45 protein-coding genes (1 of these 45 running past the window's edge) are annotated in these 51,748 nt (G+C 53.7%); 14 read left to right on the plus strand and 31 right to left on the minus strand.

The annotated features are described in order from the left end of the window. On the minus strand, positions 1-1,634 hold the 5' portion of the coding sequence (locus WG929_RS09095) for a glutamine--tRNA ligase/YqeY domain fusion protein (RefSeq protein ID WP_416205774.1). 37 nt of this gene lie to the left of the window's left edge; 1,634 of the gene's 1,671 nt are visible here — the first part of the coding sequence; its start codon is at positions 1,632-1,634; its stop codon lies off the left edge, out of view. Between the two features lie 191 nt (positions 1,635-1,825). On the opposite strand from WG929_RS09095, the gene WG929_RS09100 reads away from it, so the two are divergent. After that, positions 1,826-2,323 (plus strand): peptidylprolyl isomerase, encoded by a 498-nt coding sequence (locus WG929_RS09100; RefSeq protein ID WP_369854399.1) that lies wholly within the window; start codon positions 1,826-1,828, stop codon positions 2,321-2,323. Next, on the plus strand, positions 2,323-3,048 hold the full coding sequence (locus WG929_RS09105) for a UDP-2,3-diacylglucosamine diphosphatase (protein WP_416205775.1): 726 nt from the start codon (positions 2,323-2,325) through the stop codon (positions 3,046-3,048). The genes WG929_RS09100 and WG929_RS09105 overlap by 1 nt, the downstream gene beginning before the upstream one ends. On the opposite strand, the gene murB is transcribed toward WG929_RS09105, so the two are convergent. The 7 genes from murB to WG929_RS09140 all read right to left on the minus strand — a co-directional run bounded on the left by murB (position 3,045) and on the right by WG929_RS09140 (position 10,785). After that, entirely contained in the window at positions 3,045-4,091 is a 1,047-nt protein-coding gene (gene murB / locus WG929_RS09110) for a UDP-N-acetylmuramate dehydrogenase (RefSeq protein WP_416205776.1), read from the minus strand. The two genes, WG929_RS09105 and murB, sit on opposite strands and share 4 nt — an antisense overlap. A gap of 24 nt (positions 4,092-4,115) precedes the next feature. Continuing rightward, positions 4,116-4,325: a Trm112 family protein gene (locus WG929_RS09115; protein ID WP_416205777.1), complete on the minus strand. Its 210-nt coding sequence runs from the start codon at positions 4,323-4,325 to the stop codon at positions 4,116-4,118. Then, positions 4,318-5,310, minus strand: coding sequence for a tetraacyldisaccharide 4'-kinase (lpxK, locus tag WG929_RS09120; protein ID WP_416205778.1), 993 nt, complete (start codon positions 5,308-5,310; stop codon positions 4,318-4,320). The genes WG929_RS09115 and lpxK overlap by 8 nt, the downstream gene beginning before the upstream one ends. Position 5,311: 1 nt before the next feature. Then, positions 5,312-7,093: a lipid A export permease/ATP-binding protein MsbA gene (gene msbA, locus WG929_RS09125; RefSeq protein ID WP_416205779.1), complete on the minus strand. Its 1,782-nt coding sequence runs from the start codon at positions 7,091-7,093 to the stop codon at positions 5,312-5,314. Next, complete coding sequence (locus WG929_RS09130) at positions 7,083-7,505, minus strand: ExbD/TolR family protein (protein ID WP_416205780.1); 423 nt, start codon at positions 7,503-7,505, stop codon at positions 7,083-7,085. The genes msbA and WG929_RS09130 overlap by 11 nt, the downstream gene beginning before the upstream one ends. Then, positions 7,502-8,137 carry a MotA/TolQ/ExbB proton channel family protein gene (locus WG929_RS09135; protein WP_369854407.1) on the minus strand — a complete coding sequence of 212 codons (636 nt, stop codon included), beginning with the start codon at positions 8,135-8,137 and terminating at the stop codon, positions 7,502-7,504. Before WG929_RS09135 ends, WG929_RS09130 begins: the two co-directional genes overlap by 4 nt. A 179-nt stretch (positions 8,138-8,316) precedes the next feature. Then, the gene (locus WG929_RS09140; protein WP_416205781.1) at positions 8,317-10,785 is read right to left on the minus strand and encodes a DNA internalization-related competence protein ComEC/Rec2; all 2,469 of its coding nucleotides are present in this window, start codon (positions 10,783-10,785) and stop codon (positions 8,317-8,319) included. Between the two features lie 57 nt (positions 10,786-10,842). On the opposite strand from WG929_RS09140, the gene WG929_RS09145 reads away from it, so the two are divergent. Beyond that, on the plus strand, positions 10,843-11,466 hold the full coding sequence (locus tag WG929_RS09145; protein WP_416205782.1) for a DUF2062 domain-containing protein: 624 nt from the start codon (positions 10,843-10,845) through the stop codon (positions 11,464-11,466). A gap of 39 nt (positions 11,467-11,505) precedes the next feature. Here the strand turns inward: WG929_RS09145 and WG929_RS09150 are convergent, their stop codons facing one another. Next, positions 11,506-12,219 (minus strand): ABC transporter ATP-binding protein, encoded by a 714-nt coding sequence (locus tag WG929_RS09150; RefSeq protein WP_416205783.1) that lies wholly within the window; start codon positions 12,217-12,219, stop codon positions 11,506-11,508. Continuing rightward, positions 12,212-13,462 (minus strand): lipoprotein-releasing ABC transporter permease subunit, encoded by a 1,251-nt coding sequence (locus WG929_RS09155; RefSeq protein ID WP_416205784.1) that lies wholly within the window; start codon positions 13,460-13,462, stop codon positions 12,212-12,214. Before WG929_RS09155 ends, WG929_RS09150 begins: the two co-directional genes overlap by 8 nt. A 227-nt stretch (positions 13,463-13,689) precedes the next feature. Between WG929_RS09155 and WG929_RS09160 the strand changes: the two genes are divergently transcribed. From WG929_RS09160 to WG929_RS09175, 4 genes are all read left to right on the plus strand, one after another. Next, entirely contained in the window at positions 13,690-14,700 is a 1,011-nt protein-coding gene (locus WG929_RS09160; protein ID WP_416205785.1) for an agmatine deiminase family protein, read from the plus strand. Further along, complete coding sequence (locus WG929_RS09165) at positions 14,693-15,595, plus strand: carbon-nitrogen hydrolase (RefSeq protein ID WP_416205786.1); 903 nt, start codon at positions 14,693-14,695, stop codon at positions 15,593-15,595. The genes WG929_RS09160 and WG929_RS09165 overlap by 8 nt, the downstream gene beginning before the upstream one ends. A 72-nt stretch (positions 15,596-15,667) precedes the next feature. Further along, complete coding sequence (locus WG929_RS09170) at positions 15,668-16,282, plus strand: histidine phosphatase family protein (RefSeq protein ID WP_416205787.1); 615 nt, start codon at positions 15,668-15,670, stop codon at positions 16,280-16,282. Positions 16,283-16,434: 152 nt separating this feature from the next. Continuing rightward, positions 16,435-17,103, plus strand: coding sequence for a histidine phosphatase family protein (locus WG929_RS09175; RefSeq protein ID WP_369854415.1), 669 nt, complete (start codon positions 16,435-16,437; stop codon positions 17,101-17,103). Between the two features lie 35 nt (positions 17,104-17,138). On the opposite strand, the gene dinG is transcribed toward WG929_RS09175, so the two are convergent. The 3 genes from dinG to WG929_RS09190 are packed head-to-tail and all read right to left on the minus strand — an operon-like array spanning position 17,139 to position 21,616. Continuing rightward, complete coding sequence (gene dinG / locus WG929_RS09180) at positions 17,139-19,229, minus strand: ATP-dependent DNA helicase DinG (protein WP_416205788.1); 2,091 nt, start codon at positions 19,227-19,229, stop codon at positions 17,139-17,141. Between the two features lie 6 nt (positions 19,230-19,235). Then, positions 19,236-20,003 (minus strand): general secretion pathway protein GspB, encoded by a 768-nt coding sequence (locus tag WG929_RS09185; protein WP_416205789.1) that lies wholly within the window; start codon positions 20,001-20,003, stop codon positions 19,236-19,238. Beyond that, positions 20,003-21,616, minus strand: coding sequence for an ExeA family protein (locus tag WG929_RS09190; protein WP_416205790.1), 1,614 nt, complete (start codon positions 21,614-21,616; stop codon positions 20,003-20,005). Before WG929_RS09190 ends, WG929_RS09185 begins: the two co-directional genes overlap by 1 nt. Before the next feature lie 272 nt (positions 21,617-21,888). Here WG929_RS09190 and WG929_RS09195 point away from each other — a divergent pair, with 272 nt between their 5' ends. From WG929_RS09195 to WG929_RS09205, 3 genes are all read left to right on the plus strand, one after another. Then, positions 21,889-22,107, plus strand: coding sequence for a hypothetical protein (locus WG929_RS09195; protein WP_369854419.1), 219 nt, complete (start codon positions 21,889-21,891; stop codon positions 22,105-22,107). 7 nt (positions 22,108-22,114) lie between these two features. Further along, positions 22,115-22,294, plus strand: coding sequence for a hypothetical protein (locus tag WG929_RS09200; protein WP_416205791.1), 180 nt, complete (start codon positions 22,115-22,117; stop codon positions 22,292-22,294). 258 nt (positions 22,295-22,552) lie between these two features. Beyond that, positions 22,553-24,370, plus strand: a complete 1,818-nt coding sequence (locus WG929_RS09205; protein WP_416205792.1) for a cation:proton antiporter — start codon at positions 22,553-22,555, stop codon at positions 24,368-24,370. A gap of 31 nt (positions 24,371-24,401) precedes the next feature. Here the strand turns inward: WG929_RS09205 and WG929_RS09210 are convergent, their stop codons facing one another. Both WG929_RS09210 and WG929_RS09215 read right to left on the minus strand, forming a co-directional pair. After that, the gene (locus WG929_RS09210; protein ID WP_416205793.1) at positions 24,402-25,514 is read right to left on the minus strand and encodes a hypothetical protein; all 1,113 of its coding nucleotides are present in this window, start codon (positions 25,512-25,514) and stop codon (positions 24,402-24,404) included. Between the two features lie 139 nt (positions 25,515-25,653). Further along, entirely contained in the window at positions 25,654-26,580 is a 927-nt protein-coding gene (locus WG929_RS09215; RefSeq protein WP_416205794.1) for a 2-dehydropantoate 2-reductase, read from the minus strand. Positions 26,581-26,876: 296 nt separating this feature from the next. Between WG929_RS09215 and katG the strand changes: the two genes are divergently transcribed. Beyond that, positions 26,877-29,063, plus strand: coding sequence for a catalase/peroxidase HPI (gene katG / locus WG929_RS09220; protein WP_416205795.1), 2,187 nt, complete (start codon positions 26,877-26,879; stop codon positions 29,061-29,063). 142 nt (positions 29,064-29,205) lie between these two features. Here katG and WG929_RS09225 read toward each other — a convergent pair whose 3' ends face one another. From WG929_RS09225 to ccoG, 9 genes are all read right to left on the minus strand, one after another. Next, on the minus strand, positions 29,206-31,383 hold the full coding sequence (locus WG929_RS09225; RefSeq protein WP_416205796.1) for a malate synthase G: 2,178 nt from the start codon (positions 31,381-31,383) through the stop codon (positions 29,206-29,208). A 240-nt stretch (positions 31,384-31,623) separates the two neighbouring features. Further along, complete coding sequence (locus tag WG929_RS09230; protein ID WP_416205797.1) at positions 31,624-32,685, minus strand: FUSC family protein; 1,062 nt, start codon at positions 32,683-32,685, stop codon at positions 31,624-31,626. Positions 32,686-32,753: 68 nt separating this feature from the next. Then, positions 32,754-33,536, minus strand: coding sequence for a heme ABC transporter ATP-binding protein (locus tag WG929_RS09235; RefSeq protein ID WP_416205798.1), 783 nt, complete (start codon positions 33,534-33,536; stop codon positions 32,754-32,756). Further along, positions 33,533-34,648: a FecCD family ABC transporter permease gene (locus tag WG929_RS09240; protein WP_416205799.1), complete on the minus strand. Its 1,116-nt coding sequence runs from the start codon at positions 34,646-34,648 to the stop codon at positions 33,533-33,535. Before WG929_RS09240 ends, WG929_RS09235 begins: the two co-directional genes overlap by 4 nt. Next, positions 34,648-35,589, minus strand: a complete 942-nt coding sequence (locus WG929_RS09245; protein WP_416205800.1) for a heme/hemin ABC transporter substrate-binding protein — start codon at positions 35,587-35,589, stop codon at positions 34,648-34,650. The genes WG929_RS09240 and WG929_RS09245 overlap by 1 nt, the downstream gene beginning before the upstream one ends. Then, on the minus strand, positions 35,589-36,683 hold the full coding sequence (locus WG929_RS09250) for a hemin-degrading factor (protein WP_416205801.1): 1,095 nt from the start codon (positions 36,681-36,683) through the stop codon (positions 35,589-35,591). The genes WG929_RS09245 and WG929_RS09250 overlap by 1 nt, the downstream gene beginning before the upstream one ends. Positions 36,684-36,685: 2 nt before the next feature. Beyond that, positions 36,686-37,828 carry an HmuY family protein gene (locus tag WG929_RS09255; protein WP_416205802.1) on the minus strand — a complete coding sequence of 381 codons (1,143 nt, stop codon included), beginning with the start codon at positions 37,826-37,828 and terminating at the stop codon, positions 36,686-36,688. Positions 37,829-37,948: 120 nt separating this feature from the next. Further along, positions 37,949-40,120, minus strand: coding sequence for a TonB-dependent receptor plug domain-containing protein (locus WG929_RS09260; protein WP_416205803.1), 2,172 nt, complete (start codon positions 40,118-40,120; stop codon positions 37,949-37,951). Between the two features lie 265 nt (positions 40,121-40,385). Further along, complete coding sequence (gene ccoG, locus WG929_RS09265) at positions 40,386-41,780, minus strand: cytochrome c oxidase accessory protein CcoG (protein ID WP_416205804.1); 1,395 nt, start codon at positions 41,778-41,780, stop codon at positions 40,386-40,388. A gap of 187 nt (positions 41,781-41,967) precedes the next feature. Between ccoG and WG929_RS09270 the strand changes: the two genes are divergently transcribed. Beyond that, positions 41,968-43,443, plus strand: coding sequence for an aminotransferase-like domain-containing protein (locus tag WG929_RS09270; protein ID WP_369854434.1), 1,476 nt, complete (start codon positions 41,968-41,970; stop codon positions 43,441-43,443). 84 nt (positions 43,444-43,527) lie between these two features. On the opposite strand, the gene WG929_RS09275 is transcribed toward WG929_RS09270, so the two are convergent. The 3 genes from WG929_RS09275 to WG929_RS09285 all read right to left on the minus strand — a co-directional run bounded on the left by WG929_RS09275 (position 43,528) and on the right by WG929_RS09285 (position 46,703). Further along, a complete protein-coding gene (locus WG929_RS09275) occupies positions 43,528-44,637 on the minus strand; it encodes a DUF1513 domain-containing protein (RefSeq protein WP_369854435.1) in 1,110 nt (369 codons plus the stop codon). A 58-nt stretch (positions 44,638-44,695) separates the two neighbouring features. Beyond that, positions 44,696-46,276 (minus strand): SulP family inorganic anion transporter, encoded by a 1,581-nt coding sequence (locus WG929_RS09280; protein WP_369854436.1) that lies wholly within the window; start codon positions 46,274-46,276, stop codon positions 44,696-44,698. Between the two features lie 178 nt (positions 46,277-46,454). Next, entirely contained in the window at positions 46,455-46,703 is a 249-nt protein-coding gene (locus tag WG929_RS09285) for a hypothetical protein (protein WP_369854437.1), read from the minus strand. Between the two features lie 337 nt (positions 46,704-47,040). On the opposite strand from WG929_RS09285, the gene WG929_RS09290 reads away from it, so the two are divergent. Further along, on the plus strand, positions 47,041-47,487 hold the full coding sequence (locus tag WG929_RS09290) for a bacteriohemerythrin (protein WP_369854438.1): 447 nt from the start codon (positions 47,041-47,043) through the stop codon (positions 47,485-47,487). Positions 47,488-47,659: 172 nt separating this feature from the next. Here the strand turns inward: WG929_RS09290 and WG929_RS09295 are convergent, their stop codons facing one another. From WG929_RS09295 to WG929_RS09305, 3 genes are all read right to left on the minus strand, one after another. Further along, positions 47,660-47,821 carry a hypothetical protein gene (locus WG929_RS09295; protein WP_416205805.1) on the minus strand — a complete coding sequence of 54 codons (162 nt, stop codon included), beginning with the start codon at positions 47,819-47,821 and terminating at the stop codon, positions 47,660-47,662. 117 nt (positions 47,822-47,938) lie between these two features. Continuing rightward, positions 47,939-48,217, minus strand: a complete 279-nt coding sequence (locus tag WG929_RS09300) for a hypothetical protein (protein WP_416205806.1) — start codon at positions 48,215-48,217, stop codon at positions 47,939-47,941. A 68-nt stretch (positions 48,218-48,285) separates the two neighbouring features. Next, positions 48,286-49,971 carry an ATP-dependent nuclease gene (locus tag WG929_RS09305; RefSeq protein WP_416205807.1) on the minus strand — a complete coding sequence of 562 codons (1,686 nt, stop codon included), beginning with the start codon at positions 49,969-49,971 and terminating at the stop codon, positions 48,286-48,288. Between the two features lie 324 nt (positions 49,972-50,295). Between WG929_RS09305 and WG929_RS09310 the strand changes: the two genes are divergently transcribed. Continuing rightward, complete coding sequence (locus tag WG929_RS09310) at positions 50,296-51,081, plus strand: integron integrase (RefSeq protein WP_416205808.1); 786 nt, start codon at positions 50,296-50,298, stop codon at positions 51,079-51,081. A gap of 367 nt (positions 51,082-51,448) precedes the next feature. Here WG929_RS09310 and WG929_RS09315 read toward each other — a convergent pair whose 3' ends face one another. After that, a complete protein-coding gene (locus WG929_RS09315) occupies positions 51,449-51,643 on the minus strand; it encodes a hypothetical protein (RefSeq protein ID WP_416205809.1) in 195 nt (64 codons plus the stop codon). Positions 51,644-51,748: the final 105 nt, after the last annotated feature.

The raw sequence follows: 51,748 nt of genomic DNA on the forward strand, positions 1-51,748 counted from the left end.
ATGGTCAGGTTAAAGACCGGCGCTGCCGTCGTATGGTCTTGACGATCGGATACATAATAACCTTCACGCTCAAACTGGAAGTGGGTTTCAGGAGTTACCGCCGCCAGTGCTGGCTCTATCCAACCATGAACAACCATCAAGGATTCAGGATTAACAAACTGCATCAGGTCGCCATCGACCTTGTCCGGTGTTGCGTGGGTAAACAACCGCTGATACAGCCGTAATTCAGCCTTAACACCCCGGGTAGCAGATACCCAGTGCACCACGCCTTTCGGTTTGTCGCCATCTTCCGGATCAATACCCAAGGTGTTGGCTATCAGCTTGGCGCACACCAGTACGACCTGACCGGCATCGTTTTTTTCGTAGCCAGTCGCCTCGATGACGTAACCATGGCGCAGGCGAATACGCTTGCCAGGTGTGAATTTCTTCTTGAATTTTTTGCTGTACTCTTCTTTAAAGTCATCCTGATCAATAAACAGTTCGCGAGTAAAAGGCATCTCACGACTGCCGAGATCCAGCTCTTGATGATAATCCGCAGTGAGCATTTCCAGATGATCTTCTTCAAGATTATCAATCACCACCTTGAGTGGATTGATCACACACATAGCCCGCGGCGCGTGGCGGTTAAGATCATCACGCACGGCGTGTTCCAGCATGGCAACATCTACCATGCCATCGGAACGGGTGACACCGATCATCTCGCAGAAATTACGCACAGAACGCGGGGTGAAGCCGCGACGGCGCATGCCGGAAATGGTCGGCATACGTGGATCATCCCAGCCGTTGACAACCTTATTATCAACCAACGCTTTTAATTTGCGCTTGGATGTAACGGTATAATCCAGATTCAGGCGCCCAAACTCATACTGTTTTGGCTGCGCTGGCACTGGCAAATGCTCGATAAACCACTCGTACAAAGGGCGATGGTCTTCAAACTCCAGCGTACAGACGGAATGAGTTACCCCTTCGATGGCATCGGATTGACCATGAGTGAAGTCGTAGGTCGGGTAAATACACCATTTGTCACCCGTTTGATGGTGAGTCACCTTGCGGATGCGATAAATAATCGGGTCGCGCAGATTCATATTGCCGGAGGCCATATCGATTTTGGCACGTAAAACACAGGCGCCCTCCTCAAATTCACCCAGGCGCATTTGTTCAAACCGCTGCAGATTCTCTTCAACTGTGCGCTCGCGATACGGGCTGTTTTTACCAGCCTCGGTCAAGCTGCCACGATACTGACGCGCCTCTTCCGGGCTCAGATCACAGATATAGGCATTACCTGTTTTGATCAGGTGTAGCGCCCATTCATGCAGCTGGTCAAAATAATCCGAGGCGTAATGAATCTCGCCCTGCCACTGAAAGCCCAGCCACTGCACATCAGACTTGATGGCATCAATAAACTCCTGGCTTTCCTTTTCCGGGTTGGTGTCATCAAAACGCAGGTTACAACCACCACCAAACTGCTCGGCCACGCCAAAATTCAGACAGATGGATTTTGCATGACCCACATGCAGGTAACCGTTAGGCTCCGGCGGAAAACGGGTAACTACCCGCTGTACTTTGCCACTGGCGAGATCTTCTTCAATGATTTTGGCAACGAAGTTGTTACCACGAGCAGGAGCGTCTGTCATAACCACCTTAAAGCAGAAAATAATAAGCCAACACCCGCTACGGTCACCGGAATGGCATTCGCTCATGCCAGACAAGTGCTTGCAACGCTGTAAGCCCGTAAAAAAGGCGCTATTATACCCGCCCGTACACGCATGTGTTACACGAATTCATACGTATCACCACAGGTGATGCAACAACCGGATGACAGAATATGATCCTGCTTAAAACCAATTTCGGCGACATCAAGATTGAGCTGAACCACGAAAAAGCCCCAAAAACTGCAGCGAACTTTGAAAGCTACGTCAAAGACGGTTTTTACGATGGCCTTATTTTTCACCGCGTCATCGATGGTTTCATGATTCAAGGTGGTGGTTTTGCCCCAAGCATGACCGAAAAACCCGAAGGCAAGGCGCCGATTGAAAACGAAGCCGACAACGGACTGAAAAACACCGTCGGCACACTGGCAATGGCGCGCACCTCGGATCCGCATTCCGCCAGCAGCCAGTTCTTTATTAACATCAAGGACAACGATTTCCTCAACCACACCGGCAAAAACATGCAAGGTTGGGGCTACTGTGTCTTTGGTAAGGTCGTTGATGGTATGGATGTTATCAACCGTATCAAAGCCGTAAAAACCACCACCAAGATGGGCCACCAGGACGTGCCAGCCGAAGACGTTATTATCGAAAAAGCGGAAATCATCGACTAATGGCTGTTTATTTCATCTCCGATCTGCACTTGACCCCTGAAAAGCCAGCGATGACGGCTGGCTTTCTGGCATTTATCCAGCAACTGGACGATGCCGAGGCATTGTACATTCTGGGTGATTTTTTTGAGGTCTGGATCGGTGATGACATAACTACCGAGCTTACCCGCCAGGTAGAGCAAGCGCTGGCTGATTTAAGCCAGCGCGGCTGTCACATTTTTATCATGCATGGTAATCGTGATTTTCTGCTCGGATCCGACTTTTGCCAGCGCATTGGCGGCAGTCTGATTAATGAATACACCATCATCGCATTGGGCGATTCGAAGATCCTGCTACTCCATGGCGACAGCCTTTGCACTCGCGATACGGAATACCAGCAAGTACGGCAAATGTTTCGCAACCCACAATGGCAGCAGCAATTCCTCAGCCAAAGCATTGACGACCGGATTGCCTTTGCTCGCAAAGTCCGCGACCAAAGCCAGAAAAGTGGCCAGATGAAAGACAATGACATCATGGATGTTACGTTATCAGAAGTAGACCAGGCGCTGGATGAAGCGAACGTCAATAGCATGATTCATGGCCACACCCACCGTCCTGCCACCCACCAATGGCAACAACAGGGCGCTCAACGTCAACGCTGGGTTCTGGGTGACTGGAGCGACAGTCATGGCTGGATGATTCGCTGGACCGTAGAATCCGGACTGGTACTGAGCGAATTCCTTTTCTAATCGCCAAAAATTCGCGGTTCAGGCTCCAGTTCAACACCAAAACGCGCCCGTACCGAGTCCGCCACGGCCTGTTGCAAAGCCTGTACCTGCGCCAGCGTTGCCGGTTCTGGGGCGGTTAATACCAGCGCCTGCTGCTGATGCATACGCACTGGCCCAAGTCCCCGCCCCCTCCAGCCACACTGATCAATCAGCCAGCCAGCGGCGAGCTTTTGCTGCTGTTTCAAACGTGCCGGATACAGCGGCACATCGGGATAACAGGCTTTTAACTCTGCTGCCATCACGCCAGTCACCAACGGATTTTTGAAAAATGACCCAGCATTAGGTAGTTGCAGAGGATCAGGCAAGCGGGTTTGACGGATGGCACAGACGGCCGAGACCAAGGCTTCAGGCGTGAGCATTGGTTTATTCTTGTCGGACAAATATTCAGCGGCCCAGTGTGCCAGCGGCGCATAGGAGATATTGGCAATAAACTGCCGCCTGAGTGAAAACACCACCCGCACCACAATAAAATCATCCGCCAACTCATGGCGAAAAATGGAATCCCGATAATCAAAGCGGCATTCCTGGCGCGACAGTATGCGCCACTGACGCGTACTGAGCTGAAAGCCTTCTACCTGCTCGATCAACTCAGCCACCTCAACGCCATACGCACCAATATTTTGTATCGGTGCGGCACCCACAGTGCCTGGGATCAGCGCCAGATTTTCCAGACCATGGCCAAACGAGAGGCTTTTTAATACCCAGTCATGCCAGCAGACTCCAGCATCAACGGCCACGCTTATCATCTCTTTTGTTGCCGAGCGTATCGCTATCGAGGTCATACCGGATTGCAGCACCAGCCCGGATACTCGGGGAGGCATCAGGACATTACTGCCACCCCCCAACATCCGGATTGGCAGTTGTTGAGCAAACGCCCATTCAACACAATCCAGCAGCTCGGAAGCACTTTCAAAGCGAGAAAAATAGTCACTACAGCCAGGCAGTGCCAGCGTATTCATCGCAGAAAGATCAACGTCTGAACGTATTCCCTCAGGGTGGATCAAGACGGTTCGACTCTCTGCACCATACTAGCGGGCGACATTGGATGATTGCGACTTGTCGAGTTTTTCATCGACAGTCAGGCGACGGGCCTCACCTTCGAGCATGACCGGAACCCCATCACTGATTGGAAAAGCCAATCCGTCAAAAGTGCACAGCAGCTCCTGTGCCTCGGCCTCGTATTTCAGCTTGCCCTTGCACAGTGGGCACACCAGCATCGCCAGTAATTGTTTATCCATGATATTTCTCTCCCCAGGTTGTCAGCAAAGTATCCAGCGCTAGCCGGGTAGCACGGTTGGGCACCGCATCTACGGGTAGATACCAGCAATTTTTATTTACAAACGCCCGGCATTTCACCCAGTCTTTTTCGGTCATTACCACGGGCTTGTCATCACCAAACAGCAAGTCCTCTGGCGTAAAGGGGTGATGATCGGCAAACGGATGCTCAATCGGTGTCATTCCCAGTTGCCGCAAAGTGCCAAAAAATCGCTCCGGAGAGCCAATGCCCGCCACGGCGTGTACCTCTCCGGCATCCAGTGTCAGCAGGTCAGCTCGTGCGGCAGTGACTGCGTTGATCATCGCCAATGGCTGGAGTACAAAATCCTTGCCGTTGACAATCACCCGATCAACACTGTCGAGTCGGGTTTGCGGTTCCCGCAACGGCCCAATAGGCAATAACCAGCCATTACCAAAACCACGCTTACCATCGACAACAACCAACTCAGCGACCCTTGGCATGGCGTAATGCTGCAGGCCGTCGTCACTCAGCACCAGATCAACTTTATCGGCCAGATATTCCACTGCCCGTCTGCGTTTCGGATCCACCACCACCGGACATCCCAAGCGTTCAAACAACAAGAGAGGTTCGTCGCCGCAGACGTCAGCAGGTGTGTCTTGTGTTACTTCCAGAGGATAATGTTCAGCAGAGCCGCCATAACCACGACTGACAATACCAACCCGCATATTCAGCTCGCGGGCGCGATTGGCCAGCCAGACGATCAGTGGCGTTTTACCCGTACCACCAACGCTGATATTACCGACCACAATCACCGGCACCGCCACCGCTGCTGGCGGGAACAGCGCATAAAAAATACGCCGCGACATCACCAGCAGCCAGAACAGCCATTGCAGTGGCAACAACCAGGCGTTAAAAATTGGCGAACGGTACCAGTGCTGTTCGATCCAGCTTGCCAGTCTGGTTGGTTTTTTCCCCGCGACCGGCATATCAGCCTTCCGATCCAAACTGCATCAGATACAGCTGGGAATAGATGCCGCCGTGCTCCAGTAATTCATGATGGGTTCCATCTTCAACCACTTGTCCGCCATCCATTACCAGAATTCGGTCAACACGCTCAATCGTACTGAGACGATGAGCAATCACAAAGGTTGTTCGTCCCTTCATGACTTCTTCCATGGCAGCCTGAATATGACGTTCAGAGCCGGTATCCAGAGCCGACGTTGCCTCATCCAGAATCAGCACCGGTGCATCCTTGAGAATGGCTCGGGCTATAGCGATTCGTTGGCGTTGACCACCCGACAGCAAAACACCGTTTTCACCCAAGCGGGTATTGTACCCTTCGGGCAACTGCTCAATAAATTCATCCGCATGGGCTGCATGGGCTGCAGCCAGTACTTGCTCGTCGGAATACTTCCCCAACGTACCATAGGCGATATTGTCACGTACCGAGCCATCAAACAGGGTCACCTGCTGGCCGACAATAGCAATTTGCTGGCGTAGACTGGCCAACGTCAGCTCGCGCAAGTCAATGCCGTCGAGCCGTATGACTCCGGCGCTGACATCGTAAAATCGGGGCAGCAAGTTCACCAGACTGGTCTTACCACTACCCGACTTACCAACAATGGCGACCGAAGTACCGGCAGTGACATCAAGGCTTACGGAGTTAACCGCTGGCTCAACCGCGCCGTCGTAGCGCAAGACCACGTCATCCAGTGACACCTCCCCTTTGGCCCGGTCAATTTCCCGGGTTCCCTGGTCGTGCTCTTCATCAGCATCCAGCACTGTGAAGATCGATTCCGCCGCCGCGATACCGCGCTGAATCATGGCGTTGACATCGGTCAGAGCCCGTAACGGTTTGGCAATCAGCGACGCTGCGGTAATAAACTGGAAGAAGTCCGCACTGGTCATTGAGCCATCGGCAACGCGCTGAAACATGATATAAATCATCACACCCAGCCCGATGGATACAATTTGCTGGCTCAGTGGCACGCTGATGGCGTTGGTCAATTCAAACTTGAGCGCCTGCTTGCGATTGTATTCACTGGCCACCATAAAGCGCTTGCGCTCATATCCCAGACCGCCAAAGGTGCGTACTTCGCGATAACCCTTGATGCTGTCGTTGGTCACCTGGGTAACATCCCCTACCGACTGCTGCACCCGGCGACTGTAGCGGCGAAAGAAGCGACTGGCCAACCCCACCACCGCCACAATAAACGGCACCAGCACCAGAAACACCAGCGTCAGGGTGTAATCCAGATAAATCAGATAGCCCATCAGGAAAATGACCGTCAGACCTTCCTGGATCAGTGTGGTCAGAGCTCTGGTCGACGCCCCGGACACCTGATCAACATCAAAGGTGACCCGTGAGATCAGCCGACCACTCGACTCGCCGTCGTAAAAAGCACTTGGCAGCCGTGTCATTTTATTGAACAGTTCAACCCGCAAGGCGTGTACGACATTACGACCAACAATGGCGATAAAATACTTGCCCAGAAACGTGCCAAGACCACGATAAAAAAACGTCCCCATCAACAAGCCGATCAGCAACAGTATTTTCTGCTCCGTTGGCTCGCGCAGCGTCTCTTCAACCAGCCCCATCAAATGAGCCAGTACCGGCTGCGCCGATGCGTACAGAGCCAGCCCGACAACACTGATCAAAAAAGCCCCTTTATGGGGCCAGACATAGCGTAACAGACGTTTATAGAGGGTCTGGACGTCGGACGTCAATGTCGCGTTCGCCACCTGGGCGTCATCGGTATCAGTGGTCATTGGCTGACTGTCGAGTGGTAATGCTGATATTGATCAGCCCCAGCTGACCGGCCGCATCCATCGCCCGGACAACTGACGCATGCGTCGCATTGGCATCGGCGGTGATAATCAGGGGGGCGGTCTTGCGACCATCCAGCCCCTTGAAAATGGCTCGCTTTAACGTCTCCAGTTGCTGGTTAACAAGCGGCTGGTCATTAACGGAGTAATCCCCTGCCGTTGAGACCACCACCTCAATCGATGCCGGTGGCACGCGCTGGTCATTAGCGGCAGCTTCCGGCAAGTCGATACTCAGATGGCTTTCCTGAGTAAAGGTGGTCGATACCATAAAAAAAATCAGCAACAAAAAAACAATGTCGATCAGAGGCGTCAGATTGACGGTCACCTCCTCTCGCTGCTGGCGTTTGAAATTCACTTCCGGGCCTCTGAATTATCGACAACTTCCCGATCACCATGGAGAACATCGACCAGCTTGATGGCTTCCTGTTCCATAAAGACGACAATTTCATCTACCCGGCGCTGCAGCATGCGATGGCACACCAAAGCCGGAATAGCAATCACCAGACCCGCTGCCGTCGTGACCAGTGCTTCTGAAATACCGCCAGCCAGTACACTCGCCTGCCCAGTGCCCTGAATCATGATTTCCGAGAACACCTTGATCATGCCAATAACGGTACCCAGCAACCCCAGCAAGGGTGCAACAGCGGCAACCGTACCGAGTGCATTCAGATAGCGCTCCATGGCATGAATCTCGTGGGAGGCCACTTCCTCAATGCTTTCTTTCATGATTTGACGACCGTGACGGGAGTTAACCAGGCCAGCAGCCAATACCCGCCCCAGCGGACAGGAATCTTGTAACTCGCGGATACGTTCAGCATTTAACTGCTTATTTTTCATCCACGACCAGACCTTGGCCAACAAGTCTGGGGGAGCAATCTGTACTGCACGCAGCGTCCAGAAACGCTCCACGCTGATGCCTAATGCCAGTACCGAACACAGAATGATTGGTACCATCATCCAACCACCGCTCTGGATGATCTCAAACATGCACAGTCTCTCCATAAGTCAATTTGCGCGCTACTCTAGCACAAGCCCCCGGCTTGTATAAGCCTATCACCAGCGCCTTCCCGACAGGCTGAAACCCCGATCACATCTCCGCTGACAGCCTGCTCATGCTGCTGTTGCATTATCATCACCCGACTACTGGGCCGTTTTTAATCTGACGTTCAAGGTTGCCGCCAAGGGGGTAACCAGGTATCCCGAACAGCCGTCACGCGACCGCGTTGATCCATAGAGATTGCGCCACTATCAATGGTGGATAGCCAGTCAACTCCCAAGTGTTCAAGGCGGGTAATAACGACAGCGGACGGATGCCGGTAGCGATTGTTAAATCCTGCCGAAATCCACACCTGCTGTGGATCCACCTGTTGCAAAAACACCTCCGCTGAGCTGCTGGCACTGCCATGATGGGACGCAACCAGCACGTCTGAGCGCAGCTCAGCGCCATAACGATCGACCAGGGATTGTTCAGCCGTGCGGGAAACATCGCCTGGCACAAGGATTCGATGCCCAAACCACTCAAGTTGCAGCACACAGGAGGCATCATTGTCATTCCCATGAAGACGTTCAGGAGTGCGCAGAAACCGCCATCGAACCGGTAACATCACTGCGTGGTCATCGGTCAAATTGCGCCAGCGGTCGTCATTATGACAGCTGCGCACGGCGGCTGTTGGCCACCGCACAGCCGTATCCCGGATCAATGACCGATAAGCCTCTGGCGGTTGCCCCAGCCAGATCCGGGCAGCGGCACCGGAAAAGCCACTGACATGATGCGTCGATTGCTGCAACCAGACTTCCAGCCCACCGGCATGATCAATATCGCTATGACTGAGAATCAAGTCGGTTACCTGAGGATTACCCAGCCGCCGCAAGGACGGCAATAGCATAAATTCTGTGGCACTAAAATCGGGCCCGAATGCCGGGCCAAGGTCATACACCAGCGCCCGCCCGCCAACACTGGCAACCAGACTCTGGCCTTGGCCGACATCCAGCAAGCGCAACTGTGGCGCTACCGGGGCGTGCCAGCTTGCGGGGGAAAACACCACAGCCAGAGCCGCCAGCATCACAAGAAAAGACACCCAGGGCCGCAATCCCAGATACACCAGCGGTAGCAACAGAATAAAAGTGATCAGCAAGGTATCAGGCAGCGCTGTAACCACTGGCAAGGGCCAATCGAGAGCCATCTCCAGCCCCTGCCACCAGAAACGATCCAGCAGTTCAATCCATTCGATCGCCCAGTCTGCAGGCCAAATCAGCACCAGAAAAGCCAACGGCAATAAAACCAGACCCAGCAGCGGAATGGCAACGGCATTACACAACAGATGCACCAGTCCAACTGCCTGCCCCCACCACAACATCAGGGGCAGCAGCGCACAAAACACCAGCCACTGCGGCAACCAGATGCCTTGCCGCCAGTTCACACTGCGCCCGCCCAGAAACAACAGCAAAGCGGCCACCGCCATCATGGAAAAGCCAAATCCGGCGGCGGTAAACATCAGCGGGTTAACCAGCAGTACAATCAGAAAGGCATAGGACAGTGCAGCCACCGGCGCCAGACGACGCCTGAGCCCCAGCACAATCAATACCACCAGTAACATGATCCAGGCACGCTGCAAGGCAATGCCAGCGCCTGCCAATACCGCATAAACCAGACACATCCCGGCGATCAACAACCCGCTTCCCCACAAACGCCAACGGGCGTTGATTTCATACGCAGGCGCCAGCAAACGCACGACCAGTCCAACCAACACGCCACACACACTGGCAACCAGCCCCAGATGCAAGCCGCTCACCACCAACAGGTGCAGGGTTCCGGTATCCCGTGCCAACTGCCAGTGGCGGGGCAAAAAGGCATCCTGAACCCCGAATACCAGGCCCGACACCCAGCGTCTAACAGCCTCAGAGGGAATTTGCTGTAATTGGGTCAACCAGCGCTGGCGCAGGTTCAATAGCAAGGATTCGATGACCAGAGGATGTAGCTCTTTCAGCTCACCCTCAGCTGGAATAATAGTGCGAATATAGCCACGGGCATCCACGCCTTGACGCAGCATCCAGGCTTCATAATCAAACGGCAAGGCATTGGCGAAAGCGCGGATCGCCCGTAACCGGACACGCACCTGAAGTGTCTCCCCGACTCGCAGCCCAGGCTCGCCCTGATAATACCCAAGCACCAGACGCCGCAAGGGCGGCAAAGCCTGCCCCTCCGGCAAGTCAGCAACCGACAACACCTGCACCACATCAGCGGTCACTTTTTGATAGATATTTGATTGTGCTGGCTTGCTTGATGAGCCGGATGCTGGCGAGCTGTCGCCCTCGCGAGCAACAATACGCAAAACCAGCTCGACATCAGTACCATCCAGACTGGCTGGCAAGCGGTGCTGCAACTGGAAGGACAGCCAGATCTGGCCATATAGGCTGGCGATCAACAATGCCGACACGACAGCCAAAACCCGGACATTGTTGAGAATACGGCAAGCTGCGCTCGCTAACGAAACATCCGACGGAGCCAGATAAATACGGCATAACTGCCGCCCGACAAGTAGCATGCTCCACAGAGCCAGTAAAAAATAGCCGCTCCCAGGAACCAGAACTCCCAGTATCATGCCCGCGCCCGCTGCCACACACAGATGTTGCATTGCCACTCCCTGGCAGAATCGGCATAATCGCCGCGCATTCAAGCAACGGCGGCTCTCATGCCAAAGAAATTTTTCAAGCGTATTTTCCCGACACCGGAACAGGTTCAGGCCAACAAGTCCCTGCAGTTCCTGTCACCGTTATTTGCCAAAACCAACCTGTGGCACCTGAATCGTCGCTCCGTCGCCAGAGCGTTTCTGGTTGGGCTATTTGCGGCATTCCTGCCGTTGCCATTTCAAATGGGTATAGCCGCACTGATCGCATTTTACGCCAACGCCAACGTCCCGATCTCGGTTGGCCTGGTCTGGATCAGTAACCCGGTGACCATTCCACCGCTGTTTTACGCCACCTACTTGCTCGGAACCTGGATGCTCAGCACCCCAACGCGAGAATTTCATATCGAATTGTCGTTAAACTGGGCGCTGACCGAACTCGCCCAGGTCTGGGAGCCACTGCTGGTCGGTTCACTCACGACCGGGATTGTGCTGGGCGTTATCGGCTATTTTATTGTCGATTGGAGCTGGCGCAAGCACGTCTGGGACAACTGGAAAAAACGCGCGGCCCGAGTCCCGAAAGCCGTCAAGGAAGCGGTGACAGGTCATCACGACACTGCCACCCCTCCCGCCAGCAACACCCACAACAGTGTTACCGACACCAACGAAGAAATCGACAACAAGCCCTGAACCAGCCAAGAGCGAACAAGGAGAGAGTTGGCAGTGGTGTCAGGCCGACGCCACCACGGCATCCACCTCGACAGGCACCAGTGTTTGTCCCTTGAGCCGCAAACAGCGATTCATACGCCGCGCCAGTGATTCATCATGAGTCACCAGTACAAAAGCAGTATCTACCTGTTCGATCAGCTCCAGCATCACCGCCTCAACCTGAGCAGCGGTTTGCTGATCGAGATTACCGGTTGGCTCATCCATCAACACCAGCCGTGGCCGATTGACGATTGCTCGGGCAATGGCAGTACGCTGTCGTTCGCCACCCGACAATTCGGACGGCTTGTGATCACGTCGCGATGCCATCCCCAGACGCTCCAGGCATTCTAATGCACGCTGCTCGGCCAAGGGCGTCGCAATCCCGGCCAGCAATTGTGGCAGCATCACATTTTCCAACGCAGAAAACTCCGGCAGCAAATGGTGAAACTGGTAAACAAAACCAATACTCTGGTTACGCAAACGGGTGCGTGCCGCTTCTCCCAGCGCATGAACATCCTCACCGGCCAGCAGAACCTGTCCTTCATCCAGCGAGTCCAGCCCGCCCAGCACATTCAGCAAGGTGGTTTTTCCGGAACCAGACGAACCAACAATGGCCAGTGTCTCGCCAGCCGCCAGTTCGATATCCACGTCTTTCCAGACAGTGACCGACTGCGGGCCACTGGTGTAGGTTTTACGTAATCCCTTGGCAATCAGAACCGCAACCGAATTATTCATAACGCAGAGCCTCCGCAGGCTGTACCCGTGAGGCGCGCCAGGATGGGTAAAGTGTGGCGAGAAAACTCAACAACAAGGACGCCGACATGATCACCGCCACATCACTCAACAATAATTGTGATGGCAGATAGGAAATAAAATAGACATCGGAACTGAGAATCTGAAAACCGAACAGCTTCTCCGCCCAGGCCACCAGATCCGAAATCGTCAAGGCAGCAATCACACCCAACACCGTACCCAACACCACCCCGACGATTCCGATCGACAACCCCTGCACCATAAAAATCGCCATAATCGTACGGGGTTTGGCACCCATGGTGCGCAGTATGGCAATATCTGCCTGCTTGTCGGTGACCACCATCACCAGGGTAGAAATAATATTAAAGGCCGCCACCGCAACAATCATCAGCAGTAACAAACCAATCATGGTTTTTTCCATACGAATGGCAGAAAACAGATTACCCTGGGTACGAGTCCAGTCACTGCCGGAATACAAGCCGTCGAGTTTATTCACCAGCTGCCAGATCAATGTCGGTGCATCAAACAGATTGGTGAACTTGATCCGTAACGACTCGGCTGCACCGTTCAGGCGGCCCAACTTGGCCGCATCCTGTAAATGAATCACCGCCAGATTGGAATCCAGCTCGGCACCGACGGAAAAAATACCCACCACCGTCAGCCGTCGCACACGGGGAATAACCCCCGCCGGGCTGAATGTTGCCTCTGGCAGCATCAGCGTCAGTTTGTCACCCACCACCACGTCCAAACTGCGTGCCAACAAATCACCCAGCAACACACCGTACTCACCGGGTAACAGGTCGGTTATCGAACCTTCTGTCATATGCTCAGGAAGAATAGAGACCCGTGCTTCCGCTTCGGGTGCTACCCCCGTCACAATCACCCCCCTGACACGACCGTTCGCCCCCATCATGCCTTGCAGTCGTGTCAGCGGCGCACTGGCTTCTACACCGGGAAACTGATCCACCCGTGCGGCCAGCTCTTGCCAGTCCTGGATGCCACCGGCCTGATACAGCACGCCGTGTGGCACCATACCAAGAATGCGTTCCCGCAGTTCCCGATCAAATCCATTCATTACCGACAGCACCAGAATCAGCACCGCTACACCCAGAGTCATACCCACCATGGAGGATGCTGATATAAACGAAATAAAGTGATTGCGGCGCTTGGCCGACAGATAACGCAGACCAATTCCCAGCGGCAAACTGCCCGGAGACAACGACATAATTAACCCGTTCCTGTAATCCGAAAGACATCTGATGGCACTCCAGCCACTCAGGGAGGCGCAAGTTTGCCCGAGAGCGACGACAAAGGCGAATCTCGCCCTGTACCCGGCGGCAAAAGTTGCGATAATCGCGCCACTGAGAACCTGCCTCCTGGCCAGAGTTCAGCACATTCGTTTGCTGCTAACAGCGGCACCAGCATCAAGAGAACCCGTCATTGAAGAAACGCATGCCCGCCGAATGGGAACCGCAAACTGCCGTACAACTCACCTGGCCGACCAGAAGCAGTGACTGGGCACCCTTTTTACCTCGTATCGAGCCGGTCTTTCACGCCCTGGTTTCCTGCATCAGCCAGCATCAGCGAGTCATCATCAGTTGCGGCTCTGATCAGGATGCCAGCCGTCTGCGGCATCTCTACCAGAATCATGCCCAGGTAGCCATTTTTCGCGCCGACAACAACGACACCTGGGCACGCGACCATGGCCCGATCAGTGTGTATCGCAACGGCCAACTGACGCTGGTGGACTTTCTGTTTAATGGCTGGGGTGGCAAATACAGTCATGACAAAGACAACCAGATCAGTGCGACACTGCAGCAATTGGGTGCCTATGGCGACACCCAATTACATGCTGGTCGCTGGATTCTGGAAGGTGGCAGCCTCGAAACCGATGGCCGTGGCACCTTGCTGACCACCGAAAACTGCCTGCTGAACCCGAATCGTAACCCCAGCCTGACCAAAGGCATGATCGAAGCACGACTGGCCGAAGATCTCGGCATTGACCGGGTATTGTGGCTCAAGCACGGCCATCTGCAAGGCGACGACACCGACGCTCACATCGATACCCTGGCACGCTTTTGTTCACCAACCAGCATTGCTTACTGTCAGGCTCGCCAGTCCGATGACCACTACCCATCCCTGCATGCCATGGAGCAGGAATTACACACCTTGCGCCAGCGTAATGGCCAGCCCTACCAGCTGATTCCACTGCCGCTGCCCAGTCCGATTCTGAGCAGTGACGGCGAACGCCTGCCCGCCACCTATGCCAACTTTCTGATCATCAATCAGGCCGTATTGTTACCAATCTACGGGGTTGCCGAAGATGCCATCGCTGTCGAGCGCATCATGCAGGCCTTCCCCAGCCACTGGGTTCACCCGATCAACTGCCGCCCCGTCGTCGAGCAGTACGGTTCCCTGCACTGCTTAACCATGCAAATCCATCAGGAGACCAGCCATGTCTGACTCAACCCAGTTACAAGTCGCTGCTATCCAACAAGCCTGGCATGGCAGCCTGGCCGCCACCCTGGATCGTACCGAGCGGTTGATTCGGGATGCCGCAGCCCAACACGCCCGACTGGTGTGCTTGCAAGAGCTGCATGCCGGGCCGTATTTTTGCCAGCATCAGGGCGCTGGTGTCTTTGATCTGGCAGAAGCCATTGACGGGCCCACCGCACAACGTCTGGGGGCACTGGCCGCTGAACTGAAGCTGGTGATCGTCGGTTCCATTTTTGAACGCCGTGCCAAGGGCGTTTACCATAATACCGCGCTGATATTCGATGGCTCGGCTGAACTGGCCGGTTTTTACCGCAAAATGCACATCCCGGACGACCCCGGCTTCTACGAGAAATATTATTTCACCCCTGGCGATGCGGATGAGCCCGGTTTTCATCCGATTGAAACGTCTATCGGTAAACTGGGGGTACTGGTGTGCTGGGATCAGTGGTATCCGGAAGCCGCCCGTCTGATGGCGCTGGCAGATGCCGACATCCTGATCTATCCGACCGCCATCGGTTGGGATCCCCAAGAACAGGCCGATGAGAACGAACGTCAGACCGACGCCTGGATTACCGTTCAACGGGGTCATGCCGTGGCCAACAACCTGCCGGTTATTGCCATCAACCGTATTGGCCACGAAGCAGACCCGACCGGCGTCACTGATGGCATTCTGTTTTGGGGTAACAGTTTTATTTGTGGCGGCCAGGGTGAATTCCTGGCCCAGGCAGACCGCACCACCGAACAGGTGCTGATGGCCAGCATCGACATGGGCCGTACTGAACAACTCAGACGCATCTGGCCCTACTTTCGCGATCGCCGGGTAGATGCCTACGGCGACCTGACCAGACGTTATCGACGCTGACCAATCGCGACTTGCTTGCGGGCAGCGTTCCAGGCTTTATCACATACGCTGTCCCGGCAAGGAGTCGACGTTATGACTTTTCAGAACAAGACCTACCGCTTTGCACCCAACAGCCTGTCGTCATACCTGCAGCGCATCCTGCTATTAATGATCCTGCCCGTTACCCTGCAGGCAGACCCCGCCCTCACCGAGGCCCAGTTGTGGCAACAATTACAGCAACCCGGCCACTTTCTGATGATGCGTTCTGCCCGTGCTCCCGGATTTGGCGACCCGGCCAACTTCGACCTGGCCGATTGCACCACCCAGAGAAATTTATCCGACGATGGCGAAAAACACGCCAGCCGCATCGGCGACGCCCTACGCCAGCACGGCATCAACAGTGCCCAGCTGTTCGTCAGTCAGTGGTGTCGTACGCAAAACACCGCACGATTGCTAAAGCTGGGGGCAATCAACACCCTGGCCGCGCTCGACAAACTCCCGCATGGCCTGGATGTTCACCGCCCCCAACAAGAAGCGCTCGACCGCTGGATCAACAGCCAGGCATTTTCCACCCCCACCTTGCTGATCACTCACCAGGCGAACATTACCGCCAAAACCGGGGTACATACCCGTTCCGGCGATCTGGTCGTGCTCGAAAAAAACGCCTCAGGTAACGTCACCGTGCTGGGGAAATTGCATATCGATTAAACCCGGCCTTGCCACACTTAATTGGCCATGCGACAGGTACACCGGATTGGCGATGACGTCACCTGCGTTTCGCTTGCGTCTAAAAAGTCGGGTGACGTCATCGCCGCATCCGCATAAAGTAGGCGCACTGTCCGAGCAACGAAAAATCCGCCATGTCCAGAAATGCCCGCCCACATCCGTTTCTTTTTCTTTTTACCTATCAATTGCGAGTTGTTGTCCTGCTGGCGCTGACACTGCTGGCCGGGATCGCTCAGGGTGCATCCGCAAAAAAAGACGCCAAACCGCTGGATGACTATGAACAGCGCATCGCCGATCAGGCGTTATGGAAAGAATTGAGACAAAACCCCGGATACGTATTACTGATTCCGGCCGCAGAAGCGCATGGTGATCAACGCCCTGCCAGCCCGGACACTGCCAAGTGTTATCAGCGTTTTAACCTGACCGATCATGGTGCAACGGTAGCCCGCCATTTTTACAACTCACTACGGCGCCACGATATCCGCAAGGCACTTACCTACTCCAGCCAGTGGTGCCCGGCACTGGAAACCGCCACGCGACTGGGGCTGGGTTATGTGCATGAAATGGCGCTACTGAACGACTTGCCAGCCGACTCCGAGACGGCCCGCAAGCTGCAAATCATGCAACTCAAAAGCTGGGCCAACGATCTGCAATACAACCACAAGAATCTGTTGGTGCTGGTAGCCCACACCAGCATCATGGCGGCACTCAGTGGCAACACCCCGGAGCCGCAACATATGCAGGTGATGAAATACAACACCCGCGACAAACTGATCTACGTTGGCAGCGTGCCTCTGGACTGACCCTTGGGACTGTATTTTTGACCTGACAACACCAATCAGATTCGTCGCAGTGGTGGCAGCGAGTCCAGCAACAACTTGCCGTAACGGGTCGAGGTCAGCCGCCGATCAAGGATGCTGATCCGGCCACTGTCGGTTTCCTTGCGAATAAGCCGACCGCAAGCCTGCACCAACCGAATCGATGCCGCAGGCAGGGTCAGATCCATAAACGGATTACGACCGCGACTCTCCAGCCACTCACTGGTTGCCGCCTGAATCGGGTCATCCGGCACAGCAAATGGAATTTTCACGATCACCACATGCGTCAGGTAATCCCCCGGCAAATCGATCCCTTCAGCAAAGCTGGCAAGGCCAAAAATAATACTGCCTTCGCCCTTGTCGATTCTTTCCTTATGACGCCGCACGATCTCGCTTTTGGGTAAAAACCCCTGGCACAATAATGTTTCGTACCAGTCCCGAATAAAGGTATCTCTGGTCGCCTCCAGCTGGGCGCGGGAGCTGAACAACACCAGTGTGCTCTTGCCAAAATCCAGCTGTGTCCGTATCCATTGTTCAATGTCGGCCTGAAACTGATCACTCTTCGGGTCAGAACCCAGCTGTACCACTTCCAACTGACCCAGGTTCGGATAATCAAACGGACTGGCGACCCGATGATACCCAGCCCAATCCGGCAGACCGGTTTCCCAGGTCAGATTGCCAAAACTGTTTAACGCCGTCAGGGTCGCAGACGTCACCACCGCACCGTGACAGCGCGACCAGAGGTTTTTTCGCAACTGGTCTGCCACGGCAATCGGCGAGGCGCTGAGCTTGATATCCCAATCTTCACCAAAGGGCGTTTTTGACAGCCAGCGAGCAACCGGCAACTCTCCTTCCTTCTCGGCGGCAGCCATCCAGGTTACGGCTTCCCACAAAGCTTCTGCACGTGCCAGCATCATCCCCATGGGGGCCTGCCAGCTTTCGGCGATATCCAGGCTGAATTCACCTTCACCCTTGGTGTCCAGCGAGGCCTGTAACATGTCGTTGAGCTTGTCCAGACCCTGCAAGAGTGGCTGTAGCGGTGCCTTGATGTTATTCAGCAGGTCGCGCAAATTTTCCGTTATATGGCCAAATTCAAATCGTACCCGGTCGCGCTCACCCAAGAGGTCGAATGCCAGCGGCCACAGTAAATTAAAATGATTGTTTAACTCACGACACTGTTCAGGAGCAGCCTGCAAGGAATGCATGATTGACGGTGGCAACCCGGTAGCAGCAACAAACTGCTCGACGCCCTGCTCCAGTTGCTTTAGCCACTGACGTTGAGCACGCACGCCAAATTCCAGTCGAAAGTGATTCAGTGCCTTGTCGGCCAGATGATGGCCTTCATCAAAGACATAAATGGTTTTTTCCGGTGCAGGCAGCACCACGCCACCACCCAGGCTGAGATCCGACAACACCAGGTCGTGGTTAGCGATAATAATATCGGCATCTTCCATCGCAGAACGGGCCTTGAAAAAGGCGCAATTATCGAAATGCGGACAACGTCGATTGGAACATTCGCGATGCGTGGCCGTGAGGTGACTCCATTGATTGTCCGCCACCTCATCATCCCAGCGATCACGATCGCCATCCCAACCACCACTGGCATACTGGTTCAGCATCAACTCGTAGAGTTCACGATCCTGCTCTTCCGGGGTTTGCTCAAACAGATCAACGGTGGTCAGAATACCCGACAGCTGTTGCAGTGACTTGTCGAGCTTCAGCAAGCACAGGTAACGACCCCGGCCCTTGGCCAGCGCGTAGTTGAATGGCAACGAAATGGTTTCTTTCAGGTTGGGCAAATCCTTGTCGAGAATCTGCTCCTGCAAGGCAATAGTGGCAGTGGAAATCAGCAGTTTCTTTTCCTGCTCGATCGCCACCGGCAAGGTAGCCAGCAAGTACGCCAGGGTTTTACCGGTACCGGTGCCAGCTTCCACCACCACGATACCGGAATCGTTATTACGCTCGCCTTTATCGTCGGTGGTTATGGCCCCCAGCGACTTGGCAATTTCAGCAATCATCACCCGCTGACCGTACCGGGGGGTCAAATCGAGTTTTTTGATGCACTCGCGATACAGGGCCTGAATACGCTCTTTGCTTTCCTGACTCAACACTGCGTACTACTCCCCAATGGACTGCCAGCCGCTATTGCGGTTAATCGAAAATGGATAACCATCGACGTCAAGAACGATACCGGTTGGCGTAATGGTCTGTAAGAATACACCTGGCACAATCAGATCACCTTCATACCACTCTCGGCCATTCATCGAGACCGTGCGGGCGCTGCTGTCCTGACTGTAAATATGGCCGGTAATGATCAGATCTGGAACTTTGCGTAACGACGACAGCGGCGGCAAATGGCGATGTTCAATAGACGATGACGATGCCTGTGACTCTGGTGCTTCCGGGCGCGGCATAGATGAAGCCGACACCACCGGTGCTGGCAACGCGGTGACAGGCTCAGGCGCTAGCGTTACCACGGGTTTTACTTCAGCAGGTACAAAATCGGTAGCACGCACCACTTCCGGACGCAGTTGCGACTGTACTTGAGGGGTTGATTGCAGCGCGACGGTGGGCTGACCATCTGCTGGAGCAACCACCACAGTCGCTTCGATAGCAGGCACTGGCTCTGATTCAACCGGCTTGGCGGCGACCGGAGTTGTTTGCTTATCGGGATAAGGATCAGAACCCGTGCCCGCGCTAAAAAAATACAGCCCAAACGCGCCGATCACAGCCAGAAAAACAATCACGACCAGACTCAGCGGCAAGTGCGCCGCCACCGGAGCCACCACGGCTGGCGTCGTCAACAGTGGCGTTAACGCACTATCGCTTGCACCGTCAGAGCGTTGCTGCTGGGATTTTTTCAGCGCATCCAGAATGTACGACATTACTTCGCCTCCTGCTGCGCCTGATAGGCCCGCCGCTGCAAATACAACAGCGTTTGCGGGCCAATAATCCGGTCAGCAGTCAAACCCTGAGACACCTGAAACTGCGCCACAGCATGCGCCAACAAGGGATCGTAAAACGCCGGATCCGGCCCTGCTGCTGGCGTACTACTGCTTGTTGGGCCAATCCTCTGCCAGTCACCATGCCACTCAACACCCAGCTGAGTTCTGACCCAGGAGACCACCTCCGACACGCCACCAGGACGAATCAGTCCGCGATAACCGGACGGTGCTTGCCAGATCACCAGCGCTTTGACCACGCGAGTCGGCAGCAGCCGACTCGCGTCCACGTCAGTCAGCTGTTGCCAGCGCCCTTCGTGATAGACGGCTGCCTGATAACGCAACGGTTTGAGCTGGGAATAGGGCCAGGCCACCCAGAGGCATTGCCACCCGGCCTCGGATAATTGCCGACAATTGCCAGCCTCCAGCCCCATGGCTCGACTCAGATCCTCTGCCGCCAGCTGACGCTCATCGACGACAGGGTCAGAAGGCGCTGGCGTAGCCGCAGCCGTATCCGATGACGGTATCGCCTGCTCCAGATCCACAACAGAAGGTGCTGCTGACATTGCGAGCTGCGATGATGTTACCGGGCTGGTTGGCGCAATCCATTCGGCAACGGCCATTCGCCAGGAAGAAGGCGATGCCCATTGCCAGCCGACAATAACCAGCAGCAGCATTACGGCCCCCAATAGCCGCCATAGAATCTTTGCTGAAAACACAGCCCCCGGGCGTTCTTTTGATGGTTCATTGGCACCACCCAGCACTTCGGCCAGTGCCTGACGGGCGACCGTACCGTTCACGTCGGCATCACCTCGGGCATACGCCCCCAGCAAGGCACGGTCGGCAACACTGTTAATCAACCGTGGCACACCACCGCAGCCTTGCCAGATAATTTTTGCGGCGGCTTCTCCAAACACTTGCCGCTCGCACCCTGCCGTGATTAGCCGGTGGCGTAAGTAGGCATAGGTTTCTGTTTGGCTCAAATGCTTGAGGTGATAACGCGCGGTGATACGCTGATTCAGCTGGCGTAATTCATGCCGCATCAACACCTCGCGTAGCTCGGGCTGACCGACCAGTATCAGCGTCAGCAGCTTGTTATCGCTGGTTTCCAGATTGGTTAACAAGCGGATCTGCTCCAACGATGGCACCGGCATCGCCTGGGCTTCATCGATGACACAGATAACCCGCTTCCCTTCGGCATACCAGTCCAGCAAGGCACGATTCAGTCGTTGATAAAGTGCTTGCTGGCTGGCATCGGAGGCATAGGTTATGCCCAGCTCATCACACAGCGCCTGCAGCAATTCGCGCTGGGAAAGCTGCGGATTAAACAGATACGCCGTTTTGATATCCGCTGGTGTTTGTTCCAGAAAGACGCGACAGAGGGTCGTTTTTCCGGTGCCAACTTCGCCGGTCAGGCAGACCAGACCACCATGCCCGGTCAAGGCGTAATGCAGATGTGCCAACGCCTCCTGATGCCCCTCCGACGGAAACAAAAATGCCGGATCTGGCGCAATGGTGAACGGGAAACGGTCAAGACTGAAATGGTCAAGGTACATGCAACGCCCGAAGAGCAACAAAAGCGCGCATGATACCGGAATCGACCCTGCAAGCGTACAAACACAGGATTTTGGTCATAGGTACTAATAATCCCACCAATAATACTAATCAATTGGCTATTTTTTAAAAAGATAACGATAATGGAACAGTTGAATTTCAAACACACACCAAACTTTTTCCAGATCTGACACTCAGTAACAGTACGGGTACTTTTGGAAATGTACGCACCGTCGTATTTGGATGTGCCCGTGCGCTACAAAGGAGAACCCATATGCTGACCTGGTCCATTATTATTCTGGCCCTTGTTGTTCTGGCTATTGTTACACTCATCGTACTGATCAGTACGGGAGTAGCTCCATGGCTGACGTCCATCGTTTTCAAAACATTAGCTTCACTGTTTGTGCTGACGCTGCTTGTCACTCTGGTGCTCCGTAACAAACGCTCAACAGAACGCCGCAAACCTGCTCATCCATCCAACCTGCAATCATGAGAATCCCATGAATCCCAAGTTCAAAATTGCCATCAACTCCTTTTTGTTTATTTCTGCTGCGTACTTGAATGTATCGACTCAGGCAGACAATGCAGACGCTGACGATCAGGTTGATTCAGACATCACACTCATGTCTGAACAAAACCCTGACAAGCGTTTGCCAGAAACCCTGATCAGGGAGGATTAGAGGCTGTTGTTGTTATTCCGTGTTTTATAATTGGAGGCTGATTGGCTCGAACCGGCGTTGGCTTTTGATAACGGCCGGATAAGTGAAGCAGAAGTGCGGCACTCCTTCAAACCAAAATAGATAACGGTATAATTTGAGGTTGTTGGCACAACAACGCTGGCGACTCGACCCTCCGGCAGGCACTATGCGGATCAATCGCTGCTATCATCGTTAACAGCAGTGCTGATATAGCCCGACCTGTCGCCCAAGGAGTCACCTATGGAAACCAGCCTGATGCTGGCCCTGATCGCATTTGTCGCACTGGTTTGCCAATGGCTGGCCTGGCGCAGCAACCTGCCCGCTATCCTGTTTTTGCTACTGGCCGGTTTGCTTGCTGGCCCCGTCAGCGGTGTGCTGGATCCAGACATGATGTTTGGCGACCTGCTGTTTCCACTGGTTTCTGTCTGTGTCGCCATCATTCTGTTTGAAGGCAGCCTGACGCTCGACCTTGCCGAAATACGTTCTCAGCGTACGGTGGTCAGACGTTTAATTACCCTCGGTGCATTGGTGACCTGGGTAATCGTTACCTGTGCTACCCACTGGCTGTTTGCGCTTGAATGGTCGATCAGCGTGTTATTTGGTGCTCTCACCGTTGTGACCGGCCCGACCGTTATCATGCCGATGCTTCGAACCGTCAGACCCCGTGCCGAACTGGGTAATATCTTACGCTGGGAAGGCATACTGATTGATCCCATCGGCGCGTTACTGGTGGTGGTGGTGTATGAATTTATCGCCGCCCAGAACCAGGCAGCCGGGGTTGGCAGTGGCCTGCTTGCTTTTGTTGAGATACTGCTTTCAGGCACCGTGCTAGGACTGGCATGTGGCTGGCTGACTGGCGTTGCCCTGGCACGCCGTTGGCTGCCGGAATATCTGCAAAATCTGGCCGTACTGGCCGCTGTCTTGCTGGCCTTCACCGTTGCCAACCATCTGGCCCACGAATCCGGGCTATTGGCGGTCACCCTGATGGGGATGTGGCTCGCCAATCAGAAGCACTTGCGGCTGGCAGAAATCCTGCATTTCAAGGAAAACCTTACCTTGCTACTGATCAGCGGTCTGTTTATCTTGCTGGCGGCACGACTGGACATGACAGCAGTCAGCCAGCTTGGATGGGCACCGCTGATCTTGCTGGCAGTAATGCAATTTATCGCCAGGCCGCTCACTATTTGGTTATCCGCCATCGGTAGCGACCTGAACTGGAAAGACAAGGCACTGCTGGCCTGGATCGCGCCACGAGGAATTGTTGCGGCAGCGGTCTCCGCCCTGTTTGCGATCAAATTGCAGCATCAGGGTGTTGACGGTGCAGCGTTGCTGGTGCCGCTGACATTTTGTGTGATTTTTGGCACTGTGGTATTTCAGAGCGCAACGGCGCGACCCGTTGCCCGCTGGCTCGGTGTGGTAGAACCACCCGCCAACGGCATCCTGTTTATGGGAGCGAACCCGATTGCCCGTGCCATCGCCAGCGAGCTGACCAAGCAGAATGTCCGGGTACTGCTGGCCGACTCCAGCTACGACAATATCCAGCGTGCCCGCATGGCAGGTTTGCCGGTCTTTTATGGTAGCCCGATGTCGGACTACGCCAGTGATCGACTTGATTTGGCCGGACTTGGCAAGCTGATGGCGCTGTCACCCGATAACCACCTCAATACCGTCGCCTGCATGCACTTCCGTGATGAATTCGGATTTGAGCGCGTCTTTGCCCTGCATAGCAAGGTACTGGCACAAAAGGAATCGGGAACCAATAATCAACGCCATAAAACCAAACATCACAGCGCTGCAGAACAACGCGGATTGCCGTTATTTGATGCCGAGTTGAGTTACGGCAAGTTCGCCAGCCTGTTATCCCAAGGGGCTGAATTAAAAACCACCCGACTGACGGACACCTTCGATTTTGCCGCCTTTAAAGCACAAAATGCTGACCGGTCATATTGGCTACTGGCCATCACCCCGGAAGGCAAAGTCCGCATGAAAGTGGCCGACCAGGAACTCTGCCCCGAATCAGGATGGCGACTGATCAGCCTGTGCAAGCCGGAAACCTGAAAATATCCCGATGCAGCCTACTCTCTGAGCGCTACCAGCTGAAGCGCAGCCCGGCAGACACATCCAGCTCGCGGGCAAAACCGGAGCGGATGTCGTCACTGGCGATGGCAAGCTGCAGCCAGCGATGACTGAACGACAGCCCTAGCTGGGCGGTGCTGTAAACCGCCGCACCCAGCTCAATACCGCTGACCGGCTGCCAATGCTTTTCAATACCCAGGCGGTCGTAATCACCGTGATGATAGACCAGAACCCGAGCCTGCCAGGGCAGATAATCAACAGCGATACGAGTCGTCGGCCGCAGCCGGGCAACAAACACCTCCTCTCCCGACCTGCCCGATGCCGTTGCTGAACTGCTGCACACCGGCAACGATGGCGAATTAAAATTGATACAAGCGCGGGTATAACCGGAATCTGTCAATTGCCAACGGTTCAGAATATCCTGCAACTGTAACGATAGCCGCCAGCGTTCGCCATCAGACCATTCACTGGCCAGATCCAGACTCAGCCCCCAGCCATGGGACGGATCAATCTCATAGGCGAGAATCTTGTCTTCACTAAAATGATAATCCAGCGTTGCCGAAGCCGTTTCGGTTGCGCCACCTTCGGCGCCCCCCGTCAGCGAACCAAACTGCCACTCCGACACCCGATACAACGCCAATGCCGGAGTCACGGACCAGCGCCCGGCGACACCCAGGGCAGCGCTGTCCAGCTGCCACTCCGCACCGGTTCGTACGCCACTGGCGACCAGCATCCGGGCATCAAGTGCCAGTGCCTCACCTGCATCCAGCTCACTGCCCTGTTCAAGTGAATAATAATAACGGGACATGCCCCTGGAAAATGACAAGTCGTAATGCCAGCGCCGTTCCCACTCAACAAAACTGTGCTGCAAGCCGTTCCCGTCAGCCAAGTGCATTGAAGTACCCAGCGTGACACGGGCATCGGCATAGGCATACTCCCCGGCTTCAAATGGCCCATCCCAACCACTGACCATATCCAATACCGGTACAGGTTCGGAGCTGGACACCAGCGTAACCGAGGAATACACCACATCAGCGACGGCGGTTTTTACCGTAACAGCCGATAACAAAGCGGCGGCAACAAAACAAGGACAACAACGTACAGGGACAGACACAGGTACAGACATAAAAAGCCACCGCCGAAAGGAAGCCGCCATTGGAACAAAGACCGGGCGGCGGCAACAGATCTGATAGACAAAAACAGACAGTTTTATCGCGATGTCTGCAGCAGCAGGCAACCATACGAGCCAGCCTTACTACTGGACACTACCCAAGCCTGGCACTGTAGGTTTGCAATACCGCATGGGCGACCTTCAGATTGGGTGCTGCCATACCCGCCGCCTCCGCCCGTCGTAACATATCACCCACCAGGTGTTCACCTTCTACCGGCAGCCCCTGTTTCATATCCCGATACATCGAGGCATTAAAAGATGAGTTCGGATTAGTCAGCGTCCGCTGAATACCACTAATGACCTTGTCGGATAACGGATAGCCACTGGCGGCAGCGGTGTCTGTACATTCACGGATGGTAGCCAGCGCAATCTCACCACCCGCCTCACTCTTCATATAATCCCCTACGGATCCCTGCAGCATACAATTCAGGGCGCCCAGCGCTGCCATCAAACAGAACTTCTCCCACATGGCCAAGCCGATATTGGAGCCATCACCAAGCAAAACACCGGCGTCGGCAAACAGTGCATTGATTGCCCTGGCGACAGCGTTCTGTTCAGCCGATCTTGCTCCTACGGTCAGATTACTGCCCGGACTGTTGACCACCACCGTATTGGCATCGGCCAGCGTTGCCACGGTTTTGGCGATACCGCCCAAAACCCGCGCCGCGCCGAACTCGGCATCCAGCACATCGAGCTGTCGAATACCGTTCAGCAAGGGCAATATCAGCGTCTGTTCCAATACCACTGGCCGAATATTCTCAATCACACTGGCCAGGGCATACGCCTTGTTGGTGAGCACAATCAGATCGAACACCGGCTTTGTGGCCGCCAGCTGGATCGCAGTGCAGCAGCACGGCTGAAAACTGAAGGCGTTATCTGGCAGCTGTACTGTCAAACCGCCAGCCGCCAGCTCAGCCAAGCGGTGCTCACGCACCAGATAGGTCACGGCTACGCCCTGGCGCTGCAACAGACCACCAAATAACCCGCCGATTGCGCCTGCACCTACGATCAGAATTTTCATTTTTACTCCGTCCCAACAGTTGTACTGACATACTACACAGCGACCCGAACAGCACGCCAGCAAGACCAATATTCATCAATATTTACTATGAGATTCATTTAACTTAATTGAATGAAATTATAACAAACGTGTCTATAGTGAACGCATGGATTGGACAGCAGCCACTGCCAGAAAAACACCCCGGAGGCGAACCTTTCCAGCCAGCAGCATACCAAATACCGTAGCTGCCAGATTTATTTCATCCTGGGTGGTTACCATTGTCCCGACCATCCCATTAGCAGAATCGGAGTCTCATTATGGATAACAAGCAATCTTCTGCGGGCAAATGCCCGGTCATGCATGGCGCAATGACATCCAGCGGTCAAACCAACAGCGATTGGTGGCCTAATGCACTCAACCTCGACATTCTTCACCAGCACGACAGCAAGACCAACCCGCTGGGTGAGGACTTCGACTACGCCGAAGAACTCAAGCAATTGGATGTAGAAGCATTGAAGAGTGACCTGCGTACACTGATGACTGAAAGCCAGGCCTGGTGGCCAGCTGACTGGGGCAGCTATGTCGGCATGTTTGCCCGCGTTGCCTGGCACTCGGCGGGTTCCTACCGTCTGTCGGACGGCCGTGGTGGTGGTGGTGCCGGCAACCAGCGTTTTGCGCCATTAAACTCCTGGCCAGACAACGTCAACACCGACAAGGGTCGTCGCTTGCTGTGGCCGATCAAAAAGAAGTACGGCAACAAGATTTCCTGGGCTGACCTGATACTCCTGTCAGGCACCATAGCTTATGAAGTGGCCGGCTTAAAAATCTACGGCTTCGCTTTTGGCCGCAAGGATATTTGGCATCCCGAAAAAGACACCTATTGGGGTGCAGAAAAAGAATGGCTGGCGCCAAGCGACGGTCGTTATGGCGACGTCGACAAGCCGGACACCATGGAAAACCCGCTGGCCGCAGTGCAAATGGGCCTGATTTACGTCAACCCGGAAGGTGTCAATGGTCAGCCAGACCCATTAAAAACCGCTGCCCAGGTGCGCGAAACCTTCGCCCGCATGGCCATGGATGATGAAGAAACGGCGGCCCTTACCGCCGGTGGTCATACCATAGGCAAATGCCACGGCAACGGTCGCGCCGAAGACCTCAGCCCGGATCCCGAAACTGCCGACGTCGAATACCAGGGCATTGGCTGGATGAACACCAAGGGCCGCAGCATTGGTCGTGACACCGTCGTCAGCGGTATTGAAGGTGCCTGGACCGCCAACCCGACCCAGTGGGACATGGGCTGGTTCGAAATGCTGTTTGGTCACGACTGGGAATTAAAAAAGAGCCCGGCTGGTGCCTGGCAGTGGGAACCGGTCGACATCAACGAAGAAGACATGCCGGTTGACGTGGAAGATTCATCCATCCGTCTCAAACCGATCATGACCGATGCCGATATGGCCATGAAGGTCGACCCGATCTACAACGGCATCTGCCAGAAGTTCATGCAAGACCCGGAATACTTCTCTGCTTGCTTCGCTCGCGCCTGGTTCAAACTGACCCACCGCGACCTTGGCCCGAAAAGCCGTTACATTGGCCCGGACGTACCGGCGGAAGATCTGATCTGGCAAGACCCGATCCCGGCAGTCGACTACACCCTGTCTGATGCCGACATCACCGCGCTTAAAACCACCATTCTGGCCAGCGGCCTGAGTGTCGCGGAACTGGTCGCTACCGCATGGGACAGCGCCCGCACCTACCGCGGTTCCGACTACCGTGGCGGTGCCAACGGTGCCCGTATCCGTCTTGCGCCGCAAAAAGACTGGGAAGGTAACGAACCGGATCGCCTGCAGAAAGTACTCAGCGTCCTGGAAGGTATTCAGGCTGGATTTGGCAAGCCGGTCAGCCTTGCCGACCTGATTGTTCTGGCGGGTAGTGCAGCAGTTGAAAAAGCGGCGCAAGATGCTGGTGTCGACATCAGCGTACCCTTCGCACCGGGTCGTGGTGACGCCACCGACGACATGACCGATGCCGCATCGTTCGACGTGCTGGAGCCCATCCACGATGGTTTCCGTAACTGGGTGAAAAAAGACTACACCGTCAGTGTCGAAGAACTGCTGCTCGACCGTAGCCAGTTAATGGGCCTTACGGCACCGGAAATGACGGTACTGATCGGCGGCATGCGGGTACTGGATACCAACTACGCAGGCACCAGCCACGGCGTATTCACTGATCGCAAAGGTGTATTAAGCAACGACTTTTTCGTCAACCTGACCGATATGGCCTACAACTGGAAACCGGCTGGCAAAAATCTGTACCACATTGTTGATCGCAAGACCGGTGATGTGAAATGGACAGCAACCCGCGTAGACCTGGTGTTTGGCTCCAACTCCATCCTGCGTGCCTACGCCGAAGTGTACGCCCAGGACGACAACCAACAGAAGTTTGTTAAAGACTTCGTCAAAGCCTGGGTCAAGGTGATGAATGCCGACCGTTACGACCTGAAGTAAATACTGAGGCGTAAAGGCGAAACCGCCAGACGACCAATAAAAAAACGGGAAGGTGTCGCCACCTTCCCGTTTTTTTATCACACCACTCTCAGACAAAGCCTGCGATTGGTGTTTTACGGCGGTTTTGTTTACTCGGTTTTACTTACTGTGCGGCCTTGCACTTCAGACGGTAGGCGTGCAGCAAGGGTTCGGTGTAACCACTCGGCTGCTCTTTACCTTTGAAGATCAGGTCAGACGCAGCCTGGAAGGCAATACCATCCAGCGCCGGAGTCATTGGCGTGTATTCAGCATCACCAGCGTTCTGCCCATCCACGATTGCAGCCATCCGCTTGAGGCTGTCTTCAACCTGTTCTTTGGTACAGATACCGTGGTGCAGCCAGTTCGCCACGTGCTGGGAAGAAATACGCAGAGTGGCGCGATCTTCCATCAGGCCGACGTTGTTGATATCCGGCACCTTGGAGCAACCAACACCCTGGTTAACCCAGCGCACAACGTAACCCAGAATACCCTGGCAGTTGTTGTCGATCTCACGCTGAATCTGCTCTTCCGTCAGCGCTGCTTGCTGTTCTTCGCTCATCAGCGGGATGGTCAGAATGTCGTCGACTGATGCGAAGGCACGTTGTTTCAGTTCTTCCTGTACCGCGAAGACATCAACCTGGTGGTAGTGCAGCGCGTGCAGGGTGGCAGCCGTCGGTGAAGGAACCCAAGCCGTATTGGCACCGGCTTTTGGATGGCCAATTTTCTGTTCCATCATCTGACCCATTTCATCCGGGATCGCCCACATGCCTTTACCAATCTGGGCGCGACCTTGCAGACCGTACTTCAGACCGGTATCGACGTTCCAGTTTTCATAGCTGTTGATCCACAACTGCTGCTTCATAGTGGTTTTTGGTACGAATGCACCCGCCAACATGGAGGTATGGATTTCATCACCGGTACGATCCAGGAAGCCGGTATTGATGAAGACAACCCGGTCTTTGGCAGCACGGATACACTCTGCCAGGTTAACGGTGGTGCGACGTTCTTCGTCCATGATGCCCATTTTCACGGTAAAGCGCGGCAGACCCAGAACATCTTCAACACGGCCAAACAGTTCGTTGGCAAACGCCACTTCTTCCGGACCGTGCATTTTCGGTTTTACGATGTTTACCGAACCAGTGGTGCTGTTCTGAAATGGCGCATTGCCGTTCAGGTCATGCATGGCGCACAAGGTCGTTACCATGGCATCCATAATGCCTTCTGGTACTTCGTTGCCGTCTTTGTCGAGCATCGCCGGGTTGGTCATCAAATGACCGACGTTACGGATAAACAGCATCGAGCGGCCTTTCAACTTCACGGTGTCACCGTTGATAGCGGCATATTCACGATCCGGGTTCATACGACGCGTGAAGGTTTTACCGCCCTTGGTCACCTGCTCTTCCAGGTTACCTTGCATCAAGCCCAGCCAGTTGCCATAGGTAATCACCTTGTCTTCGGCATCCACGGCGGCAACCGAGTCTTCACAATCCATGATGGTGGTCAGAGCCGATTCCATCAGGATGTCTTTGACACCTGCTGCATCAGTGGCACCAACCATACTGCTGGAATCAATCTGAAGTTCAAAGTGCAAACCATTGTTTTCAAAAAGAATTGCGTCGGGCATTGCAGCATCACCGAGGTAACCTTTCAACTGCGCAGCGTTGGCAAGGCCAGTGGTCGAGCCATCGGCCAGAGTCACTTCCAACTGGCCATCAACGATGACGTAAGCCGTAGTGCCTGCATGGGAACCCGTCGCCAGCGGGATAGCCTGATTCAGGAAATCACGGGCATAAGCAATCACCTTGTTGCCACGGACTTCGTTGTAGCCTGTGCCCTTTTCTGCGCCGCCTTCTTCAGCAATCACATTGGTGCCGTACAGACCATCGTACAGAGATCCCCAACGGGAATTGGCAGCATTCAGCGCAAAGCGGGCATTCATGACAGGAACCACCAGCTGTGGGCCAGCCATCTGACCGATTTCCGGCTCGACGTTGCGGGTTTCTGCTTCAAACTGCTCTGCCTGGGGTAACAGGTAGCCAATAGCTTGCAGGAAAGCTTTGTATTCTTCCGGGTTGTGTGGCTGACCCTTGCGTTCGGTATGGTACAGGTCGATTTTGGCTTGCAGATCGTCACGCTTGACCAGCAACTCACGGTTTTTTGGTGCCAGGTCGTTAACCACCGCATCAAATCCGGCCCAGAAAGTATCGACGTTGACGCCGCTACCAGGAATTGCCTTTTCATTTACGAAGTCATACAGGGCTTGGGCAATCTGAATGCCACCCTTCTGCACGTATCCAGTCATCTTTGGGCCTCTATGGTCATAGTAAACTCCGGGAAAAACACCCAAGGGGTAGTCGGAGCAACTCAGGAGCTGGCGGACTATTTTGCCCGCTTATGTTTATACAGTCGGCGAGTATAGCCGTCTGGCCCACACTCTGATAACCGGTATGAAGGACATACTTGCCATTCATCAAACAAATAAAAGATAACGGTATAAATAAAGACCCCGCCACCGCCACAAAACAAACTGCCACACCATCCATCAGTGCCGGGCTGATCGTTGCTTCAGTACCGTTGTCATACGCGGCACCAGCCAATGCGCAAACACACCACCCAGCGCACCAATCACGCTACCCAGAGAAATATCCAGCAAGCGGGTAAAAACCAGCTCGTTCATTTCCAGGCCATGACTGGCGACTCCGGCAAAAATCACCGTCAGTGGCGTAATAAAAATAACGGCATAACCGTAATTCCTGGGGATCAGCATCTCGATCACAAAACTGAGAATCACGATAGCAGCCGTCAACATCCACGGCCCATCAATCAGCTTGAACAGCAGAAAGGCTAACACCATCCCCACAGCCGTACCGGCTATCCGGTGAATCTTGCGGAGCCAGACCATACGCAAATTGGCACCTTGCATAATCGCCGCACAGGAAATAGGCACCCAGTACGGATTGTGCATACCAATCCCATGGGCAAACCAGTAGCCACCGCCAACAAAGATGCCCATCAAGGCGGAATGCAACACCAGGGTACGGATGCCGTTCTGACTCAGTGGTTGCAAGTCCACTGCCGCCACCGGTGCCGGAAACAATAACGAATAAACAAACGCAAACAGACAGGTTGCCATACTGCCCATCACCAGCAGACCAATACGCTCAGGAATAGCCGCTGGTTCGTGAGGTACTACCGTCGCGATGGCGGCCAGCATAATAAAAAAGAAATTTCCCGGCGGCGCGATCCTGAAATACCCGGCAACAAGACTGACCAGAAATGCCGTCACCGCCAGCACGGCGGCAGAGACCAACGGATGGACACTGCCCCACAAACCAAGGAAAAAGCAAAACGCGAAACCACACGTACAGGCAGCCAGCGTCAGCATTCGCTGTGCAATGCCGGACGTCGGCAAATACAAGATAATGGCCGACCCCATCACCGCCATCAGCCCTTGCTGAAAACTCCCCATCAAGGTGCCTACAAATGCCGGAAAGGCCATACAGATGCCGACCATCAGGCCATATCGATACGGCCTTGAACTGGGGTTAAGAGCAAACAGGGAACGTACAAACGACACATCGCGGGGAGTTGGCTGGGTTGACATTCAATGATCCATTAGTGCGTATCAATACACATATTAACAAATCGGTAGCCGCAAAACTGCCTAGTTTGTTAACGGCCTTCGAGCCACTGCTGATTAACACGGGCATATTGGCGCGACAACGCAAGTGACATGTCATAACAAGCCGCCAACGCCTCGGCATCACACAACAGGCTGGCATCTCCGGATGCCATTACCCGGCCATCGCGGAGCAGCATTACCCTGTCGGCCCAGGATGCTGCCAGTGCCACATCGTGCATAACGGCCAGCGCACCAATATTAGGGCCGACCATGGCAGCCACCTGATGCATTACCGCATGCTGGTGCGCAGGATCCAGAGCCGAGGTGCATTCGTCAAGCAACAGATACGCTTGCTGACCAGCGGATGGATATTGATAGTGCCAGAGCTGCAACAGCACCCGAGCCAGCTGCACGCGCTGCTTTTCACCGCCAGAAAGCTGGGGGTAAAGACGATTCCGCAAATGATGTACTTCCGTTGCTTTCATAACGTCCTGCTGCCAATCCAGGGTCTGCTGTTCATCTCCCCAGGGCGAACGCCCCATGGCCACCACCTGCCACACACGAAATGGAAACGCCAGCTCAACCTGTTGCGGCATCACCGCGATACGCTGCGCCCGTTGCCCCGGCAACAAATCAGCCAGGTTGTCTGCCCCCAGCCACACCTCCCCGCCATAATCGCTGTTTTCACCGCACAGACACGACAGCAAGGTTGACTTGCCAGCCCCGTTGGCACCCAGAATGGCCAGTTTTTCACCGCTGCGCAGTACCATGGAGGCAGACTCCAGCAACGAGCGCCGTCCTTTCACCACTGACAGCGAATCAGCCCGTATCATCGTCGCTGACCACCAGTCTGCTGCACCAACAACAACAGAAAGATTGGCCCGCCCAGCAACGCCATCACCAGACCAACAGGCAAGTCGGCCGGTGCCATCCAGGTTCGGGCCAGCGTATCCGCCACCAGTAAAAGCAATGCCCCACCTAACGCTGACGCCGGAATCAGACCACGATGGTCAGACCCCATGACCATACGCAGCAAATGGGGAACGACCAGACCCACAAAGCCGATAATACCGGTGACAGCCACCCCGGCCCCCACCATCAGTGCTGCAAACGCCAACAACCAGCGTTTTGATCGCTGCACATCAAAACCCAGATGTATCGCCACCTGCTCCCCCATCAGCAAGGCATTCAGTAGTCGCCGATAACGCAAGCTCAACAGCAGTGGCACCCCAATCAGCCCAGCCAGAGCCATCACATCCTGCCAACGACCGCTGGCCAGACTGCCCATTGACCAAAACGTCATATCCCGCAGTTGCTGATCGTTTGCGGCATAGGTCAGCACCCCGGTCGCCGCTCCCGCCAGCACATTGATTGCCACACCGGCCAACAATAGCATACCAACCTGGGTTTGGCCGCCACGGGTACCCAACCGGTAAATCACCAACGTCACTCCCAGCCCCCCCATAAACGCCGCCAGCGGCAACGCCAGCGGCCCGGTCAGTGAAACCCAGCCAGACAACAAGGATTGATTCAACACAATCACTGCGACCGCCGCCAACGCCGCACCACTGGATACACCGATCAGCCCAGGATCCGCCAGCGGATTACGAAACACCCCCTGGGTGATAACCCCCGCCACCGCCAGACCGGCTCCCACAATCATCGCCAGCAAGGCCCGAGGCAAACGTAACTCACGGACAACCCAGTCATTGGCAGACCCGGTCGGGGCCATACTGAGAGCCTGTCGAAGGCTGAACCAAACGTCAGCAATGGCAATAGACACCGGCCCAACCGTCAGGCAAAACAGAAAAACCACGGCCAGCATCATACCCAGCCCCAGCAACACCAGCTGCTGACTGCCCGCGCCATAAGCCGACAACGACGCTCGACAACTGAATACGGCATCACTCAGCCGACGGGAATAAACCAGAGTGCGTGGCATCATCACATTCCCACGGCATGCTGTTTACGAGCAATTTCAAACTGGCCCGCACGAGGATAAAGCAACGCCATCAGCTGCTGCATGGCCTCTGGCAAGCGCGGGCCAAAACCCAGCATCAAACTGACGTCCACCGAAAAGATACGATCATGCTGGCTTGCCGGAGTCATCGCCAAAGATTGTAATACTGCGGTCGGCACCGCGGCTGCGCCAACTTGCGCCACAAAGACAACCTCAGGTGCGGCTTGCAGGGCACCTTCAGCACTGACCGGTTTGTAACCGCTGTAACTCATCGTATTGGCAGCCCCCACCAGCTTCAGCATCACATCGGCCTGGGTATTCTCGCCCGCAGCCATCATGCCTCGACCACCAGCGCCCAACAGAAACATCACCTGCGGAGTCGCCTGTGGCGAGTCATTAACCGGTATTTGCTGCAGCAGCTCACGACTACGGGACTCGATACGCTGTACCAGCGCCCGCCCTTCGGCCTCCTTGTCAAGCGCCTCAGCAACCGAGGTAATCTTGTCGAGCACACCCTGCAATGAATAATTATTATCCACCCGGACAATCCGCACCCCGGCCTGCTGCAGCTGGGTAAATACCACCTCTGGTCCTGCGGCCTGCGTTGTCAGTACCAGGTCAGGCTGCATCGACAATATCCCTTCTGCCGAAAGCTGGCGCATATACCCGACATCGGGCAATTCAGTTGCCGCCTTAGGAAAACGACTGGTGGTATCCACCGCTACCAGCCGATCCTGGGCACCGAGCTGATAAATAATTTCGGTAATGGAACCATCAATGCTGACTACCCGCCGAGGCGTATTAACCGCACCATGCTTGTTATCGTCATCAGCCCACGTCGGGGAAGAACACACGACCAGCAAACAACCCAGCCACCCAGCCACCACCGGCAGGACACGTCCTGACAACACTCGCAGTTTAGCCATCAGGCGACTCCTTCTTGCTCCAGTACGTACTGCTGCTGCAACTCGTCCAGCACAAAACGCCAGCCAACCAACTCCTGCTGACCATTTTTACGTTCACCGAACATCAACGCCAGCTGGTTACCTTCCTGGTCGTACAGCTCCAGCGAGCTGACAATACCGTCCACTGTTGGTTTTCGTACCAGCCAGATCTGATCAATCAAGGTGAGTCTGGCGTGCAAACTAAACGTGTCATCCAGAATATTGAACCATTCACCAGTACGCACCAGATTGGTCACCGGGCCGGTATGAATCTGGATTACACCATCGCTGCCAACAAACAACATGATCGACAGACCCACATCACGCGCCATCTCCAGGGCGGCGACAAATGCGTCCGGGGCCAATGCCTGCGCGTATTCCGTACCGATGACTTCATAGGCCGCGATTCGGCTCAGACCATATTTTTTCAATAACGCCTGAAAATGATGGACATCCTGCAGCGCTGACCAGTCTTGCCGCAAGGCCGTGACATCCAGGTCGGGCAAGGGAGCAGCATCGTTCGCGGCTGGCGCTGGCTCCACAACCATACCCGGGGTTTGAGCGATGCTCTGGAACCGCTCCAGCAACTGAAAATACTGATCCAGATCCGAGGCGTCCGTCAGGTAGATTTTATGGATCGCGTCACCCTGAGCATTAAAAAACTGCAAGCTGCGGCGTACACCGGCGGTGGTTTCCGCTGCCACATCCTCAACCGCAAACCCATGGACAAAGCGGCTAAAAAAAATCCGCAGGTCAATTACCCCCAATGCCAGGCCCATATTGCCATTCACCGTCAGCCCCTGATATTGCCCGGTCTTCTCATGCACCATGGCGTCATTACGAGTCAGCGCCATGACTTCGCCGAGTAGCTCAATGTCGCGTAACAAGCGTTTGAAATCCCCTTCCAGACGCACGACCCGCCCCACGGATGGATTTTGTCCTATACGAGTGGCCAGTAATTCCCCTTCACTCACCCCCAAACGTAACGCCGCATCGCGGATACGTAATTTGGGTTCTTGCTGACACAGCATTTGCCATTGCCCGGACAACGCCTGAATACCGGTTACATTTGTCATGATTACTCTCCTGTCGACATCAACTGAAAACGGATTTCCGGACTGCCAGAAGCACCCAGACTGTAGTAGTCCGCCACTTGCAGGGTAAAATAATCAGCACTGTCATCCGTGCTATCGAGGTCAATCAGATAGGTGCGAAAGTTTGGCCACAACAAATGGCCTTCGTTAAGGTTGTAGGCATACCAGCTGTTGTCAGTAAACGGATTGGAACTACTGTCGGCAGCGTAGTGCGCCGAGATATCGTAACTGTCAACCATCGTGGCGCTGGTATAAGCCGCCAGCTCTGTTGCCTCGATCGTGCCAAACACCGCGCCACTGCCAGCGCCGTAAACACCGCCATTAGTCCAGATATTGACCGCACGGGCCGCAGTATCAATTTCATAACGAAGATCCCAATCACTGCCAGCATCATCGCAGTCCACCTCGGCCACGGCATCCAGATCCAGACACAACACCGTGGCATCGGTTGCCAGAGTCGCGCTGAGCGTTTGTTCAGACCCGGCAAACTGCACCGTATCCGCCGCCTGAGTGGTAAAGCGAACCGTAATATCCGTGTAATTAGCCACATCCAGAAACACCTTGCTGTAAGTGCTGCCATCAGCATGGCGCAACAGCCAGCCAACCGAGGTATTCGCCGCAATCTGGTGTGTAGTGGCATCGTAGACATACCAGTCCGACCAGGCCGGTTCATTGGCATCGGTACTGAAGCTCAAGGCTGTTGCGTCATAGCTGACGGTCAACGCTTCAGCCTCGGTATCGGCAACAGCATTGGTAAAGACCGATACATCGGCATTACCTTCCGAGTCGTAGAATTCCTCCTGGGCGTCGGCCAGCGCCACCTGAACAGTACCACTACCGGAAACACCGCCATTCAGCTTGATGGCGGTACGGCGGAAAGCCAGTTGCCAGTCCGTCGAGGTGGCAGCCTCTACATCGGTCAAATCCAGCACGTCACCGGTCGCCAGGCTGACGTACTGCCAGGCATCATAATCGGCGGCGTTGATTTTCAGACTGGTGTAGCTGACATCGGACTCGTCGGAATCTCCTGTCGATGCATCATTATCATTGTCGTCGCTGCTGCTACCGCAACTGGCCAACAGCATTGCGGCAACCAGTACCGAAAGAGATTGATAGCGCTGTTTCATACACACTCCTTGAATAGCATTGGTGTTATTGGGTTATTTTCATCGTCATGCCGATGACCACAGGCGCTGTCCTTCACATCAGCAGATAGCGGATACAGCACCAGTCATGAACCAAGTGGGTCAAAATGTCAGCTCAACTCCCAGGTACGGAAAACGCCCGGTGGATGGCCGTCGGTCATAGGAATCACGGGGATCGCGGACGCTGTCAGAAAGATTATTGACCCCGGCATACCAACGCAGCGTCGGACTGAGACGCCAGTCACCTTTCAAATCCCATTGCCAATAGCCTGGCGACATGTGGTTCGCCGTACCGGCAGAGGAATCGGCAACTTCGGTATAAGAGGCACCGACGTACTCCGAGATCAGCGTCAGGCCAAGATCCGCAGAGACATCCCACAGCCACAACCCCTGAATATGATGACGCGAGCGATTCACCAGGGCTGCGCCGATTTCCAGATCACGGGCATCCAGCAACGAGTACGACAGCCGCTGTTGCAGCGCATCGGATATCTGCCACTGGGCCGACACATCCGCACCCCGTGTCATAGCGCTGGCAATATTGCTGTAGCGATAAATCACCACCGTGCCATCCTGCTCGGTCTCCCCCGTCGACACCGCTTCAATCAGATCCTTAATCTGATTGTGAAACGCCGACAACTCCAGGTGCAGACGCTTGCCGTCGGTAATCATCGCCGACACCTGGACACTGCGAGTGTGTTCGGGCTGCAGCGTCTCGTTACCCAACACCTTGTAGCCATTGATGCTGTGATCAAAAATGTAATAGCGGTTTTTCAGATTCGGGACGCGATAACCAACCCCGATTGATTGACGTGTCTGAAGTTTCCAGTCTGTGCCCGACATCGAGAGCTGCCATTGCTGCCGACTCCCCAGCGTCGGCGATAGATACGGGCCAAAACCGCTGTCGTTCTGCCAGCGGATACCGGGTGATAATTCCAGTTCTTGCAGACCTGAGACAGCGCCCTTGTCAGCAACGCCATTGTCGATAGACCGCGCCAGCGTCCCCTGCACAAACGCCTCAACACTGCGACGCTGCTCCTCCGGCACTTCATTGGTATCCACCAGACAATAACCGCTACCCAGCTCGGTCGTGGTGGAGTTGCTGCCTACCCCGGAACAACTCAGTTTCATCTCTTTTTTTTGTTGCTCCAGTTGCTCGCCAAAACCCTCCAGCCCGGTGACCAACTGCAACGCCGTACGACCCAACAACATTCGGGGTGCCTGCCACTGCCCCATCAACTTGTATTGGCTGTAGTCCGCCGAGCGCCAGAGGTTGCCGGCAACAATGTCGTCATCCACCGCCAGCTGTGCGGTATCGTCACGTTGCTGCTCATACAACATACTGGCTGACACCTGGCCGACAGGCAGTGACTGCTCGATATTGGCCGCCAGCCGCCAGCGTTCAAGATCCTCTTCCTTAATCCCGTCCTTATTGCTGGTGGTCAGCCGTCGACCGACCAGATCTTCACGATATTGCTCCACCCGTAGTGCGGCATTCCCACCAGCCACCCCTGGCTCTGACGACCCCCAACGCTCCCGCCATGAAGCCGCCAGAGTGGTTTTGGTGCCGTCAAAGCCATTACTGGTCCAACTGCCATCGTATAAATCGAAATCCGAGCTTTTACGCTGATCGGCACTGAAACCCAACTGGCGAGTGTCCGTCAGCGCCAGATCAGCCGCTGCCAGATAATGACGTTGTGGCAACCATTCATCCGACAGCTCCCGCGCTTCACCATAACTGCCAGCATCCATTGCCAGCCGCAGCCGCGTCATACCTTCCACGTTCCGGGTAATGATATTAATCACCCCCCCCATCGCGGCGCTGCCATACAACGCCGAAGCAGCGCCAGGCATCATTTCAATATGGTCGATATCCAGCGACGACAGTTGCGACAGATCCACCGTCGACCCGGTTGTCGCCGATACCGGCATGCCATCCACCAGCACCAGCACCCGCTCGCCATCCAACCCCTGAACCTGAACTGCCTCACCGGTTTTACCGTGAATTTCCCGCAGCTGAATACCTGGAATAACCCGTAACGCATCACGTACATCACGGCTGTGCAAACGCTGGATGGTCGCTTCATCCAGCAACAAGGTTCGAAAAGGCGTATCGGCCAGAGGTCGTTGGGTACGCGATGCCGTCACCACCAAAGCATCCAGATAAAACACATCGTCTGCAGCCAACGCCGCAGACGCACGCTCCTCCGCCAACGTCACCGCAGAGAGAGAAGCAACCGGCAGAAGACCAACCACCAACCAAGCGAAATGCATTTTTTACCACACCCAAATAGGAATGATGATCATTATCCATAATTATCAACCAAATACAAATGCAAACCACTACCATTTGAATGGAAAGAAAAACAGCTTCCCGCCCATTTTCCAGCCCAGCTCTCTCACCGAGCCAGAACCTGCGCCACAAGCTCGACCACGGTGAGTAGCCATTAAAAAGAAAACGAAGAAAACGAAGAGAGGAGATGAATAAAACGAGAAAGATCAGCCCTGCAGGGCTGACCCTATAAACCAGTGAGCGCCATTAGTGCCGCCCGACCAGAAAAGTGCTGTTGCGCGTACTGATATGCTTACCCAGTCGAAATTCAAACTGCAGCCGGGTTTTCCCCTGTGCCGGGTTCAGGGCACAAACCCGATAGTTCTGCCAGCTCGCCTGACTCTGCGCCAGGTCGATACCCTCTGGCCCCAGCAACTCAAACTGACCTTCATCAGCACCGACAGCCACCAGCTCCCGCACGATCACCTGAACCAGGGTTTGTCCGGGTACAAAACCTTCCACCTTGAGCCGATAATCGTTACACACGGTGTCGTCTGGGCGAATACTGAACAGTTCGGTGCGGTCGCGCCGAACTTCCACCACCATCGCCGTTGTCTGTGTAAATCCCCAGATCACCGCACCAACAGCCATCAGGGCAATGGCCCCGTACCCCAGCAATCGGCCACGGAACAACGGTGACGATTGCCCCTGCAACTGCCGCTCTGACGCAAAGCGAATCAGCCCTGGCGGACGCTCAAGCCGTGTCATAACGCCATCACAGGCATCAATACAGGCACCACAATCAATACAGGCTGCCTGCAAGCCATCACGAATATCAATCCCGGTCGGGCACACCTGTACGCACAAACTGCAATCGACACAATCACCACCGCTACTGCTTTGTCGACGGGCGCTGATACGTGGCTCGCCGCGTGCCACGTCGTAACTGACGGTACGGGTATCCAGATCAAACATCACACTCTGAAAACGCGAGTACGGGCAGGCATGCAGACAAATTTTTTCCCGTACCAGTCCGGCATTGGCATAAGTCAGCGCTGCCATAATAATGACCCAGAGCCACACGCCAGAGCCAAATTCCAGCAACACCAACTCAGCGGTCAGTTCGCGCACAGGCACAAAGTAACCACTGAACGTCGCTGCCGTCGCCAGCGCCACAACCATCCAGACGCCATGTTTAACGCCGCGCCGAAGCCAGTCGGTTACTGACAAACCCCGACTCTCCCGTTTGCGCACCACCCGAGCATCGCCTTCGATCAGATGCTCGATACGAATAAACAACCAGGTCCAGACACTTTGCGGACAAGCAAAACCGCACCACACTCGCCCCCAGGCCACCGCAGTAAAAAACAGCAGTGCCGCTGCCGCAATCAACATGCCCGACAACAACGGCAAGTCGTGCCAGCTCAGATTCAGTCCAAACAGAAAAATACGGCGCTCCTGGGACGAAAACAGCACCGCCGGATGCCCATCCCATGGCAGCCAGACCACCAGAAAAAACGCCGCCATCAGCGGCCAGCTCAGCCAACGGCGAAGATTCTGATAATGCCCCGCCATAAGGCGGACATAAAACTTACCGTTCACCTGAGCCATCTTTATTGTTGACGGCTCAGAGTCGAGCGCCACGATCGGGATGTTTTTCATCGGTTACCTTTATTATCAGCCAGCTATCACAAAGGTCAGATTACGCCGCGAACGCTTTGCGATTCAGGCCTAAAAAACTTATAAACAATAGGGACAGATGAGAAGAGCCGCTTGGCAGCACTAACAGAAACGACTAACAGAAACGACTAACAGAAATTGCTGATAGAAAGCATGATTGGAGAACCGGATGAAACCCGACTTTCGCTACCAGCAACTGGAGCAAACCCTGTTACAGGGAATTGAACAGCAACGCTGGCCACCGGGAACACGCCTGCCCTCCATTCGCACACTGTGCCAGCAACACCAGCTTTCCAAAGCAACGGTTGTCCATGCACTGCAACGACTGGAAGCACGCGGCTTACTGGAAGCAAGACCCAAATCCGGCTACTACGTCAGCCATCGACCCGCCAACCCCAGACTTAGCAACACCAGACCCGCCACCAGCGTGCCAGCGCCCCAGCTCAAGATTGATGCCCCACGCGCGGTCAACGTCAGCGAACTATTTCTCGACATCATGCGCCGCAGCGCGGCCTTCGATCTGCTGCCAGAGCGCAGCTCCGACGACCTGCCACCCGGCATTGTGATATTAAACCGCGCCCTGGGCCGTGCCTTGCGCCGCCAGCGCGGAGATGATTTCCAGTATTACGACGATCCCGCAGGGCTGCCCATGCTACGCGAACAACTGGCTCAGCAACTGCAACGACGTGGCTGCAACCTGACCAACGAGCAACTTTGCATCACCTCCGGCTGTCAGCACGCGCTGTTTCTGGCCCTGATGGCCAGTTGCCAAAAAGGCGATGTCGTGGCGGTGGAAGCACCCGGCTTTTACGGCGTTTTGCAACTACTGCAGCAGCTGCAGTTACAGGCCGTTGAAGTCCCGACTTCAACCACCACCGGTATGGATATCGATGCACTGGAAGTCATACTCCAACGCTGGCCCGTGCGTGCTTGTGTGGTTGCCCCCGCTTTCGCCACACCCGGCGGAGCATTGCTGCCCGACAACGCTCGACAGCAATTACTCAACCTGGCCGAACAGCACAATCTGGCAATTATTGAAGATGATATTTACGCCGACACCGCGTTTAACCGTGTACCCGACCCGCTCAAGGCTCGCGACCTGAGCGGACGAGTGATGTTATGCAGCTCATTTTCCAAATCCCTGTCACGGGATCTGCGCCTTGGCTGGATCAGCGGTGGCCGCTGGCATGCCGATATTCTGCGGCTGAAACTGGTCACCCAATTGGCCAGCAGCCGTTATCTGCAACAGGGCGTGGCAGACTTCCTCGCCGATGGCAGCTACGCCAGTCATTTGCGACGTCAGCGCTACCAGCTACGGCAGCAACGAGATCAATTGCTGTCTGTACTCAGTCAGTGGCCCGGCGCTCCACAGTTCAGCGCACCGGACGGTGGCCTGGCCTTGTGGCTGGAATTGGGAACCGACACGACCAACCCACCGCATTCCCCAAAGCGCCAGATCAACACCCTGGCGCTCTATCCCGAGGCCCTGGCTCATGGCGTCATCATCACACCCGGCCCGCTATTTTCAGCCTCAGGACAATTCACCAACGCCATTCGGTTGAGTTTTGCCCATGCCTGGACAGCGCCACGACGGGCAGCCCTGCAACGACTTTCTTTGCTGCTGAACGGTTCAAGCACTGAATAATTATCCGTTACTCCCTGGCGACAAGAATTAACGAAAAAACAAAAGAGGGAGAAAATACCGAGAAAAGAGAAAAAGAGAAAAAGCTCAGACATGCCAGTTAAACAAATGCGACCCAGAGATATAAGCACTGTCCACCACCATCTCTGGGGTAGCAAACACATCGGCAGTCGCAATTCTGAGGATTTTCGGCACCCGGTCATAACTGACCAGGAAGTAACGACCATCCGTCGTCAGCGTCGTCCCCCGTGGCCGCGCCAGCGCCAACGAATGCACCATTTTTTGCTCAGCAATCGACCAGAAAGTAATCATATCGGCATCCGGGTGAGTCACCAGCGCAACCCCGGAACGGTTATCAATCACCACACTCAGGGCTTCCCCCGTCATATGATCCACAATCGCTTGTGGCGACGTCATCGACAACATTGGCAAACCCTGCGGACGAATACTGACGCCACCGTTGTCCTTAACACTCATTCCGGTACGCGGGGCCGATACCACCACCAGACTGCCATCGTCGGCGATGGCCACATGCCCGGTATTAATATCTTCACGGGTTAACAACACCCGCTCCAACAGCTGTTGACTGGCAACATCAACAAAACTGACGCAGGGCGCAGCGCCATCAAGAGGCCCACCCGCATTGGTGATCACCAGCGTTTTACCGCTATCAATCAACTTGCACTCGTGCGGCTCCTTGCCAAAAGACGGGAATTCGCCAAGATACGCCAGCGAGTTGGCATCCCGCACCGCCATCACACCATCCAGCCCATCCAGCCGGGTTTCAGTGCTGAACAGCAGCTGGTTGTCGGCAGAATAAACACCATGACCATAAAAATAACGCCCCGGCTGGGACTCAATCACACGGGTAAGCTGCCGAGACACCAGATCCAGCTCACAGGCATGTGGGCCTTTTTTCTCAAACACCGCCAGCCGATTGGGAGATTCCGGGTGCCAATGGATACCGTGTGGATAAAAATCCAGATCAATCAGATCCGTTTGCTGCCGCTGTATATCCACCACCGCCACCACATGACGTTGACCGCTGCCATCCGGCTGGACGAAACGCCCGCCACCCAACAGCAAGGTGCCGTTACGCTGACTGCAACCAGTGGTTAACAGCGCCGCCATCGACAAGGATGTCGCCGGAACCGTAGTCGCCAGCCAACCGAGCAGAGTACGACGCGATACAGTCATGATTTATCCTCGTTTGGCCAGCAGTTCGTCATCCCAGAATCCAGCAGGACAGGCGTTGTTACGCCAGCTCGTCAACCGCTACCTTATAGTGGGGATCTTCAATCACATTCACATCACACAAGCTGCCCGCCTGTTTCAGCAACGTGCGGCATTCCTGACTCAGGTGCAGCAAATGGATTTCCTTGCCTTCGGCGATATACCGCTCAGCCAGCGTATCAATCGCTTCCAGTGCCGAATGATCCATAACACGGCTATCGGCAAAATCGATAAGGACCTTGTCTGGATCATTGCTGATGTCGAACAGATCCTTGAACGATGCCACCGAACCAAAAAACAATGGGCCATACAGCTTGTAGAGCTTAGAGCCATCTTCCTGCTTCTGGCTTAACACGTGGATGCGCTTGGCACCCTGCCAGGCAAACACCAATGCCGATACAATCACCCCAATAATCACCGCAATGGCCAAATCGGTCAGCACCGTAATCACCGACACCAATACCAGCACAAACAGATCGTGTTTCGGGATTTTGCCGACCATCCGGAAACTGGCCCACTCGAACGTACCAATAACCACCATAAACATCACACCCACCAATGCCGCAATCGGGATCTGTTCAATTAACGGTGAGGCAAACAGGATAAAACTCAGCAAAAACAACGCAGCAGCAATGCCCGACAAACGGCCACGACCACCGGAACTGACATTAATCATCGACTGGCCAATCATGGCGCAACCACCCATACCACCGATAAAACCGGTAACAATATTGGCCGTACCCTGAGCCACACACTCCTTGTTACCCCGACCGCGAGAATTGGTCATCTCGTCGATCACCGTCACCGTCAACAACGACTCAATCAAACCGATCGCGGCAAAAATGCCCGAGTACGGCAGAATAAACAGCAGGGTTTCCATATTAAACGGCACATTCGGTATCGCAATTGGCGGCAAACCACCGGCGATACTGGCCAGATCGCCGACCGTTTTGGTGTCCAGATCCAGACCGAAAGCCAACAGGCTGGCCACCAGAATACCGGCCAAGGCCGACGGCACCGCCTTGGTCAGCTTGGGCAGATTAATAGTAATAAACATAGTCAGGGCAATCAGACCAAGCATGACGTAAAGCTGCATGCCGCTGAACCACTCACCCGTCAGCCAACCCCATTTGCCTTCCGGGGTACTCACCTGCAACTGTGGCAGCTGCGCCAGAAAAATCACGATCGCCAGACCGTTCACAAACCCCAGCATCACCGGGTGAGGCACCAAGCGGATAAACTTGCCCAGCCGCAGCGCGCCAGCGGCAACCTGAATTACCCCCATCAGCACGACGGCAGCCAGCAAATACTGCAGTCCCATGCCATCGCCATACAGGCGTTCGGCATCAGCCACCAGTGCCACCATCACCACCGCCAGCGCCCCGGCCGCACCGGAAATCATCCCCGGACGACCACCGATACAGGCGGTAATCAGACCTACCATAAAGGCAGCATAAAGCCCGACCAGCGGGTGAACACCGGCAACAAAGGCAAACGCGACGGCTTCTGGCACCAATGCCAAAGCAACCGTCAGACCGGATAACACATCCGTTTTGATGTTGGGCGAGAATGTTGCGGCAAACTCACGAAATAAAGATGGCATGGTATCGAATACCCCCAGGAATCGGAAAGCCGCGCACTATACCAGTACGAGCCGTCAAATTCAGGACAGATCGGCAGCAATGCAAATCATCTTCATTCAGAAGCCACCACCTTCATCAAACAAAGAATGTCATTCAAAAGATAATATGAGCATCAAACAGCAGACAACCCAGCGTCTTTTAGGTAATGGACTTTTTTGTCATTGGACTGATTTGTCCGGCTTCCGGTATCTCTGAGCCAGTAATCAACCAATAAGCGTATTCTGGCCACAGTCTCCCCAAGGCCTCCAGCTCTTCGGCATAGGGCTTTGCGATCTTGCCACTCATATTTTCCCAGCGCTTTGCCTTGATCCCCGTCGCCTTTTCAAGCATCGGTCGAGTGTACCCCTCTTGCTTTATAACAAGATTGATCCGTTCAACGAGTTCCATATTCCAAACCAGTACTTCCCTAAATATCAGCAAATCACTAATATTTAGGGTGAGTGTTGAAGCCACTCGTTAGTATTAACCCAAACCCGAAAGCCTATCACGAACTGCCACTTTCTCGGCAGCCTCGCCGAACAAGGAGGTTTTGTGTCTTGTTTGTACTATTTCCCCAAAATTATGGCGGGTATAGAACCAGTTGATGCTCGGGCAACACTCATGTTTGTCACTGGTTGGTTATCGGTCAGGTGGGATGCTGCGCGTGACAGATCACCGGCAGTTATTTCGCATTCTAGTCATTTCAACCCGTGTGTTTTTTAACCCCAAGGTAAGGAAGGAACCTGTGCAGCCAATTCATTGGAGCCCGGAATTTGAAACCGGTATTGATATTATTGATTCTCAGCACAAACGTATTTTCGACTATTTACAAGAAGTTGATGCTGCCATCAAGCAACGGGATGACCTTAAAATCCGGGCTGTCGCCAAAGCGCTGATCGACTACTCCATTTCACACAACGCATTCGAAGAAAGCCTGATGGAACAAGCGAATTACCCCGTCTTAAAGGCTCATGCCAAAGTTCATGAAGCCTTCCGGCGACGAGCGGTCAGTTATGACCAGCGACTGGAAAATGGCGAAGACAGCATCAAAGTCGCCAAAGAAGTGCGTTCGGATATTGGCTTATGGTTGACCAATCATATTCAACGCGATGACAAGCACTATGTCCCTTATGTCAAAAAAACGCTGGAAGGCAACTTTGTGCGGCGCATGGTGAAACACTTTTTTGCCTAAGTGCAAATAAAGCCAGTCTGCATCCGTGAACAGAATGGCACCCGATTATGTGAATTATTTGCTTGTTTTGTAGAAGGACCGACTACCGATTTTTTTAAATAGGACTTTATTTTGATCCTGTAAGTGGCGCGCAATTGTGGCAAAAATCCAACCCGTTTTATTATCGATTTTATTACCTTGCGGGTATGCAGGCTTTTTTTAAATCAAGTTGCTCTTTGATATAGGTTGCAGGCACCCAAGATTCACTAAAGCCAGATTCAGAAGATTTAATAAAGTTACAAACTTCATCTGACATTGCATTAAAAAACTCATCTACTTTCGATTTATTAGACACGAGGCCTCCTATTCACATAACGCCTTGCTCACCGGCGAGTAAGTTGGTGCTGTTTTTGCTGCCTTTTCTTTTAGCAAAAACCGCGACAACTGTATCGAGTCCGCGTGCAGCAACTTGTTATGTGCATGTTCTGTAGTAAGAGTTATTGCCAATTTTTTGAAATTCAACAAGCCCCTTATCCTCTAACATTCTTGCAAGTATAGCGAATAGCCAACCCTTTTCTCCATACTGGGTATTATCCTTGGGAACTGCTACAAACTTAAGTTCTAAATCATTATTTATCTCGGCAACTGCTACCCACCGATCTTTATTTAAGTTTTCCCGTTGCTTAATTTCTTGCAGCAACTCAAATGCCAAAACATCAATGAGTTTATGCATGGTTTCTTTTCTATTCATGGAAGCCTCCGAAATATGGGCACATAACGCTGCATTCAGCGGCTTGTCCGCTGCAATGCTTTGTTAGTTTACATTTCACTACCATATACTTTTACATATTGGCTATGCAGCGACATCTCTAGCATATTAAATACTTGTTCAAACTTATCAACCCAAAGATTATCATCGTCAGATTCGGACTTATTAACTAGAAAGGCTCTTAGTTGAGTTTTTGTTTGATTAGATTTCAAATCAAACGGCTGAAGTTTTCCCTCGACATCTACAGAATAATCTTTAAACCAGTTCGGGTGCTCAGCATGTGCCCCTATAATCCATTCGTGAGGAAAGAGACCTTCCAAAGAGAATCCTGTATGCAAACTTATAAAATTTCGATTTGCCTCAAAGGAAATATTCTTATTTCCTAAGTAGTGCTGCAAATCCCTCCTTGTTTTGTCACCTGCGGGGTCGCCATCTAAAACAGTAACAACAGGCCTCTCTTTTTGGATAAATTCATAGGTGGCTTTCATAAACCCTTCCATCCCAGAAACTCCTGTAAAATCCAAAAAATCTGCTGATCTAAGATATTTCCACTCGCATGTTCCGTCTTCCTTTGGCGTAATTTTTTTTAGGGCCCATTGAAAAATCTCCCTATCTGACTTTCCTTCAACAAATACATTCAGCACCCCAAGATTGTAGTAATCGCTGAACCTTACGCCCAAAGCACTTCGTATTGAAGAGGTCGCTTCTACATAGGATTCATACTGTATCACCTTAGTGTTTTCATTGTCTATTGCTGTACCTACGACCTTTCTAGGGTCTTGATTAACAAATCCTAAAGAATGAGTCGTTGTCACCAAAAGTGCTTCTGAGCGGAGTTGTTCTAACATCCTGTGACAGGAACCTGCTAGCTCTGGGTGGAGATAAGATTCCGGCTCTTCAATTAACCAAATTGTATTTTTTGACAATTTGGCCTCTTCCTTTGTTATCCACAGAAATGAGGCAAGAATAGCTGAAGCTTGAATTCCCATCCCTTTCCGATCAATTTCAGTTTTATTTGGATCTGACAAATGAAATTCAAACCGGTCAATTAACTCCTCCATAGAGTTGTTTGGAAGGGAGAAGTGGGATTTTATATGGGGTAGTCCTGCCATACTGAGTTGATCATCAAGTGTTTTTGAAATACCCGTTAAATTTCTATTTATGTCGACTAGCTTGTCATCAAGAACCCGCGAAACCGAGCGTTTAATAAAGGGAAGTAGTAAACTAGAATATAGGTCGCTTATACTTTTTGAAGATGGAACATAATGACAAACAAATTTATCAAGCAAGCAGTTTAATGCCGCTTTTTGTTTGTGCGAGACGGGGCCAGACTGGCCACTTTTCATCTTTTCATTAGAGAAGAACCGGTACATTGGAGTGCCCGATTTTGCGAAATTCAAATAAAGAGAAAAACTTTTCCCTACAGGCTTAGGATCTTCCAGCATTTTATTTAGCTCTCTATATAGCTGAAAGAAATCCTTATCATCCCCATCTTCATCGCCACTGAAAGTTGCAACAAGGCTGGTTTGTCCATTAGATACACTAAAAGTAAGATCTCTTTTTACGTCATAACCAAGTTTGTTATCAAGCCCGGTAAACAGCATCTCAATAGATTTTAATATGTTAGTTTTACCGCTGCTATTTGGTCCAACAATGGTAAGACCTCTGGTTAGATCTATGTGCTGCTCCGAACCTATAGTTCTGAAGTTTCTTATCCTTAAACCTTCTATTTTCATTTATTTATCAACACTCTGGGGAAACTAACAGTTTATTAGTGCGCATGCGCGGTTTCTGGGCAAGCCGGTTTCTGGAAAATCACCGTAACTACTTGAATAATAGGAAGTAACATCCATTTCCAGATCAGTCCATTCTGTGAAAGCGAGCATGCGCATTAACTCCTTTGTGCCTTGCGCATTAATCTGTAAACCTGCGCAACAAATTTCCGTGTATCAATGCCTTAACGATAACAACGTCCGGGAAAGCGCGCAAGGCTTCTGAAAAAGCGCGCATTGATTTGGGCAAACTTTCTATTATACTGGATATGCATACACATCAGATCAATGACTTCCAGCCCCTTTCTCAATGACATTCGCCGCTTTATGCGCACCTGCGGCTACAGCCTGCGAACCGAGAAAGCCTATGTTTACTGGATTCGGTTCTTTATTCGTTACCAAAAGCGGAGACATCCCAAAGAGATGGGGGCTGCGGAGGTGTTGCAGTTTCTGGGGTTTCTGGCGAATGATCGCCATGTCTCGGTCAATACTCAGAAGCTGGCCTTGAATGCGTTGGCGTTTCTGTATAACACGTATCTGGAATTGCCTCTGGGCGACCTGGGCTTTCAACATGCCAATAAACCTGCCAAATTGCCTGTGGTGATCTCATCGCAGGAGGTCGGACGAATTCTTGCCGTGATGAATAATCGGGATCGGCTGATATTTTCGCTGCTATTTGGCTCCGGTTTGCGCATTTCTGAATGTTTACGGCTGAGAATCAAGGATTTCGATTTTTCTCGGCGAGCACTGACCGTACACAGCGGCAAAGGAAACAAGGACCGGGTGACAATTCTCTCCTTATCGCTTCAGACTGAAATTGAAGCAGCGATGGCCAGTGCCATAGAAATTCAGAAAATTGATAATACTCAGGGTGTTGGCCCCTCGTTGCCAGATGCCCTGGGGAGAAAGTATCCGAATGCCTTCCGTCAACCGGCCTGGATGTTTTTATTTCCCTCCAGCGGTTTGTGTTTGCATCCCCATACCGGAATTAATTGCCGCCATCATTTGCACGACAGTGTTCCGCGTAAAGCACTGAAAATCGCCGTAGCAAACAGTGGTATTGCAAAAAAGTAAGCTGCCATACCTTCAGGCACAGTTTTGCAACCGAGCTGTTATGCTCCGGCCGGGATATTCGTACCGTGCAAGAGTTATTGGGTCATACGGATGTTGCCACCACGCAGATCTATACCCATGTGATCGGCCAGCATTTTGCTGGTACAGAAAGCCCGCTGGATCGGTTGCAATAGCAAAAGCAGATGCGGGCGGGCCAATGCCATTAACGTAACATTGTGTGGAGCGATCCGGGACGCGTAGTTCATGGTCGTGAAGATTGCGCGGATGCATGGTCATGGACCACTCCAACAGATCTGATTTTCATTAAGTTAATGACATTGGGCTTTCGTAAACGCTCAAACAACCCCATCTAAAATCACTACTCAATTCATTCTAAGCTGTCTTCAAATTCTTCAAATTCTTCAAATTCTTCAAATTCTTCAACGAGACAGCTCATGACTAAATCCGAACAATGGCAGCAGCACATCAACCTTTGGCGTACCAGTGGTTTATCCCAAGCCCGCTCTGTCACCCTAGTTGTCCAGTAGGCGTTTTCGCCTAAATTCATCTCAGAGTGGGTCAAAAGGATTGCTATGCCGCGCTACTCAGACGAACGTAAGGCCGCTGTCTTGAAGAAGCTGTTGCCCCCTATGAACCGGTCGGTTGCCTCGGTCGCTACAGAGGAAGG

Origin of the sequence: Oceanobacter antarcticus (assembly GCF_044962685.1) — a bacterium.
Classification (GTDB): domain Bacteria; phylum Pseudomonadota; class Gammaproteobacteria; order Pseudomonadales; family Oceanobacteraceae; genus Oceanobacter; species Oceanobacter antarcticus.

Excerpts from the sequence above, each read along its gene's own strand:
- WG929_RS09100 (WP_369854399.1), top strand. The coding sequence starts at position 1,826 with ATGATCCTGCTTAAAACCAATTTCGGCGACATCAAGATTGAGCTGAAC.
- WG929_RS09105 (WP_416205775.1), top strand. The coding sequence starts at position 2,323 with ATGGCTGTTTATTTCATCTCCGATCTGCACTTGACCCCTGAAAAGCCA.
- WG929_RS09115 (WP_416205777.1), bottom strand. The coding sequence starts at position 4,325 with ATGGATAAACAATTACTGGCGATGCTGGTGTGCCCACTGTGCAAGGGC.
- lpxK (WP_416205778.1), bottom strand. The coding sequence starts at position 5,310 with ATGCCGGTCGCGGGGAAAAAACCAACCAGACTGGCAAGCTGGATCGAA.
- msbA (WP_416205779.1), bottom strand. The coding sequence starts at position 7,093 with ATGACCACTGATACCGATGACGCCCAGGTGGCGAACGCGACATTGACG.
- WG929_RS09135 (WP_369854407.1), bottom strand. The coding sequence starts at position 8,137 with ATGTTTGAGATCATCCAGAGCGGTGGTTGGATGATGGTACCAATCATT.
- WG929_RS09140 (WP_416205781.1), bottom strand. The coding sequence starts at position 10,785 with ATGCAACATCTGTGTGTGGCAGCGGGCGCGGGCATGATACTGGGAGTT.
- WG929_RS09145 (WP_416205782.1), top strand. The coding sequence starts at position 10,843 with ATGCCAAAGAAATTTTTCAAGCGTATTTTCCCGACACCGGAACAGGTT.
- WG929_RS09150 (WP_416205783.1), bottom strand. The coding sequence starts at position 12,219 with ATGAATAATTCGGTTGCGGTTCTGATTGCCAAGGGATTACGTAAAACC.
- WG929_RS09155 (WP_416205784.1), bottom strand. The coding sequence starts at position 13,462 with ATGTCGTTGTCTCCGGGCAGTTTGCCGCTGGGAATTGGTCTGCGTTAT.
- WG929_RS09160 (WP_416205785.1), top strand. The coding sequence starts at position 13,690 with ATGCCCGCCGAATGGGAACCGCAAACTGCCGTACAACTCACCTGGCCG.
- WG929_RS09165 (WP_416205786.1), top strand. The coding sequence starts at position 14,693 with ATGTCTGACTCAACCCAGTTACAAGTCGCTGCTATCCAACAAGCCTGG.
- WG929_RS09170 (WP_416205787.1), top strand. The coding sequence starts at position 15,668 with ATGACTTTTCAGAACAAGACCTACCGCTTTGCACCCAACAGCCTGTCG.
- WG929_RS09175 (WP_369854415.1), top strand. The coding sequence starts at position 16,435 with ATGTCCAGAAATGCCCGCCCACATCCGTTTCTTTTTCTTTTTACCTAT.
- WG929_RS09185 (WP_416205789.1), bottom strand. The coding sequence starts at position 20,003 with ATGTCGTACATTCTGGATGCGCTGAAAAAATCCCAGCAGCAACGCTCT.
- WG929_RS09190 (WP_416205790.1), bottom strand. The coding sequence starts at position 21,616 with ATGTACCTTGACCATTTCAGTCTTGACCGTTTCCCGTTCACCATTGCG.
- WG929_RS09195 (WP_369854419.1), top strand. The coding sequence starts at position 21,889 with ATGCTGACCTGGTCCATTATTATTCTGGCCCTTGTTGTTCTGGCTATT.
- WG929_RS09200 (WP_416205791.1), top strand. The coding sequence starts at position 22,115 with ATGAATCCCAAGTTCAAAATTGCCATCAACTCCTTTTTGTTTATTTCT.
- WG929_RS09205 (WP_416205792.1), top strand. The coding sequence starts at position 22,553 with ATGGAAACCAGCCTGATGCTGGCCCTGATCGCATTTGTCGCACTGGTT.
- WG929_RS09210 (WP_416205793.1), bottom strand. The coding sequence starts at position 25,514 with ATGTCTGTACCTGTGTCTGTCCCTGTACGTTGTTGTCCTTGTTTTGTT.
- WG929_RS09215 (WP_416205794.1), bottom strand. The coding sequence starts at position 26,580 with ATGAAAATTCTGATCGTAGGTGCAGGCGCAATCGGCGGGTTATTTGGT.
- katG (WP_416205795.1), top strand. The coding sequence starts at position 26,877 with ATGGATAACAAGCAATCTTCTGCGGGCAAATGCCCGGTCATGCATGGC.
- WG929_RS09225 (WP_416205796.1), bottom strand. The coding sequence starts at position 31,383 with ATGACTGGATACGTGCAGAAGGGTGGCATTCAGATTGCCCAAGCCCTG.
- WG929_RS09230 (WP_416205797.1), bottom strand. The coding sequence starts at position 32,685 with ATGTCAACCCAGCCAACTCCCCGCGATGTGTCGTTTGTACGTTCCCTG.
- WG929_RS09235 (WP_416205798.1), bottom strand. The coding sequence starts at position 33,536 with ATGATACGGGCTGATTCGCTGTCAGTGGTGAAAGGACGGCGCTCGTTG.
- WG929_RS09240 (WP_416205799.1), bottom strand. The coding sequence starts at position 34,648 with ATGATGCCACGCACTCTGGTTTATTCCCGTCGGCTGAGTGATGCCGTA.
- WG929_RS09245 (WP_416205800.1), bottom strand. The coding sequence starts at position 35,589 with ATGGCTAAACTGCGAGTGTTGTCAGGACGTGTCCTGCCGGTGGTGGCT.
- WG929_RS09250 (WP_416205801.1), bottom strand. The coding sequence starts at position 36,683 with ATGACAAATGTAACCGGTATTCAGGCGTTGTCCGGGCAATGGCAAATG.
- WG929_RS09255 (WP_416205802.1), bottom strand. The coding sequence starts at position 37,828 with ATGAAACAGCGCTATCAATCTCTTTCGGTACTGGTTGCCGCAATGCTG.
- WG929_RS09260 (WP_416205803.1), bottom strand. The coding sequence starts at position 40,120 with ATGCATTTCGCTTGGTTGGTGGTTGGTCTTCTGCCGGTTGCTTCTCTC.
- ccoG (WP_416205804.1), bottom strand. The coding sequence starts at position 41,780 with ATGAAAAACATCCCGATCGTGGCGCTCGACTCTGAGCCGTCAACAATA.
- WG929_RS09270 (WP_369854434.1), top strand. The coding sequence starts at position 41,968 with ATGAAACCCGACTTTCGCTACCAGCAACTGGAGCAAACCCTGTTACAG.
- WG929_RS09275 (WP_369854435.1), bottom strand. The coding sequence starts at position 44,637 with ATGACTGTATCGCGTCGTACTCTGCTCGGTTGGCTGGCGACTACGGTT.
- WG929_RS09280 (WP_369854436.1), bottom strand. The coding sequence starts at position 46,276 with ATGCCATCTTTATTTCGTGAGTTTGCCGCAACATTCTCGCCCAACATC.
- WG929_RS09285 (WP_369854437.1), bottom strand. The coding sequence starts at position 46,703 with ATGGAACTCGTTGAACGGATCAATCTTGTTATAAAGCAAGAGGGGTAC.
- WG929_RS09300 (WP_416205806.1), bottom strand. The coding sequence starts at position 48,217 with ATGAATAGAAAAGAAACCATGCATAAACTCATTGATGTTTTGGCATTT.
- WG929_RS09305 (WP_416205807.1), bottom strand. The coding sequence starts at position 49,971 with ATGAAAATAGAAGGTTTAAGGATAAGAAACTTCAGAACTATAGGTTCG.
- WG929_RS09310 (WP_416205808.1), top strand. The coding sequence starts at position 50,296 with ATGACTTCCAGCCCCTTTCTCAATGACATTCGCCGCTTTATGCGCACC.